The 57,094-nt window shown below is 66.7% G+C and carries 50 protein-coding genes and 1 pseudogene (2 of these 51 only partly in view); 44 read left to right on the plus strand and 7 right to left on the minus strand.

Annotated features, from left to right (window positions below; translation table 11 throughout):
- On the plus strand, positions 1-22 hold the 3' portion of the coding sequence (locus QQL87_RS24495) for a class II aldolase/adducin family protein (RefSeq protein ID WP_284421318.1). The gene continues 770 nt to the left of window position 1, outside the view; only the last 22 of its 792 coding nucleotides appear in the window; its start codon lies off the left edge, out of view; the stop codon is at positions 20-22.
- On the plus strand, positions 19-1,527 hold the full coding sequence (locus QQL87_RS24500) for a glycerol-3-phosphate dehydrogenase (RefSeq protein ID WP_284421319.1): 1,509 nt from the start codon (positions 19-21) through the stop codon (positions 1,525-1,527). The genes QQL87_RS24495 and QQL87_RS24500 overlap by 4 nt, the downstream gene beginning before the upstream one ends.
- Positions 1,528-1,591: 64 nt before the next feature.
- Here QQL87_RS24500 and QQL87_RS24505 read toward each other — a convergent pair whose 3' ends face one another.
- The 4 genes from QQL87_RS24505 to QQL87_RS24520 form a co-directional block, all read right to left on the minus strand.
- Positions 1,592-2,572 carry an ABC transporter permease gene (locus tag QQL87_RS24505; RefSeq protein ID WP_284421321.1) on the minus strand — a complete coding sequence of 327 codons (981 nt, stop codon included), beginning with the start codon at positions 2,570-2,572 and terminating at the stop codon, positions 1,592-1,594.
- Positions 2,569-3,549 (minus strand): ABC transporter permease, encoded by a 981-nt coding sequence (locus tag QQL87_RS24510; RefSeq protein ID WP_284421322.1) that lies wholly within the window; start codon positions 3,547-3,549, stop codon positions 2,569-2,571. Before QQL87_RS24510 ends, QQL87_RS24505 begins: the two co-directional genes overlap by 4 nt.
- Complete coding sequence (locus QQL87_RS24515) at positions 3,546-5,087, minus strand: sugar ABC transporter ATP-binding protein (protein ID WP_284421323.1); 1,542 nt, start codon at positions 5,085-5,087, stop codon at positions 3,546-3,548. The genes QQL87_RS24510 and QQL87_RS24515 overlap by 4 nt, the downstream gene beginning before the upstream one ends.
- Positions 5,088-5,162: 75 nt before the next feature.
- Positions 5,163-6,302 (minus strand): sugar ABC transporter substrate-binding protein, encoded by a 1,140-nt coding sequence (locus QQL87_RS24520; RefSeq protein WP_284421324.1) that lies wholly within the window; start codon positions 6,300-6,302, stop codon positions 5,163-5,165.
- Between the two features lie 518 nt (positions 6,303-6,820).
- Between QQL87_RS24520 and QQL87_RS24525 the strand changes: the two genes are divergently transcribed.
- The 28 genes from QQL87_RS24525 to QQL87_RS24660 all read left to right on the plus strand — a co-directional run bounded on the left by QQL87_RS24525 (position 6,821) and on the right by QQL87_RS24660 (position 39,840).
- Positions 6,821-8,071 carry an ABC transporter substrate-binding protein gene (locus QQL87_RS24525; protein WP_284421325.1) on the plus strand — a complete coding sequence of 417 codons (1,251 nt, stop codon included), beginning with the start codon at positions 6,821-6,823 and terminating at the stop codon, positions 8,069-8,071.
- A gap of 120 nt (positions 8,072-8,191) precedes the next feature.
- Positions 8,192-9,013 carry an AraC family transcriptional regulator gene (locus QQL87_RS24530; protein WP_284421326.1) on the plus strand — a complete coding sequence of 274 codons (822 nt, stop codon included), beginning with the start codon at positions 8,192-8,194 and terminating at the stop codon, positions 9,011-9,013.
- A gap of 200 nt (positions 9,014-9,213) precedes the next feature.
- Entirely contained in the window at positions 9,214-10,224 is a 1,011-nt protein-coding gene (locus QQL87_RS24535; RefSeq protein ID WP_284421327.1) for a branched-chain amino acid ABC transporter permease, read from the plus strand.
- A 37-nt stretch (positions 10,225-10,261) separates the two neighbouring features.
- On the plus strand, positions 10,262-11,311 hold the full coding sequence (locus QQL87_RS24540; RefSeq protein WP_284421395.1) for a branched-chain amino acid ABC transporter permease: 1,050 nt from the start codon (positions 10,262-10,264) through the stop codon (positions 11,309-11,311).
- On the plus strand, positions 11,304-12,086 hold the full coding sequence (locus QQL87_RS24545) for an ABC transporter ATP-binding protein (RefSeq protein WP_284421328.1): 783 nt from the start codon (positions 11,304-11,306) through the stop codon (positions 12,084-12,086). The genes QQL87_RS24540 and QQL87_RS24545 overlap by 8 nt, the downstream gene beginning before the upstream one ends.
- A complete protein-coding gene (locus tag QQL87_RS24550) occupies positions 12,079-14,301 on the plus strand; it encodes an ABC transporter permease (RefSeq protein WP_284421329.1) in 2,223 nt (740 codons plus the stop codon). Before QQL87_RS24545 ends, QQL87_RS24550 begins: the two co-directional genes overlap by 8 nt.
- Positions 14,302-14,305: 4 nt before the next feature.
- Positions 14,306-15,151, plus strand: coding sequence for a phosphoenolpyruvate hydrolase family protein (locus tag QQL87_RS24555; protein ID WP_284421330.1), 846 nt, complete (start codon positions 14,306-14,308; stop codon positions 15,149-15,151).
- 74 nt (positions 15,152-15,225) lie between these two features.
- Entirely contained in the window at positions 15,226-18,123 is a 2,898-nt protein-coding gene (locus QQL87_RS24560; protein ID WP_284421331.1) for a flotillin family protein, read from the plus strand.
- Positions 18,124-18,129: 6 nt separating this feature from the next.
- Positions 18,130-18,567 (plus strand): SRPBCC family protein, encoded by a 438-nt coding sequence (locus QQL87_RS24565; RefSeq protein WP_284421332.1) that lies wholly within the window; start codon positions 18,130-18,132, stop codon positions 18,565-18,567.
- A 4-nt stretch (positions 18,568-18,571) separates the two neighbouring features.
- On the plus strand, positions 18,572-19,015 hold the full coding sequence (locus tag QQL87_RS24570) for an SRPBCC family protein (RefSeq protein WP_284421333.1): 444 nt from the start codon (positions 18,572-18,574) through the stop codon (positions 19,013-19,015).
- Positions 19,016-19,030: 15 nt separating this feature from the next.
- Positions 19,031-19,852, plus strand: coding sequence for an FAD binding domain-containing protein (locus tag QQL87_RS24575; RefSeq protein ID WP_284421334.1), 822 nt, complete (start codon positions 19,031-19,033; stop codon positions 19,850-19,852).
- Between the two features lie 3 nt (positions 19,853-19,855).
- Complete coding sequence (locus tag QQL87_RS24580) at positions 19,856-20,335, plus strand: (2Fe-2S)-binding protein (RefSeq protein ID WP_284421335.1); 480 nt, start codon at positions 19,856-19,858, stop codon at positions 20,333-20,335.
- Positions 20,336-20,348: 13 nt separating this feature from the next.
- Positions 20,349-21,923, plus strand: a complete 1,575-nt coding sequence (locus QQL87_RS24585; RefSeq protein WP_284421337.1) for a xanthine dehydrogenase family protein molybdopterin-binding subunit — start codon at positions 20,349-20,351, stop codon at positions 21,921-21,923.
- Between the two features lies 1 nt (position 21,924).
- Positions 21,925-22,947 carry a xanthine dehydrogenase family protein molybdopterin-binding subunit gene (locus tag QQL87_RS24590; RefSeq protein WP_284421338.1) on the plus strand — a complete coding sequence of 341 codons (1,023 nt, stop codon included), beginning with the start codon at positions 21,925-21,927 and terminating at the stop codon, positions 22,945-22,947.
- Positions 22,948-22,953: 6 nt separating this feature from the next.
- Positions 22,954-23,835 carry an AAA family ATPase gene (locus QQL87_RS24595; protein ID WP_284421339.1) on the plus strand — a complete coding sequence of 294 codons (882 nt, stop codon included), beginning with the start codon at positions 22,954-22,956 and terminating at the stop codon, positions 23,833-23,835.
- Between the two features lie 11 nt (positions 23,836-23,846).
- Positions 23,847-24,965: a VWA domain-containing protein gene (locus QQL87_RS24600; RefSeq protein WP_502871212.1), complete on the plus strand. Its 1,119-nt coding sequence runs from the start codon at positions 23,847-23,849 to the stop codon at positions 24,963-24,965.
- Positions 24,962-25,849 carry an amidohydrolase family protein gene (locus QQL87_RS24605; RefSeq protein ID WP_284421343.1) on the plus strand — a complete coding sequence of 296 codons (888 nt, stop codon included), beginning with the start codon at positions 24,962-24,964 and terminating at the stop codon, positions 25,847-25,849. The genes QQL87_RS24600 and QQL87_RS24605 overlap by 4 nt, the downstream gene beginning before the upstream one ends.
- Positions 25,850-25,888: 39 nt before the next feature.
- Positions 25,889-26,737, plus strand: coding sequence for an MBL fold metallo-hydrolase (locus QQL87_RS24610; protein WP_284421344.1), 849 nt, complete (start codon positions 25,889-25,891; stop codon positions 26,735-26,737).
- An 18-nt stretch (positions 26,738-26,755) separates the two neighbouring features.
- Positions 26,756-28,351 carry an isochorismatase family protein gene (locus tag QQL87_RS24615; RefSeq protein ID WP_284421346.1) on the plus strand — a complete coding sequence of 532 codons (1,596 nt, stop codon included), beginning with the start codon at positions 26,756-26,758 and terminating at the stop codon, positions 28,349-28,351.
- Between the two features lie 3 nt (positions 28,352-28,354).
- Positions 28,355-28,981 carry an FMN-dependent NADH-azoreductase gene (locus tag QQL87_RS24620; RefSeq protein WP_284421347.1) on the plus strand — a complete coding sequence of 209 codons (627 nt, stop codon included), beginning with the start codon at positions 28,355-28,357 and terminating at the stop codon, positions 28,979-28,981.
- A 400-nt stretch (positions 28,982-29,381) separates the two neighbouring features.
- Positions 29,382-31,481, plus strand: a complete 2,100-nt coding sequence (locus QQL87_RS24625; protein WP_284421348.1) for a tyrosinase family protein — start codon at positions 29,382-29,384, stop codon at positions 31,479-31,481.
- A gap of 34 nt (positions 31,482-31,515) precedes the next feature.
- Positions 31,516-33,789 (plus strand): LodA/GoxA family CTQ-dependent oxidase, encoded by a 2,274-nt coding sequence (locus QQL87_RS24630; protein ID WP_284421349.1) that lies wholly within the window; start codon positions 31,516-31,518, stop codon positions 33,787-33,789.
- Positions 33,786-34,202 (plus strand): hypothetical protein, encoded by a 417-nt coding sequence (locus QQL87_RS24635; RefSeq protein ID WP_284421351.1) that lies wholly within the window; start codon positions 33,786-33,788, stop codon positions 34,200-34,202. Before QQL87_RS24630 ends, QQL87_RS24635 begins: the two co-directional genes overlap by 4 nt.
- A gap of 2 nt (positions 34,203-34,204) precedes the next feature.
- A complete protein-coding gene (locus QQL87_RS24640; protein ID WP_284421352.1) occupies positions 34,205-35,302 on the plus strand; it encodes an NAD(P)/FAD-dependent oxidoreductase in 1,098 nt (365 codons plus the stop codon).
- Between the two features lie 43 nt (positions 35,303-35,345).
- Positions 35,346-37,541 carry a multicopper oxidase family protein gene (locus QQL87_RS24645; RefSeq protein ID WP_284421353.1) on the plus strand — a complete coding sequence of 732 codons (2,196 nt, stop codon included), beginning with the start codon at positions 35,346-35,348 and terminating at the stop codon, positions 37,539-37,541.
- Between the two features lie 17 nt (positions 37,542-37,558).
- Positions 37,559-38,221 carry a DJ-1/PfpI family protein gene (locus QQL87_RS24650; RefSeq protein WP_284421354.1) on the plus strand — a complete coding sequence of 221 codons (663 nt, stop codon included), beginning with the start codon at positions 37,559-37,561 and terminating at the stop codon, positions 38,219-38,221.
- Positions 38,222-38,668: 447 nt separating this feature from the next.
- The gene (locus tag QQL87_RS24655; protein WP_284421355.1) at positions 38,669-38,872 is read left to right on the plus strand and encodes a hypothetical protein; all 204 of its coding nucleotides are present in this window, start codon (positions 38,669-38,671) and stop codon (positions 38,870-38,872) included.
- 29 nt (positions 38,873-38,901) lie between these two features.
- Positions 38,902-39,840 carry a TauD/TfdA dioxygenase family protein gene (locus QQL87_RS24660; RefSeq protein ID WP_284421357.1) on the plus strand — a complete coding sequence of 313 codons (939 nt, stop codon included), beginning with the start codon at positions 38,902-38,904 and terminating at the stop codon, positions 39,838-39,840.
- Between the two features lie 52 nt (positions 39,841-39,892).
- Here QQL87_RS24660 and QQL87_RS24665 read toward each other — a convergent pair whose 3' ends face one another.
- The gene (locus QQL87_RS24665; protein WP_284421358.1) at positions 39,893-40,468 is read right to left on the minus strand and encodes a hypothetical protein; all 576 of its coding nucleotides are present in this window, start codon (positions 40,466-40,468) and stop codon (positions 39,893-39,895) included.
- Between the two features lie 116 nt (positions 40,469-40,584).
- Between QQL87_RS24665 and QQL87_RS24670 the strand changes: the two genes are divergently transcribed.
- The 5 genes and pseudogenes from QQL87_RS24670 (at position 40,585) to QQL87_RS24690 (ending at position 45,586) form a co-directional block, all read left to right on the plus strand.
- Positions 40,585-41,430, plus strand: a complete 846-nt coding sequence (locus QQL87_RS24670; protein ID WP_284421359.1) for a CmcJ/NvfI family oxidoreductase — start codon at positions 40,585-40,587, stop codon at positions 41,428-41,430.
- Between the two features lie 162 nt (positions 41,431-41,592).
- Positions 41,593-42,717: a methionine ABC transporter ATP-binding protein gene (locus QQL87_RS24675; RefSeq protein WP_284421360.1), complete on the plus strand. Its 1,125-nt coding sequence runs from the start codon at positions 41,593-41,595 to the stop codon at positions 42,715-42,717.
- Complete coding sequence (locus QQL87_RS24680; RefSeq protein WP_284421361.1) at positions 42,707-43,372, plus strand: methionine ABC transporter permease; 666 nt, start codon at positions 42,707-42,709, stop codon at positions 43,370-43,372. The genes QQL87_RS24675 and QQL87_RS24680 overlap by 11 nt, the downstream gene beginning before the upstream one ends.
- A gap of 180 nt (positions 43,373-43,552) precedes the next feature.
- Positions 43,553-44,335: a class II aldolase/adducin family protein gene (locus QQL87_RS24685; protein WP_284421362.1), complete on the plus strand. Its 783-nt coding sequence runs from the start codon at positions 43,553-43,555 to the stop codon at positions 44,333-44,335.
- 475 nt (positions 44,336-44,810) lie between these two features.
- Positions 44,811-45,586: pseudogene (locus QQL87_RS24690) on the plus strand (MetQ/NlpA family ABC transporter substrate-binding protein).
- On the opposite strand, the gene QQL87_RS24695 reads toward QQL87_RS24690, so the two are convergent.
- Positions 45,568-46,992 (minus strand): FAD/NAD(P)-binding protein, encoded by a 1,425-nt coding sequence (locus QQL87_RS24695; protein WP_284421363.1) that lies wholly within the window; start codon positions 46,990-46,992, stop codon positions 45,568-45,570. The pseudogene QQL87_RS24690 and the gene QQL87_RS24695 sit on opposite strands and share 19 nt — an antisense overlap.
- Positions 46,993-47,390: 398 nt before the next feature.
- Here QQL87_RS24695 and QQL87_RS24700 point away from each other — a divergent pair, with 398 nt between their 5' ends.
- The 9 genes from QQL87_RS24700 to QQL87_RS24740 all read left to right on the plus strand — a co-directional run bounded on the left by QQL87_RS24700 (position 47,391) and on the right by QQL87_RS24740 (position 56,237).
- The gene (locus tag QQL87_RS24700) at positions 47,391-49,034 is read left to right on the plus strand and encodes an FAD-dependent oxidoreductase (RefSeq protein WP_284421364.1); all 1,644 of its coding nucleotides are present in this window, start codon (positions 47,391-47,393) and stop codon (positions 49,032-49,034) included.
- Positions 49,031-49,405 (plus strand): 4Fe-4S dicluster domain-containing protein, encoded by a 375-nt coding sequence (locus QQL87_RS24705; protein WP_284421365.1) that lies wholly within the window; start codon positions 49,031-49,033, stop codon positions 49,403-49,405. The genes QQL87_RS24700 and QQL87_RS24705 overlap by 4 nt, the downstream gene beginning before the upstream one ends.
- Complete coding sequence (locus QQL87_RS24710) at positions 49,402-50,622, plus strand: LLM class flavin-dependent oxidoreductase (RefSeq protein ID WP_284421366.1); 1,221 nt, start codon at positions 49,402-49,404, stop codon at positions 50,620-50,622. Before QQL87_RS24705 ends, QQL87_RS24710 begins: the two co-directional genes overlap by 4 nt.
- Before the next feature lie 23 nt (positions 50,623-50,645).
- A complete protein-coding gene (locus QQL87_RS24715) occupies positions 50,646-51,731 on the plus strand; it encodes an ABC transporter substrate-binding protein (RefSeq protein ID WP_284421367.1) in 1,086 nt (361 codons plus the stop codon).
- Positions 51,728-52,570, plus strand: a complete 843-nt coding sequence (locus QQL87_RS24720) for an ABC transporter ATP-binding protein (protein WP_284421368.1) — start codon at positions 51,728-51,730, stop codon at positions 52,568-52,570. Before QQL87_RS24715 ends, QQL87_RS24720 begins: the two co-directional genes overlap by 4 nt.
- On the plus strand, positions 52,567-53,427 hold the full coding sequence (locus QQL87_RS24725) for an ABC transporter permease (protein WP_284421369.1): 861 nt from the start codon (positions 52,567-52,569) through the stop codon (positions 53,425-53,427). Before QQL87_RS24720 ends, QQL87_RS24725 begins: the two co-directional genes overlap by 4 nt.
- Positions 53,417-54,199: an ABC transporter permease gene (locus QQL87_RS24730; protein ID WP_284421370.1), complete on the plus strand. Its 783-nt coding sequence runs from the start codon at positions 53,417-53,419 to the stop codon at positions 54,197-54,199. The genes QQL87_RS24725 and QQL87_RS24730 overlap by 11 nt, the downstream gene beginning before the upstream one ends.
- Positions 54,200-54,227: 28 nt before the next feature.
- Positions 54,228-55,082 (plus strand): NADPH-dependent oxidoreductase, encoded by an 855-nt coding sequence (locus tag QQL87_RS24735; RefSeq protein WP_284421372.1) that lies wholly within the window; start codon positions 54,228-54,230, stop codon positions 55,080-55,082.
- 207 nt (positions 55,083-55,289) lie between these two features.
- The gene (locus QQL87_RS24740) at positions 55,290-56,237 is read left to right on the plus strand and encodes a TauD/TfdA dioxygenase family protein (protein ID WP_284421374.1); all 948 of its coding nucleotides are present in this window, start codon (positions 55,290-55,292) and stop codon (positions 56,235-56,237) included.
- A gap of 66 nt (positions 56,238-56,303) precedes the next feature.
- On the opposite strand, the gene QQL87_RS24745 is transcribed toward QQL87_RS24740, so the two are convergent.
- Positions 56,304-57,094, minus strand: the 3' portion of a protein-coding gene (locus QQL87_RS24745) for a MetQ/NlpA family ABC transporter substrate-binding protein (RefSeq protein WP_284421375.1). It continues 37 nt past the right edge of the window; 791 of the gene's 828 nt are visible here — the last part of the coding sequence; its start codon lies off the right edge, out of view; its stop codon occupies positions 56,304-56,306.

Consider the following 57,094-nt stretch of genomic DNA (forward strand, 5'->3'; position numbering starts at 1 on the left):
GAAGCACAGCGGCAAGCGATGAACGCGCCGGTTTCACGCAGCGGATCCGATTACGGCTTGTTGGACCTCGCCGTGATCGGCGGCGGCATCAATGGCGCTGGTATCGCCCGTGATGCCGCCGGCCGCGGCTTGAAGGTGCTGCTGTGTGAGAAGGACGATTTCGCGCAAGGAACATCCTCGCGCTCAGGCAAGCTGATCCATGGCGGCCTGCGCTATCTCGAGTACTACGAGTTTCGCCTGGTGCGCGAGGCGCTGATCGAGCGCGAAGTGCTGCTGGCCTCCGCGCCACACATCATCTGGCCGATGCGCTTCGTGCTGCCGCATTCGCCGGAGCAGCGCCCCGCCTGGCTGGTGCGCACCGGGCTGTTTCTCTACGACCATCTCGGCGGCCGCAAGCAGCTGCCGGCGAGCCGCAATGTCGATCTCGCGCATGAGCCGGAAGGCGCGCCGCTGCGTCCCGAATTCCGGCGCGGCTTCGAATATTCGGATTGCTGGGTCGATGATGCCCGACTTGTGATTCTCAATCTCGTCGATGCCGCGCGCAAGGGGGCGACGATCCTGCCGCGCACCCGCGCTTTGAGCGCGCGGCGCGAGGGCGATTGCTGGCGGCTGGAGATGCGGTCCGGGAGCGGCGAGATGCGCACGGTCCGCGCGAAGGCGCTGGTGAATGCGGCCGGTCCGTGGGTGCAGGACGTCGTGCAGGGCGTCGCCGGGCTCAACTCCGCGCACAGCGTGCGGCTCGTCAAGGGCAGCCATCTCGTGGTGCCGAAATTCTGGAGCGGATCTCAGGCCTATCTGCTGCAGAACACCGACCGCCGCGTCATCTTCGTCAATCCCTACGAGACCGATCTGGCTTTGATCGGCACCACAGATATCGTGCATGATGGCCGCGCCGAGGATGTCGCGATCGACGGTGGCGAGGTCGATTATCTGCTGGCCGTGCTCGACCGCTATTTCCGGGCCGCGCCGCGGAGAGGGGACATTATCCATGCCTTCTCCGGCGTGCGGCCGCTCTACGACGACAACGCCGACAACCCCTCGGCCGTGACGCGCGACTACGTGTTCGAGGTTCACGGCACGGTCGAGCAGCCGCCGCTGCTGTCGATCTTCGGCGGCAAGATCACGACGTTTCGCAAGCTGGCGGAGCATGCGCTGGAGCGGCTCGCGCCCTGGTTTCCGCAGCTGGGACCGGCGTGGACGGCGGACGCCTGTCTGCCCGGCGGCGATCTCGGCGGCTCGTTCGAGAAGTTCCTCGATCAGCTCGAGAGCGACTATCCGGAGCTGCCACGCGACGCGGTCGCGCATTATGCGCGGCTCTACGGCAGCTGCGCGCGCGACCTGCTCGGGCTGGTGTGCAAGCGCGACGATCTCGGCCGTCATTTCGGCGGGACGTTCTACGAGCGTGAGCTCGCCTATTTGCGCGAGCGGGAATGGGCGGTCACCGCGGACGATGTGCTGGAACGGCGCACCAAGCACGGCCTGCATCTGACACGCGCCGAGCGCGAGGCGTTCGAGGCGCAGCTCTGAACGAATTCCCACCCGGCGGTCGAAGGCCTCGTGATACGGGGCCGAGCCGGATCGCCTGTGGCCGTCACGCCTTCTGGCGGCCGTAGATCAGCAGCATCAGGATGATGACAGCACCATAGATCAGCTGTCGGCCGGCTTCGCTGATCTGCATCACCGACAGGATGGACTGCAACAGCGTGATCAGGATGACGCCGGCGATCGTGCCAAGATAGCTGCCGCGGCCGCCGAGGATGTGGGTGCCGCCGAGCACGACAGCGGCGATGGAGGGCAGCAGATAGGCGTCGCCCATCGATTGCGCGGCCTTGGACGCATAGCCCGCCAACAGCACGCCGCCGAAAGCGGAGAGGGCGCCCGACAGCGCAAAGGCCAGCATCGTGACGCGGCGTGTGTCGATGCCGGAGAGATAGGCGGCGCGCTCGCGATTGCCGATGGCGTAGATGGCGCGGCCGAAGGTCGTGCGCGACAGCAGCCACACCGCGACGGCGCCGATGATCGCCCAGACCAGCACGGCGTTGGGAAGGCCGGGCACGGCGTTGCCGGTGGCGAGATAGCGCATCGCCTTGGAGGCGGAATCCTGCGGCGAGAAGCCGCCGGTGTAGGCGACCATCAGGCCCTGCGCGACCGCATTGGTGGCGAGCGTGATGATCATCGAGGGAATGCGCAGATAAGCGACGCCGATGCCGTTGAGGAGGCCGATGGCGGCGCCGCAGAGGATGCCGAAGGGGATCGCGACGACGGCGCCGGTCGTCCCGTGCGCGGCCGCGGCGCAGGCCATCATCGCGCCCGTCGTGACGACCCAGGGCACCGACAGGTCGATCTGGCCGAGCAGGATCACCAGCATCATGCCGGTCGCGATCACGCCAAGGAAGCTCGCGACCTTCAGCTGCTGCAGCAGATAGTCCGGTGACAGGAAGCTGCGCGAGTAGAGACTGCCGACCAAGAGCAGCAGCAGGATGCAGCCGAACGACGCCGCCACCGCCGGGTCGATCCGGCGCAGCATAGCCATTCCGCGAGGGGCCGGTCGGGAGGCCGTGGTCTCGCTCATCCGAACCACTCCAGGCGGTTGCGCACGCGAAGCAGGCCGAACGCGCCAATGGACACCGCGAGCATCAGCACCAGGCCCTGGAACAACGGCTGCCACAGCGGATCGAAATCGAACACGAACAGCAGATCACCGATGGTGCGGAACGCGAGCGCGCCGAAGATCGCGCCGATCGCACTGCCGCGTCCGCCCATCAGCGACACGCCGCCGAGCACCACGGCCGCGATCGAGAACAGCGTATAGGCATTGCCGCTCGCATAGGCGGCCTCGCCCGTATAGGAGAAGAACGTCAGAAACAGGCCGCCGACCGCGGACAGCAGGCCGGCCAGCGTGTAGGCGGCGAATTTGGCGGCGCGGATCGGCGCGCCCGACATGTAGGCGGCGACCTCCGAGGAGCCGGTGGCGAAAGCGGCGCGGCCGATCACCGAGCGGCTGTAGGGCACCCAGATCAGAAGCGCCGCGGCGGCCAGCGCCACGAGGCTGGTCGGCAGCACGCCGAACAGCCGTCCCGTCAGCGCATCGGCCAGCGTCTCGTTGACGGAGCCGCCAGGATTGGGCCTGAGCATCAGCGCGATGCCGTAATACATCGCCCCTGTCGCGATCGTGGTCACGATCGGCTGCAGGCGGCCGAAGATCACGATCGCGCCGTTGATCATGCCGCAGACGAGGCCGGTGCCGAGCACGCCGAGAACACCGAGCGCGGTCTCGGTGGCGGTGCCGACGACGATCCAGGAGGCGAGGCAATTGGTGAGCGTCAGGATCATGCCGACCGACAGGTCGATGCCGGCGGTGATCACCACGATCGCCTGCGCCATCGCGACGAAGGCGAGCAGGGTCGCCTTGTTGGACGCGGTCTGCACCATGTTGGCACTGAAGCCGGCCGGATGGTTGGTCGCATAGATCAGGAACATCGCGACGAAGATGCCGATCGCCAGCAGGGTGCCGCGCTGCTCGGCGAGCCAGTATCGCCACTCCGTCATGCCGGACTCGCTTCCGCTCGCGCGCTGTCGTCGACGTTGAGGGCGCTGCTGACCAGCGCGCGCTCGGTGATTTCGGCGCCCGCGAGCTCGCGCCTGACGGCGCCATCATACATCACCAGCACGCGGTCGCAGCAGCCGATCAGCTCGTCATAGTCGGTCGAATAGAGCAGGATCGCGGCGCCGTCGTCGGCGAGCCGGCGCAGCAGACGGTAGATCTCCTGCTTGGTGCCGACATCGATGCCACGGGTCGGGTCGTTGAGCAGGATGATGCGCGGCTTGTTCATCAGCCATTTCGCGATCACCACCTTCTGCTGGTTGCCGCCGGACAGCGCGCTGACGGGCAGATCAGGGGAGGCGGTCTTGATCTCGATCAGGCGGATCATCTCGTCGATCAGCGCCGACTGCCGCTGCCGGTCGATGATGCCGAACCGCGCAAAGCGGTCGAACGCGGCCGCCGACAGGTTGTCGCGCACCGACATCGGCAGCATCAGGCCCTCGGTCTTGCGGTCTTCGGGAATGAGCGCAAGCCCGATGCGCTCGGACTTGGCGGCGACGGGGCTGTCGATCGCGACCTTGTCGCCGTCGATCAGGATATCGCCGCTGATATCGCGGAGCACGCCGAACAGCGCCAGCAGCAGTTCGCGCTGACCCTGGCCGTCGAGGCCGCCGAGGCCGATGATCTCGCCGGCATGCAGCGAGAAGGAAATATCCTTCAGCCGGTTGCCCCAGCCGAGGCCCCGGCATTGCAGAGAAGGTGGCCGGCCGTCGGCCCTGCGGACCGGCTTGTCCGGAAAGGCGTGCTTGTATTCGCGGCCGATCATCAGCTCGATCACCTCGGCGTCCGTCTTCGTGCCCGCGGCGAAGGTCGAGATCCGCCGGCCGTTGCGGAACACACTGCAGTCGTCGGCGAGCTCGGCGATCTCGTGCATGCGGTGCGAGATATAGAGCAGCGCGAGACCTTCGCTCCGCAGCCGTTTCAGCACCTCGAACACCTTGGTGACGTCGGACGCCGTCAGCGCCGATGTCGCCTCGTCGAGGATCAGGATCTTCGGCCGGCGCGACAGCGCTTTCGCGATCTCGACCATCTGCCGGCGCGACAGCGGCAGGTCCTTCACCAGGGCGCGTGGATGGATGTCGCCGGCGCCAGCGCGCTCCAGCGCGTCCTCGGCGATGCGGCGCTGGGCGCGCCGGTCGATCATGCCGAGCCGCGTCGGCGGCCGAGAGATCATGATGTTGTCGGCGACCGACAGATCAGGGATCAGCGACAGCTCCTGGAAGATGCAGACGATCCCCGCATCGTTCGCCGCCGATGGATTGCCGAAGGCGACCTCGCGTCCCCCAAGCGTCATGCGGCCTTCGTCGGGTGCGACCACGCCGACCATCAGCTTGATGAGCGTCGATTTGCCGGCGCCATTCTCGCCGAGGATGGCGTGGATCCGGCCCGGGTGAACCGTGAGGTCCGCCCGGTCGAGAGCGATGACGCCGCCATAGCGCTTGGACAATCCCTCCGCGCGAAACAGCGGCTCGGCCGCGATCATGCTCGCTTCCTCGGTCGTTCGGCAACAAGACGGGCTGGCCGCGAGCGGGCTCGCGACCAGTGATCACGTCGGGCGTTATTGATTTTCCTTCGACTGCCCCATGATCTCCTGCGCCGTGAAGTTGATGCCGCAGGTCGGGAAGGCATTGCCGACGAAGAAATTGTCGGACTGGGACGGGAAGTAGTCCTGATCCTTCTTGAAGTTCGGATCCTCGACGACGGCGAGCGGCAGCTTGACCGATTGCGGCACCACCTTGCCTTCGAGGGCTGCGAGCGCGACCTTGATCGCGACCGCCACCTGCGCAGGACCGGTGCCGGCCGAGGAGCATTTCAGGCCTTCCGACGCCTTGGCGGCGCAGAACTTGCGAAAGCCGTTCTCGGTCTCGCCGCCGAACGGCACCATCTTGTGCTTGGCGTCGAGCATGGCCTGCACGATGCCGGTGTCGCCGCCCTGGCCGGAGATCGCGTCGAACGGGCCGTTGGTGGCGATCGCGTCCGCCGTGGCCTTCTGCGCGACGCCGTCATCCCATTTGCCGACGACCTCGGTGACCTGCCACTTCTTGCCGGAGCCGTTGAGAACGGAGTGCAGTCCGTTGTGCCGGTCGGTATCGACGGACGTGCCGGCGACGCCGCGCACCTCCAGCACCTTGCCGCCGTCGGGCACGTTCTTGACCAGCCATCGCGCCCACAGCTCGCCGAGGCCCTTCTGGTCGACATTGACGTTGATCGCATCCTCGGTGGCGAGGATGTTGTCGAAGGCGACGAGGATCACGCCGGCCTGCTTGGCGCGCTTGATCACCGGGCCGAACGCCGTCGGGTTCTGGGCGTTGACGACGATGGCGTCATAGCCGGAGTCGATGAAGTTGTTGATCGCCGAGATCTGCGCAGGCACGTCCTCGCCGGTCGAGACGACCTTGAACTCCTTCAGCTTGGCCTTGACCTCGGGCTGCGCGGCGTAGGCCTTCGCGGTCTGGATCATCTGGATGCGCCAGGTGTTGGCGATGTAGCCATTGGCCAGGGCGATGCGGTAGGGGCCCTTCTTGGCGGGAAATTTGAAGAACTTGGTGTCGCCGGTCCAGGGCACCATGCATTCGGGCTCGGCCGCTGGCCCCTTGACCAATTCGGGTTCTGCCAGCGCCTTGCCGGCGAAGGCCGAGAGCAGCACCAGGGATGCGCAGGTAGCAAGGCATCGCGCCTTCATCGACTTGGAAGACATTCGTGACCTCCCCAATTGTTGCAGCGCCAGTGATTGACGCATGTGCGAGACGCCTCACTTGTCTGCGGAGGTTGTTCGAGCATTGCTCGTCGTCTCGACGACTGCAGCGATAATGAGCAATGACAGCGCTGTCAATTACCGGCGCGCGGCTTTCGCCGGGCTGCTGACCTCCAAGGGCAACGCATAACGGAATGATCGGGCTGGTGTGTCTGAAACGTTGGACCCGTGCGTGTCTCGGGGATCGGCAATGTCAGCGCTACCAATGGCGGCATGCGCGCGGCGGCGCGACATCGGCTCGACCTCGCAAAATCTTTTGCGCCGCATCAAGGAAAATGAGACTGCCCGTCAAGGTCGCGCCCGACCATACGATCCGGCGCACCATGCCGTCAGCTAGCCTCCGCCGCTGATGGGGGCTCGGCTGCTTGCCAAAAACGGTGAGGCCTGCCGCCAACACGGCCAGCAACGACTGGCCGGCACAATGATGTGCTCCAGCTAGTGGGCGACAAGGGAGGAGTTCGATGCACATGCGACGCGTGGGGTTCGCCGTGATCACGGCGCTTTTGCTGTCCGGCACGGCATACGCTCAAGAGAAGATCAAGGTCGGCGTCACCGCGACCCTCGAGGGCACCTATACGGTCCTCGGCGAGGACGGCATGCGCGGCCATGTCACGGCGCTGAACGTGCTCGGCAAGAAGATCGGAGACAAGGAGCTGGAATTCGTCGTCGCCTCCACCGACGCCACGCCTGATTCCGCGGTACGCGCGGTTCGCAAGCTGATCGAGCAGGACAAGGTGCAGATCCTGCTGTCGCCGCTGTCCGGCGACGAAGGCATCGCCGTCAAGAACTTCGCCAAGACGCATCCCGAGTTGACCTTCGTCAATGCCGCGTCGGGCGCGCAGGAGACGACCTATGTCGACCCGGCGCCGAACTTCTTCCGCTTCAACATGGACGGCGCACAATGGCAGGTCGGCCTCGGCAAATATGCCTTCGAGACCAAGGGCTATCGCAAGATCGCGACCGTCGGTGAGGACTATTCCTTCATTTATACCCAGGTGTTCGGCCTGGCCCTGGAATTCTGCGGCCTCGGCGGCAAGATCACCAGCCGGCAATGGGTGCCGCTTGGCACCAAGGATTTCGCGTCGGTGATCGCGGCGCTGCCCGATGACGTCGATGCGATCTATCTCGGCCTCGGCGGCGCCGACGCCGTTAACTTCCTCAATCAGTACCAGCAGGCCGGCGGCAAAGCGCATCTGATGGGCGGATCGATCATGATCGACCAGACCATCCTGTCGTCGAAGGGCAACGCCAAGAACGCCTTGATCGGAACGATCGCCGCGTCCGGCCAGGCCGATACCTGGGAGGATCCGCGCTGGCAGAAGTTCGTGAAGGCCTATCAGGACTCGTTCCCGCCCGAAAAGCGCTTCCCGAGCCCGTCGCTGCTCGCCACCAACTACTATGGCTCGACCATGGCGTTGATCCTGGCGCTGCGCGAGGTCAATGGCGATCTGTCGGACAACCAGTCGAAGCTGAAGGCGGCTCTGGCCAAGATCGAGATCGATGCGCCCAATGGCAAGATCAAGCTCGACGCCAACCGCCAGGCGATCGGCACCAACTTCGTGACCGAGGTCGTCGACGACGGCAAGGGCGCGCTGTTCAGCAAGGTCGTGAAGGTCATTCCCGACGTCAACCAGACGCTGGGATACGACGCAGCCGTTTTCTCCAAGATCGGTCTGCCGAGCCGGACGGTGCCCGAATGTAAGAAATACTGACCTTTCGCCAGGACGCGACGCGGCTCGAGCTGGCTCGGGCCGCGTCGTCGCGTCTCTTGCTTTCTGCAAGGCAATGATCGACGTTGAAAACAAGCAAGAAGCCATTTCGGTGAGGAAGTGATGAGTAGGGCGCTCGCCGTCTTTCATGCTCGCTTCGGCCGCGCGACGGTCTATCAGCTCAATCGGCCGTTCAACGTGCATGCCCATCGTGAGGGGCATCTGATCTTTCACGTCGGTGGAACTCCGGCCAACATCGATGTCTGCGACCAGCGCCACGTGATCGGCGAGGAGACGATCGTCGCGGTCAATCCGTGGGAGCCGCACAATTTCGTGCCGAACGACGTCGACAATGGTGCGATCTTCTTCGTGCTCTACGTCAATGCGGAGTGGTTTGCGCCGCCGGCCGCGCGCGAGCAGGGCCTGCGGTTCGGCCGGACCTGCTTCCGCCGGACCGCGGTGCTCGATCGCTGCATCCGTCGCACCGCAGCGCTGGTCTGTGGCGCGCCATCGCTCGGCTGTCTCGATGGCGAGCTGCGCCAGCTGATCGACAGCTGCTACGAAGAAAGCTGGCGGGTGTCCGAGCTGGCGGAGCGGCCGTGCGCGGAAGTGACGGATTTTCGCGTTCGCAAGTGCATCAAGCTGATGTCCGACAGTCCATGTGCGGAGATCGAGCTCGATGACATCGCCCGCGAGTCCGGACTGTCGCGGCCGCATTTCTATCGCCTGTTCCGCAGCCAGACCGGGGTGACGCCGAACCTCTATCTCAACACGCTGCTGATGGAACGGGCGCTGGATGCGCTGGTGGCGACGGAGTCGCCGATTGCTGATATCGGCTTCGATCTCGGCTTCTCCTCGCAGAGCGGGTTCACGCGCTTCTTTGCCGGCAATGTCGGCATGGCCCCGACCGACTATCGCCGCGCTGCAAAAGTGCTGCGCGCCTGACGTGCTGCCGCGCATCGCGCGAAAAGAGACTGTCGATCAAACACGCGCTCCCGCCTGCCGCTAGTGTCGGCAGAACGCGATCCGGCAAAAGGATCCGACGAGGGAGGACGAGCGATGGCCGGCAGACCCGGCGATCTTCGGCTGGATGCGCGACGCTGCTGCCGCGACGGAGCGGTGGTCCTCGTCATGAGGGGACACCGATGAGCCGCTTCATCGAGCGCCACCCGATCTGGTCTCTCGTCATTCTGCTGGCGATCGCGCTGCTGGCCTGGCTGATCATCGCGGTGTGGCCGCCGGGGCTGGAAGAGGCGATCGGGCGCAAGAAGGTGTTCCTGAGCGCGGTCTTCAACGGCATCACGCTGGGTGGACTCTATTTTCTGGTCGCCAGCGGATTCACGCTGATCTTCGGCCTGATGCGCAACGTCAATCTCGCGCATGGCTCGCTCTATCTGTTCGGCGGCTATGTCGGCTATGCCATCTCGGCCGCGACCGGCTCCTGGATCCTCGCCTTCATCGCCGCGTTCATCGTCGTCGCCGCCATCGGCATTCTGCTTCAGCTGCTGGTGTTCCGTCGCATGGAGGGGCAGGACCTCAGGCAGACCATGGTGACGATCGGGCTGTCGATCGTGTTCGCCGATCTCATGCTGTGGGCGTTTGGCGGCGACTTCTACCAGATCCAGACGCCGGCCTGGCTGATCGGGCCGGTGCAGCTGCCGCTGATCACCGCGATGAAATCGTCGGGCGAGGCGGTGTTCCTGCAATATCCGATGGTGCGGCTGGTGATCTTCTGCGCCTCGGTGGTGATCGGCGTCGTGATGTGGCTGGCGCTGAACCGCACCCGGGTCGGGATGATCGTCCGCGCCGGTGTCGACGACCGCGAGATCCTGGCTGCGACCGGCGTGCAGATCCAGCTCGTGTTCGTGCTTGTGTTCGCGCTTGGCGCCGGGCTCGCCGGCATCGCCGGCGTCGTCGGCGGTACGTTCCAGTCGATCTCGCCCGGGGAGGACACCCGCTTCCTGCTGGCCTCGCTCGTCGTCGTCATCGTCGGCGGCATGGGATCGATCCCGGGCGCGGCGCTGGGCGCGGTCATCATCGGCCTCGCCGAGCAGCTCGGCTCGGTCTACATCCCGACCTATGCGATTGTCGTGACCTTCCTGATCATGGTGCTGGTGCTGGCGGTGCGGCCCCAGGGCCTGCTGGCGAGGCGATGAGATGTCGCTGATCCAGGAGGCACGGGCGCGGGAGGAGATGCTGGCGGGAAGCGTCGTGACGCAGCCAGCCGCCTGGTCGGTGACCGAGCAGCCCTGGGCCTGGGCGGTGGCGGCGCTGCTGCTGATCATGCCGCTGATTGCCAACGGCTTCTTCCTGATCGAGATCTTCGGCACGACCTTGATCCTCGGCACCATCGCGCTGAGCCTGATGTTCCTCGCCGGCTATGGCGGCATGGTCAGCCTGATGCAGCTGACGATCGCGGGTTTCGCCGGCTACATGGTCGCGGTGTTCGGCGTCAGCGGCAACGCCAATATCAGCCTGGGCTGGCCATGGTGGCTGGCGACGCCGATGGCGCTGGTGCTCGCGGTGCTGTTCGGTACGCTCGGCGGCGCGCTGGCGGTGCGCACCGAGGGCATCTACACCATCATGATCACGCTCGCGATCGGCGCGGCGTTCTATTACTTCACCAACCAGAATTGGGCGATCTTCAACGGCCATACCGGCATCAACACGATCGCGACGCCGCATTTTCTCGGCGTCGACTGGCGCATGGACATCGCGTTCTATTATCTGACGCTGGCGGTGGCGGCGCTGTGCTATTTTGCCGTGCTCTATCTGTCGCGCGCGCCGTTCGGCCTGGCGCTGCAGGGCGTGCGTGACAATCCCAGGCGCATGGCCGCGCTCGGCTTCAACGTCAATGCGCACCGGATCGCCGCTTATGCCTTTGCGGCCCTGATCGCCGGGATGGCCGGCGTGCTGCAGGTCTGGAACTACCGGCAGATCTCGCCGGGCTCGGTGGCGGTCGAGCGCTGCATCGACATCCTGATCGTCGCCGTGGTCGGGGGCATCTCGCGGCCGGTGGGCCCCTATATCGGTGCCTTCATCTTCGTCATCCTGCGCACCTTCGCGCTCGACTTCCTGGTGAAGGTCGGGCTCGACGGCAACCGTTTCCGGCTGCTGATCGGGCTCGGCTTCCTCGCCATCGTGTTCTGGTCGTCCGACGGCGTCATCGGCCTGTATGAGCGCTGGCGCAAGCGGACCCGACAGGAGACGCGGCCGCCTGCGGGAGGTCATGGCCATGGATAGGGTCGCAGACCGGCTCTCGGCGCTTGGCTCGACGGCCGCCCTCGAGCTGCGCGGCGTGACGCGGATGTTCGGCGCGCTGGCGGCGCTCACCGACGTGACCATCACGGTGCGTCCCGGCGAGCGGCGCGCGGTGCTCGGCTCGAACGGCGCCGGCAAGACGACATTGTTCAACTGCGTCACCGGCGACTTCCTGCCGACATCGGGCACCATCCGCTTCTTCGGCGAGGACATCACCGCCTTTCCACCGCATGAGCGGATCCGCCGCGGGCTGCGCCGGACCTACCAGATCTCGGCGCTGTTCCTCGGCCTCACGGTGCGTGACAACGTCTATCTGGCCTGCCGCGGCGTCTCGCGGGCGCGCTTCTCGATGCTGCGTCCTGGTGTCAACGACGCGCTGATGCAGGCGACCGAGCGGCTGATCGAGGCGGTGCATCTGACGTCGGTGCGCGATCAGCTGGTGTCGGAGCTCGCCCACGGCCAGCAGCGCCAGCTCGAGATCGCGCTGGCGCTCGCCGGCGCGCCGCGCTTCATCCTGTTCGACGAGCCGGCCGCCGGCCTGTCGCCGACCGAGCGGCGCGAACTGGTCGCGATCCTGACGTCGCTGCCGCCGCATATCGGCTACATCATCATCGAGCACGACATGGACGTGGCGCTGCGCGTCGTCGAGAGCGTGACGATGATGCACAACGGCCGCATCTTCAAGGAGGGCGCGCCGCACGAGATCGAGTCCGATCCCGAGGTGCAGGAGCTCTATCTTGGAGGCGGCCATGAATGATCGCAGCCGCACAGCGCCTGCGCTCGAGGTCCGCGGTCTCGACGTGTATTATGGCCATTCGCATGCGCTGCAGGGCGTCGATCTCCGGCTCGACTCTGGTGTGTTCTCGCTGGTCGGCCGCAACGGCATGGGCAAGACGACGCTGTGCAAGGCCATCATGGGCTTGCTGCGGCCGTCGGGTGGCACGGTGCGCCTGCGCGGGGAGGACATCACCGGGCTCAATCCGGCGCGCATCGCACGGCTCGGCGTCGGCTACGTGCCGCAGGGGCGGCGCCTGTGGCGTTCGCTCAGCGTCGACGAGCATCTGCGGCTGGCGGCGGGCCTGCGCCGCGGCGCCTGGACCGTCGATCGCGTCTATGAGACGTTTCCACGGCTTGCCGAGCGCCGCAACAATGGCGGCGGGCAATTATCCGGTGGCGAGCAGCAGATGCTGGCGATCTCGCGCGCGCTGCTGACCAATCCGCAGCTGCTGATCATGGACGAACCGACCGAGGGGCTGGCGCCGGTCATCGTCGCCCAGGTCGAGGAGATGTTGATCCGGCTCGGCCAGGACGGCGACATGGCGGTGCTCGTGATCGAGCAGAACATCGGCGTCGCCACCGCGATCTCGTCCCGCGTCGCCATCATGGTCAACGGCCGCATCAACCGCATCATCGACTCCGCGCGGCTCGCCGCCGATCGCGAGCTGCAGCAGCGCCTGCTCGGTGTCGGCCAGCATGCCGGCGACGACACGGATCTCGGGACGGAGCCGGTCGGTCAGGAGCCTGCCGTGCGGCCGGTCGCGCCCGCGGCGCCGAAGTCCGCGCCGGTCAAGGTCTACGTCTCCAACCCTGTCCCGCCGACGCGTTGGTCGCAGCCGGTGCCGATTGCGCAGATCGAGGCCAAGGCGCGGACGCTTTCGACCAGCATCACCCGGCTCGACGAGGCGGCACGGCAGAGTCGCGACCGCGCAACGGCGATTGCATCGGGGCCGCCCGCGGTGATCGTGGCTGGCACGCTCGACACCAAGGGCGAGGAGCTGCGCTTCATCCGCGACATCGTTGCAGGCCACGGCCTTCGCACCCGGCTGGTCGACGTCTCCACCAGCGGCCGCCACACCAGCTGCGATGTCTCGGCGCAAGAGGTCGCGCTCAATCACCCCCGTGGCGGTGCGGCCGTGTTCGGCGCCGATCGCGGCGCCTCCGTCACGGCGATGGCGGATGCGTTTGCGCGCTGGTTGCGGCGGCAGGATAACGTCGTCGGTGTCATCTCGGCCGGCGGCTCCGGCGGCACGTCGCTGGTCGCGCCGGGCATGCGCGAGCTGGCTGTGGGCGTGCCCAAGCTGATCATCTCGTCGGTGGCCTCGGGGGATGTCGGCGCCTATGTCGGACCGGCCGACATCACGATGATGTACTCGGTCACGGACGTGCAGGGGCTGAATTCGATCTCGCTGATGGTGCTGAGCAACGGCGCGCATGCGCTCGCCGGCATGGTGGCGGCGCGCCAGCAGCAAGCCGAGAGCGAGAAGCGTCCGGTCGGACCGCAGTGGCCGGCGATCGGCATCACGATGTTCGGCGTGACCACGCCCGCCGTGCAGAAGATCACGGCCGAGCTCCGCGACGATTATGAGTGCCTCGTCTTCCACGCCACCGGCGTCGGCGGCCGCGCGATGGAGAAGCTGGTCGACTCCGGTCTGCTCGCAGGCGTCATTGATCTGACCACGACCGAGATCTGCGACCTCCAGATGGGCGGCGTGTTTCCCGCCACCGAAGACCGCTTCGGCGCCATCATCCGCACCCGCGTGCCCTATGTCGGCTCGGTCGGAGCGCTCGACATGGTCAATTTCGGCGCGCCGGACACCATTCCCGAGCGCTATCGCGGCCGCAAGTTTCACGTCCACAATCCGCAGGTCACGCTGATGCGCACAACCGCTGCGGAGAATGCGCAGGTGGGGCGCTGGATCGGCGAACGCCTCAATCGCATGGACGGGCCGGTCAGGTTCTTCCTGCCCGAGAAGGGCGTCTCGGCGCTCGATGCGCAGGGCCAGCCGTTCTTCGATCGCGAGGCGGATGAGGCGCTGTTCGTGAGCCTCGAGCAGACGGTGCGGCAGACCTCGAACCGGCGCCTGATCCGCGTGCCGCATCATATCAACGACAGTGAATTCGTGGCGGCGATCGTCGGCGCGATCAGGCCGATGCTCGGGCGGCTGCCGGCGCGACGCAGACAGGCGAGGTGACGTGATGGCGAGATATGAGCGCACGCCGCTGCTGAAGAAGTTTCGCGACATGGTGCGCCGGGGCGTGCCGATCATCGGCGGCGGGGCCGGCACCGGCCTGTCGGCGAAATGCGAGGAGGCCGGCGGCATCGACCTGATCGTGATCTACAATTCCGGCCGCTACCGCATGGCTGGCCGCGGCTCGCTGGCCGGACTGATGGCCTATGGCGATGCCAATGCGATCGTGGTCGAGATGGCGGCCGAGGTGCTTCCGGTCGTGAAGAGCACGCCGGTGCTGGCGGGCGTCAACGGCACCGATCCGTTCCGCGACATGGATGTGTTCCTCGATGAGCTGAAGACGCTCGGCTTTTCCGGGGTGCAGAACTTTCCGACCGTCGGCCTGATCGACGGCACCTTTCGCGCCAATCTCGAGGAGACGGGCATTTCCTACGCGCTTGAGATCGACATGATCGGGCGTGCCCATGACAAGGATCTGCTGACGACGCCCTACGTGTTCAACGAGGCGCAGGCGACGGGCATGGCGATCGCCGGTGCCGACATCATCGTCTGCCATCTCGGCCTGACAACCGGTGGCTCGATCGGCGCACAGACGGCGCCGAAGCTGGAAGACTGTCCGGCCCTGATCGACAGCTGGGCGTCCGCCGCGCTCAGCGTCAATCCCGAGCTTCTCGTGCTGGCGCATGGTGGTCCGATCGCTGAGCCGGCCGACGCCGACTTCATCATGAAGCATACGAAGAACTGTCACGGCTTCTACGGCGCCTCCTCGATGGAACGGCTGCCGGTGGAGCGGGCGCTGACGGAGCAGGTGCGACATTTCAAGGCCATCAGCGCGCGGCCGCGCCGCGTCTGAGGCGACAACACGAGAACCGGCGGCGATGGCGCCCGGCGCCACGTCGGCCGGACACGAGACGGAGGAGGAACGACATGTCCGGAGCTCTGGTCGGTGAGCTGATTCTTTGGCTGATCATCGCGATCATCGTCATCGTGGTGGCCGTCTACATCGTCAACTGGCTCTATCACCGCTCCTCAAAGGAGGTATCGTTCGTCCGCACCGGCTTCCTCGGCGAGCGCGTGGTCATCAATGGCGGTGCCTTCGTGATGCCGTTCATCCACGACTACACCCCGGTCAACATGAACGTGCTGCCGATGGGCATCACGCGCGCGCGGCAGGACGCTGTCATCACGCGCGACCGCATGCGGATCGACATCGAGGCGGATTTCTATGTCCGCGTGCAGCCAACCCGCGAGGCCGTGTCGATCGCCGCGGCCACGCTCGGCCGGCGCACCCTCGAACCGGAGAAGCTGCACGCGCTGCTGTCCGGCAAGTTCGTCTCGGCCTTGCGCTCGGTCGCGGCCGAGATGACGATGGAGCAGATGCACGAGCAGCGCGGCGATTATGTCGGGCGCGTCAAGGCGGCCGCCGCCGAGGCGCTGGCGCAGAACGGCCTGGAGCTGGAATCGGTCGCGATCACCGATCTCGACCAGACCGACCTCGAATTCTTCAACCCGTCGAACCGCTTCGACGCCGAAGGCCTGACCCGGCTGATGGAGGACATCGAGAGCAAGCGCAAGCTGCGCAACGACATCGAGCAGGACTCGATGATCAAGATCCGCACCCGCAACCTGGAAGCCGAGCGCGAGGCGCTCGACATCGAGCGCCAGAGCGAGACGGCGCGGCTGGACCAGGAGCGCGACATCGAGATGCGCCGCGCGCTGCAGCGGACGGAGGTGGCGCGCGAACGAGCGCTGCGCGACACCGAGGCCGAGCAGGCGCAGATCATGGCGCGCGAGACGATCGAGAAGGCACGGATCGCCAATGAGCTGACGATTGCGGAGGCCCGGATCGCCGCCGAGCGCGACACAAGGCAACGCGAGATCGAGCGCACGCGCGCCGTCGAGGAGCGTGAGCTGCTGGCGCGCGAGGATATCGAGAAGGCCCGGATCGCCAACCAGCGCGCCATCGACGCCGCGCGGATCGAATCCGAGCGCGAGGTGCGGCAGCGCGACATCGAGCGCACCCGGACGATCGAGGAGGCAGAGATCGCCGCCCGCGAGGCGGTGGAGAAGGCGAGAATCCAGCAGGATCGCGTCGTCACCGATGCGCGCATCGCCAATGACGAGGAGACGCGCCGCCGCGAGATCGAGCGCACCCGTGCCGTCGAGCAGGCGGAGATCGCCGCGCGCGAGGCCACCGAGAAGGCGCGCATCGCGCAGACCATGATCGTCAATCTGGAGCGGATCAGCTCGGACGAGCGCACCCGCGCCACCGAGATCGCCCAGGTGCGCAACATCCAGGAGGCCGAGATCGAGGCGCAGAAGGCGGTCGAGGCCGCGCGGATCGCGCGCGAGCAGGCGCTGTCGGCGGAGCGCATCGCGGCCGAGCATGCGACGCGCAAGCTGGAGATCGAGCGCAACCAGGGCATCGAGATCGCCGGCATCGCCGCGCGCGAGGCGACCGAAGCAAGCCGCATCGCCCAGGAGGAGCGGCTCCGTGGGCTGGAGATCGCGCGCATCAGGACCGTCGAAGAGGCCGACATCGCCTCGCGCGAGGCGATCGAGGCGGCGCGGATTGCCCAGGAGCTGGCCGTGGCCGCGAAGCGCATCCAGTCGGAGACGGAGACGCGCAGCCTGGAGATCGCGCGCACGGAGGCCGTCGAGGCCGCCGATCTCAGGCGGCGCGAGGCGGTCGAGCGGCGGCGCATCGAGGTCGAGCTGGCGCTGGAGGCCGAGCGCATCGCCTCGTCGCGGACGCGCGAGGTGCTCAACATCGATCAGAAGAAGGCGATCGAGCTGGCCGATGAGATCAGGGTGATCGAGCTCGCCGCCAAGCGCGCCGAGCGCATCGATGCCGATCGGCTGGTCAAGGAAGCCGAGATCGTGGCCCGCAAGCAGGTCGAGACCGCCGACGTCTCGCGCGAACAGGCGCTCGAAGCGGTTCGGCTCGAACGCCGCCGCGCCATCGAGCAGCTCGAGGTCGGCCGGGTCCAGGCGCTGCAGGAGGCCGAGATCGCGGCGCGCGAGGAGGTCGAGCGCGCGCGCATTGCGTCGGATCGCGGTCTTGATGAGGCCCGTATCGGCCGTGAGCGCGAGCTGCGCAAGCTCGAAGTGAACCGGGAGAAGGATGTCGAGACGGCGCTGATGGAGAAGGCCATCGTGCTGTACCAGAAATCGCTCGAGGAATCCGCGGCCAAGGTCGCCGCCGAGGAAGCGCGTACGCGCGCGACCGAGGCAACCGAGAAGGTGATCACCGCGCGCGAGAGCGAGATCGCCCGCCGCCGCAAGACGGTCGAGGTGCTGATCGCCGAGAAGCAGGCCGAAGAGATCCGGATCGGGGCCGAGGCCGAACGCATTCGCGCCGCCGTCGAAGCCGAGGCACAGAAGCTGCTCAACGAGGCCGAGAACGTTCTGACCGACCAGGCGCGCTACTCGCTGTTCCGGCGCAAGCTGCTCGACCGCATCGAGGGCATCGTGCGCGAGAGCGTCAAGCCGATGGAGAAGATCGAGGGCATCCGGATTCTCCAGGTCGACGGCCTGAACGGGAATGGCGGAGGCGGCAATGGCGGCCGCAGCGCGACCGACGAGGTGATCGACTCGGCGCTGCGCTATCGGGTCCAGGCGCCGCTGATCGACTCCATTCTGGCCGATATCGGTGTTGAGGGCGGCAGCCTCGCCAAGATGCCGGGCCTGATCCGCGAAGCCAGGGACATGCAGGGGATCCGCAAGGACACTGCGGCGCGCAAGGACGCAGGCGGCGGTAGCGGCCCTGCCGATGGTGCGCCCTCCGAGCCGCCGGCCGATCGCGGCCCGCGCAAGAAGGGGTGAGGCGCCATGGCGAGGGTCTATGTCTCCACCGTTGTGAGTGCCCGCAACGATCGGGTGTGGGCGCGCGTCCGTGATTTCAACGGCCTGCCGAACTGGCATCCGGCGATCGCCGAGAGCCGGATCGAGGGCGGCGAGCCGGCCGACAAGATCGGCTGCGTCAGGGACTTCCGGTTGCGCAATGGCGACCGCATTCGCGAGAAGCTGCTCGGCCTGTCGGACTACGACATGTTCTGCACCTATTCGATCCTGGAATCGCCGATGGGGGTGTCGAACTACGTCGCGACCATCCGGCTGACACCGGTCACGGACGGCGACAGGACGTTTCTGGAGTGGACAGCCGAGTTCGACTGCGCGCCGGAGCGCGAGGCCGATCTGGTCGCTTCGATCGGCAGCGGCGTGTTCCAGGGCGGCTTCGATGCGCTCAAGCGCGCGTTCGGAGGCTGACGCCGTGCCGCATATCGTCAAGAGCACCATTATCGACGCGCCGACGGGCGCCGTGTGGGAGGTGCTGCGCGACTTCAACGGCCATGATCGCTGGCATCCGGCGGTCGCGACGTCGGCGATCGAGCGCTCGCATAGCTCGGACAAGATCGGCTGTGTCAGGCGCTTCCGCCTCAAGGATGGCTCGGAGCTGCGTGAGCAGCTGCTGGCGCTGTCCGATCTCGAACAGAGCTTCAGCTACTGCCTGCTCGATACGCCGCTACAGTTGTTCAACTATGTCGCGCATGTCCGGCTGCTGCCGGTCACCGACGGCGACCGCACCTTCTGGCACTGGGAGAGCCGTTTCACGACGCGGCCCGAGCAGGCCGAGGTGCTGACGCGCATGGTCGCGGAAGACATCTATCAGGCCGGCTTCGAGGCGATCCGATCGCATCTGAAGCGGGCGGCATGAGGACGAGGTGAACCGATGCCGGTCACGGTGAAGACATTTCAGGCGGTGAGCGAAGCAGCGTCTGCGTTGTCGTCGGACCGCGCCGCGCGCTATCTCGGCGGCGGCACGCTGGTGATGCGCGATCTCAACGAGGGCGACGTCTCGATCGCGACGGTCATCCGCGCCACCGACCGGACCTTGCAGAGCATCGATGTGGCAGGCGCGCGCATCAGGATCGGTGCGGGCGTCACCTTCGCCCGCGTGTTGGCCGAGCGCGATCTCGCCTTTCTGCATCCGGCGGCGCGCTCGATCGGCGGCCCGGCGGTGCGCAACATGGGCACCGTCGGCGGCAACCTTTTTGCGCCGGCGCCGTTCGGCGACTTCACGGTGGCGCTGCTGGTGCTCGACGGCATGGTTGCTCTGCAGGGCGGCTTCGGCGTCAGGGACATGCCGATCGAGGAGTTCCTGCAATCGCGCGATCGCCAGGCCGGTGCGCTGGTGGTTGCGGTGTCCTGCATCAGGCCGGCGTCGGCGGACGCGTTCCGCTATCGCAAGATTGCTCGCATCAAGCCGAAGGGCGGATCGGTGATCACGCTCGCGGCGCATCTTCCACAGAGCGGCGGCCGGGTGACCGGTGCGCGGATCGCGCTGGGATCGATGGCGCCGACCGCTGTTCGCGCCAAGGCGGCCGAGCGCGCGCTCGAAGGCCGGCCGCTCGACGCGAGTGCGATCAGTGCCGCTGCCGCCGCGGCGGCCGAGGGAACGGCACCCGCCGACAATTCGCTGGCCAGCGCGTGGTACCGCCGCGAGGTCGTCGGCGTGCATCTGCGGCGGCTGCTGTCGGGACAGGAGAGCTAGAGCATGGCCAAGACCCCCCTTCAGTTTCGTCACAATGGCCGCGATGTCGCGCTGTTCGTCGACGGCGGCACCAATCTGCTGGTCGTGCTGCGCGAGATGATCAGCGACGTTACGCCGAAATTCGGCTGCGGCCAGGGCGGCTGCGGCGCCTGCACCGTGCTGATCGATGGCGACGCGCTTCTCGCCTGCCTGACGCTCGCCGAGGCCGTCGAGGGCCGCGCGGTCGAGACGCTCGACGGCATCAAGACCGGGCCGAACCTGCATCCGCTGCAGCGCGCCTTTGCCGAAGGCTTCGCCGCGCAATGCGGCTATTGCACGCCGGGCATGCTGATGGCGGCGAAGGCGCTGCTGGACAAGATCCCGCAGCCGAGCCGCGAGCAGGTGGTGGAGGCGATCTCGGGCAACATCTGCCGCTGCACCGGCTACGAGCCGATCATCAATGCGGTGCTGGCGGCAGCCGCGTCGCTGCGCGCGAGCGCCTGAAGGGGAGATCGCCATGCTGGAATTGCGTAAGGACATCTTCGCCGACGAGCGCGACGACAATCTCAACGAGATCGGCAAGGGCACCCAGCGCCAGGACATGCTGGGCCATGTCACGGGCACCTCGACCTACTTCAACGATCATAGACTGCAGGGCATGCTGCATCTGAGGGTCGTGAGGTCGACGCAGCCGCATGCCCGGCTGCGCCGCATCGACACCAGCGAGGCCGAGCGCAGCGAGGGCGTGCGGCGGATCATCCGCGGCAGCGACGTGCCGCGCAACCTCAACACGCTGCTCAGCCTGATCAATTTCGGAAAGGATGACGAGCCGACGCTGGCTATCGACAAGGTCCGCTACAAGGGCGAGCCGATCGTCGCCGTCATCGCCGATACGCCGCGCGCGGCGGCCGAGGCGGCGGCCAAGGTGCGCGTCGACTACGAGACGCTGCCGGCCGTATTCGACGTCGAAGAGGCGCTGAAGCCGGGGGCGCCTGTCGTCAACGAGACCTATCCGAAGAATACGTTCACCTATCATGACCGCTACGATCACCAGAAGCTGCGCTTCGGTGACGTCGAGCGTGGCTTCGCCGGCGCCGATCATGTGCTGGAGCAGCGCTACCAGATGTCGCCGATCGAGCACGCGCCGGTCGAGACCAATGGCGCGATCGCAGCCCCCGACACCAACGGCCGCTACGTCGTCTACACCTCGACCCAGGCGCTGTTCTTCTCACTCGACACCTGCGCCAAGATCCTCGATCTGCCGTCGAACACTTTCCACTTCATCGGCGGTACTGTCGGCGGCGGCTTCGGCGGCAAGGTTGACACCTTGACCGAGCCGCTCGCGATTCTGGCGGCGATGCTGACCGGGCGGCCGGTGCGCTACGTGCTCGGGCGCGAGGAAGAGATGCAGTTCGGGCCGCCGCGCGGCGCCGAGCGGATCTACATCAAGGACGGCGTGATGCGCGACGGGCGCATCGTGGCGCGCCAGATCCGCGCGTATTTCGACTCGGGCGCCTATACACGGCTGTCGAGCTATGCGGTGGTCAAATGCGCCGCGCATCTGCCCGGTCCCTATACAATCCCGAACGTCCATGGCGACATCTACTGCGTCTTCACCAATCGCACGCCGGCCACCGCGATGCGTGGCTTCGGCATCACCGGGATGGACTTCGCGCTCGAATGCCAGATGGACAAGCTCGCGCATCTCATTGGCATGGACCCCATGGAGTTCCGCATCCTCAACGCCTATCGCGACGGCGACATGAAGGCGCACCGGCGCGAGGCCAAGAACACCGCGCTGATCGAATGCGTCCAGGTTGCCGCCGAGAAGGCGAAGTGGCCGATCCGCGACGAGTTCCGCCGGATGTCCTCGCGCAAGGACGGCGGAGGTGTGCGGGCCGCGGTGCCGTCGACGCCGCGCGAACCCGCGCAGCCGCGTTCAGCGCCGGCGCAGCAGCGCACCAGCTATGATCGTGGGCTCTCTGCGCCGTCGCAGCCCGAGCCGCCGCCACCCCCGCCAACGAGCCCGGCGCCATCGCCGGCGCATGGCGCGACGCGGTTTTCATCGGTGTTCGGAACGAGGAGGCGCTGACATGGCCACGCACCGCGGCCGCGGCATGGCGGCCATCAATTATCCGATCGGTATGAATCTCGGCGGCGATCCGAGCCAGGCGCTGGTGCATTCCAATCCCAGCGGCAAGTTCACGGTGGCGCTGTCCTCGATCGATCTGGGACAGGGCATGAAGTCGGTGACGCGGCAGATCTGCGCCGAGACGCTCGGCGTGCCCGTCGAGGACGTCTATGTCGACACGGCGGACTCCGACACCGGGCCGCATTGCATGGGCTCGTTCGCCTCGCGCGGCACCCATCGCGTCGGCAATGCCGTGATGGCGGCGGCCAAGGAGGCGCGCGGCGTGATGATGGAGGCGGCGGCCGAGGAGCTGGAAGTCAACGCGGGGGATCTCGAGACCGACGGCCGCGGCAACATCCACGTCAAGGGCGCGCCGCATCGTTCGATCTCGGTCAAGGACGTCGCCATCGCCGCGCAGTTCCGCCAGGGCAAGACGATCTCGGGACGCGGCATCTTCCTGGTGCCGTTGTCGGACGTCGATCCCGAGACTGGCGAGATGTCGCCGGCCACCTGCTATGCGCATGCCTGCCTCGTCGCGGAGGTCGAGGTCGACGACGAGACCGGTGAGGTCGGCGTCGTCAGGATGGACTCTGCCTATGAGCTCGGGCGCGCGCTCAATCCGCGCCTGGTCGAGCAACAGCTGGTCGGCGGCGCCTGGATGGGGATGAGCCATGCGCTGTATGAGACGACCGAGCCGTACTATCCCGATCCGAAGCAGGGCCCGCGCGACTTCGTCGAATATCTGATGCCGGGGCCCGGCGACATCTGTCCGCACGACATTGCCGTGCTGGAGCGGCCGGCGCCGGATGGCCCGTTCGGTGGCAAGGGCCCCGGCGAGATGTGCGCCAACCCGGTGCTGCCGGCCATTGCCAACGCGATCTTCAATGCCGTCGGCGTGCGCATCGACGAGTTGCCGATCACGCCGGAAAAGGTGCTTCGCGCGATCAAGTCTCAGGGCGGCGCGCGCCCGCAGACGCGGCGGTGACGGCGCATGGTGGTCCGCAGCAACATCGTCGGCATCGACTCGCCGCAGGCGCTGGAAAAGGCGCTGCGCGCGGCCTATTACCTCGCCGATGACGGGCTCTCGACCGCGGCCTATCTGGCGCTTGCGCTCGGCAAGCCGCTGCTCCTGGAGGGCGCGCCCGGCGTCGGCAAGACCGAGGCGGCAAAGGCGATCGCCGCGGTGCTGGCGCGCCGGCTGATCCGGCTGCAATGCTACGAGGGCATCGACGCGGCGGCGGCCCTCTACGAGTGGAACTATCCGCGCCAGATGCTCGCGATCCGCCAGGCCGGCGAGGAGAGCATCGACATCTATGGCGAGAGTTTTCTGATCGAGCGGCCGATGCTGGCCTGCCTGCGCGCGCCTGACGCCACCGTGCTGCTGATCGACGAGATCGATCGCGCCGACCAGGAGTTCGAGGCCTTCCTGCTCGAATTCCTGTCCGACTTCCAGATCTCCATCCCTGAGCGCGGCACAGTGCGCGCCGCCGAACGGCCGGTGGTGGTGCTGACCTCGAACCGCACACGTGACCTGCACGAAGCGCTGCGCCGCCGCTGTGTCTATCATTGGATCGACTATCCCGATGCGGAGCGCGAGGCGCGGATCGTGATGATGCGCGCCTCCAGCGTTGCCGAGGCGACCGCACGCGCTGTCGTCGCGGCGGTGGCGAAGCTCAGGCGTGAGCCCTTGAGCAAGGCGCCCGGCATTGCCGAGGCGGTCGACTGGGCGGAGGCTGCGACGCTGCTGAACCAGACCGGGGCGCGCTGGCCGGATGCGTTCAAGCGCGCGATCGGCGTCGCGCTCAAGGACGAGGAGGATCTGTCCTTCATCGCCCCGCGTCTCGACGCGCTGCTGGCGGAGTCGATGACATGAGCGAGCTTCGCCTGCCCGAGCCGCGCCTGCCAAGGGCTGCCGAGATCTTCATCTCCTTCGCCGCTTTGGTGCGGCGGAACGGCTTTGCGATCGCGCCCGAGCAGACCACGTCGTTTCTCGAAGCCATCGCGCTGCTGGGACCGACCAGTCTGAACGACATCCGCCGCGCCGGGACGGCGACGCTGGCGCCGCCGCCCGAGCGGCTCGCCACCTACAATCTGCTGTTCGACATCCATTTCGGCCTGACCGAGGCGACAGGTCTCAGCGCGGCGGATCAGCAGGACGACGTCGTGCGGTTGCAGGAGGAGGGCGACGGCGCCGTCGATCCCGACATCGCCGAAGAGCAGAACGAGTCCGGTCTGGCGGCGACACGCGCCGAGGCCCTGGTCGCGCGCCGCTTGGCTGCGACGACCGGCGGCCATGCCCTGCAGCGCCTCGCGCGCCAGGCGCGCGCGAAGCTGCCGAAGCGGCGCGGCCACCGGCGCATGCGCGCGCGGCGTGGCAGCTTCATCGACCTGCGCCGAACGATGCGCGAGAGCGTGCGGCGCGACGGCGAGGTGCTGCGCTTGCTGCGCCTGAAGCGGCGGCCGCGGCTGCGCCGGCTGCTGCTGTTGATCGACGTCTCCGGCTCGATGAAGGCGCGCACCGAGGACAACATGCGGCTGGCGCATGTGCTGGTGCAGGCGGTGCCGCAGGCTGAGGTGTTCACCCTGGGCACGCGGCTGACGCGGGTGACGCGTCCGCTGCGGCTGAAGCGCCGTGAACAGGCATTGCTCGCGGCCTCGCACCTCGTCAGCGACTGGGACGGCGGCACCCGGATCGGCGAGGCGCTGCAGGCGTTTCTCGCGGTGCCGCGGTTCTCGACCTATGCGCGCGGCGCGGCAGTGCTGGTGGTCTCGGACGGGCTGGAGCGTGGCGATCACCAGGCGCTCCGTGACGCCGTCAGGAAGCTGTCGCTGCGCGCCTGGCGCCTGAGCTGGCTGACGCCGCTTGCGACCGGGCCGGGCTTCAAGCCGCAGACCGAAGCGCTGCAGGCGATTGTGCCGGATGTCGACGACATCGTTCCCGGCGGCTCGGACGAGGCCATCGTCGCGCATGTTCTGTCGCTGGCGCGGAGGAGGGCGGCATGAACGGCACCGTCGATGCGCATCATCATATCTGGCGGCAGGCTGATCTGCCCTGGCTGGTCGGACCGATGCAGCCGCGCATCTTCGGCCCCTATGAGCCGATCAGGCGCGACTACACAATCGAGGAATATCTCAACGACATCGCCGGCAACGGCGTGACGCAATCGGTCTATGTCCAGACCAACTGGGCGAAGGACGGCTTCGCGGACGAGGCCGCCTGGGTCCAGAGCACGGCGGAGCAGCATGGCTTTCCGCACGCGATCGTGGCCTATGCCGACCTCGCCGTCAGCGACGCGCGGTCGCAGTTCGACCGGCTCGCCCGCTATCCCCTGGTGCGCGGCGTTCGGATGCAGCTGCACTGGCACGACAATCCGCTGTATCGCTTCGCCGCAACTCCCGATCTCTGCAGCGATCCCAACATCCGCGCCAATGTCGCGCGGCTCGCCGATTACGGCTGGTCGTTCGACCTGCAGGTGTTCGCCGGCCAGATGGCGGGCGCCGCGGCACTCGCCGAAAGCTGCCCGTCCGTCACCTTCATCCTACAGCATGCCGGCATGCTGGAGGATCTTTCGCCGGCCGGGCGCGAGCAATGGCGCGACGGCATGCAGCAGCTCGCGGCCCGCAGTAATGTCGTCAGCAAGCTCTCGGGCCTCGGCACCTTCATCCGCCGCAACGACCCTGCTCATGTCGCCGACATCGTGCGCGAGACGATCGGCATGTTCGGTGCCGAGCGTTGCCTGTTCGGCTCGAACTTTCCGATCGAGAAGCTCTGGACGGAGTACTGCGCGCTGATCGCCGCCTACGAGGCCGCGATCGAAGGCCTCGATGCACGCGCGCGGGCGCGTGTGATGGGAGAGACCGCGCGGCGGGTCTATCGGCTCGGATGACGCTGCGCGCAACGACAACAAACGCAACAGGGAACGCTCATGGCGCTGGAAATCAAGGTTCTCGACTATGGTGACATCGAGCTGGAATCGAGCTTCCTCGTGCTCGGCCGCGACTGTGGCCGCACCCGCCGCGTGCTGACGCTCGGCTTCCTGATCCTCGGCGGGCCGTACCCGGTCGTGGTCGATACCGGCTATCGCTCCAACCAGATCATGGAGACGCTGGGGATGCGCGGGCTGCAGTACCATGAGAACATGATCGAGAACCAGCTGGCGCGCCACGGCGTGCGCATGGGCGACGTCCGCTATGTCTGCCACACCCATCTGCACATCGATCATGCCGGCAAGGATGATCTGTTTCCGATGAACACCACGGTGGTGCTGAACCGCCGCGAGCTGGAGTATTCCGTGTCCGGTCTGATGCATCCGCAATATCCGGCGCCCGATATCAAGCACCTGATCGACCGGCTGCACACCAAGAGCGCGCTGCGCTTCCTCGATCTCGAATTGACCGGCCCGATCGAGCTGATGCCGGGCGTCTATTGCGATGCCGCCAATGCTCATACCGAGGGCTCGATGAACATTCACGTTCACACAGCCGACGGCATCGCCACCATCTGCGGCGATGTGATCTACGACTTCAACGATCAGATCGTGACGCCGTTCAACGAGATCCAGGACGCTGAGCCGCGCACGACCGGCAATCACGGCACCTCGAAGCGTGCCGAGAAGGCGGCGATCAAGAAGCTGCTGTCGAGCTCGCGCTATCTGCTGCCGGTTCACGACCGCCCCGCCAAGATCGAAGGCGGGGTCGTGACGGGGCGGCTGCACGACCAGGTGCCGGGTCCGGTCGTGCAGTCGCTGCCGCAGCGGCACTGGTTTCCCGCGTGATTGGCCCGAGGACAGACGATGACCCACGTGACCCTGCGCCCTGAGTTCGAAAATCTGATCGACCCTTACGCACCGGTGGCGCAGGTTGCGACGGGCTTCGAGTTCACGGAGGGGCCGATCTGGCACCCGGCTGAGCAGTTCCTGCTGTTCTCCGACATGCCGGCGGATGTCCGCCGCCGCTGGGACGCGAAGCGCGGCGTGGTCGAGATGCGGCGGCCGTCGAACAAATGCAACGGCATGACCTATGATGCGGATCTCAACCTCATCGTCTGCGAGCATGCGACGTCGTCGCTGGTGCGCGAGCGGCCTGACGGGCGTCGCGAGATCCTGGCGTCGCATTTCGAGAACCAGGAGCTGAACAGCCCCAACGACGTCTGCGTCCATTCCAGCGGCGCGATCTACTTCTCCGATCCCTGGTATGGTCGCATGCCGGTCTATGGCGTGGAGCGGCCGCGCCAGCTCGGCTTCCAGGGAATCTACCGCGTGCCGCCGGGCGGCGGCGCGCCGCGGCTGCTGGTCGACCGCTATCTGTTCGACCAGCCGAACGGGCTGTGCTTCTCGCCGGACGAGCGGCTGCTCTATGTCAACGATACCGTGCAGGCGCTGATCCGCGTGTTCGATGTCGGCAGCGACGGCGCGCTGTCGAACGGCCGCGTCTTCGCCAGCGGCATCCGCTCCGAGCTCGAGCCCGGCGTGCCCGACGGCATGAAATGCGACCAGCGCGGCAATGTCTGGGTGACAGCGCCGGGCGGCGTCTGGGTCTATGCGCCCACGGGCGAGCTGCTCGGCAAGGTGCGCGTGCCGGAGCTCGTGGCCAATCTGGCCTGGGGCGGGCCTGAGTTTCGTACGCTCTATCTCACCGCGACCCATTCGGTCTATGCGATTCAGAGCAAGGTCGGCCCGCGCCATGAGCCCTATATGAGCGCGCGAAGTCGAGGGGCGGCAACGGCAGGTCCTGCGACGTCCAGCTCGACGTCCGCGCCATCGGCGCCGCAGCTGGCATCCGGCGACATGCAGCTCGATCCGCGCCGCTGCGCGATGATCATCCAGGATCTGCAGAACGACGTCATCATGGACGGCGGCGCCTTCGCCGAGTCCGGTGCGCCCGGTCATGCCAAGCAACAGCGTGTCGTCGACAATGTCCGGCGTGTCGCCGAGGTCGCGCGTGCGCGCGGCGTCGTCATCATCCATGTCTGGTTCGTGGTCGAGCCCGGCGCCCCCGGTGTGACCTTGAACGCGCCGCTGTTCGAGGGCCTGGTCGACAGCAAGGCGATGGTGCGCGGCAGCTGGGGCGCAGCGCCCGTGGCGGGGCTCGAGCCGAGGAACGGGGATTTCGTGGTCGAGAAGATGCGGATGAGCGCGTGGGAGGGCACGCGGCTGGAGACCATCCTGAGAGCGACCGGCCGCGACGTCATCATCAACACCGGAGCCTGGACCAACATGTCGGTCGAGCACACCGCGCGCACCGGCGCCGACAAAGGCTACTTCATGGTGGTGCCGGAGGACTGCTGCTCGACCATGAATGCGGACTGGCACAACGCGTCGATCAACTTCGCCCTGCAGAATGTCGCCGTCGTCACGCAGGCCGATGCCGTGATCAAGGCGCTGGGTTGAGGCATGCCGAAGCTGCTTCATCTCGTCGCCTCGCCGCGCGCCGACTCGGAATCCGGCGCTGCCGCGCGCGCCTTTCTCGATCGCTTCCGGCTGGCGCGGCCGGACTGGGACATTGACGAGCTGAACGTGTGGCGGGAGCAGTTGCCGGAATTCGACGGCGAGATCCTGCAGGCGAAATATGCGCGAATGGGCGGGCGTGCTTTCACCGACAGCCAGCGCGCGGCGTTCGCCGTGGCCGAGCGCATGGCCGTGCGGCTCGATCTGGCCGAGCGCGTCGTGATCTCGACGCCGATGTGGAATTTCGGCATCCCTTACAAGCTCAAGCACTGGCTCGACATCATCAATCAGCCTGGGCTCACCTTTCGCTTCGATCCTATCAGCGGCTACCTGCCGCTGCTCAAAGATCGCCCGACCCTCGTGATCCTCGCCAGCGGCGGCGACTTCACCACCGGCATGAGCAGGGGCCGGAGCGATCTGGCCACGCCATACCTGCGCGAGGCGCTGCGCTTCATGGGTCTTCGTGACCTCAGGTTCGTCCCGGTCGGTCCGACCAGCGGACCGGCGCAGCACGCGGCCGCGGCGCGTGATCGCGCGCACCGTCAGCTCGTCGAGATGGCCGCGCGGTTCTGACGTCACACTCACATCGACGCGATCGTCAAAGCTCGGGCCTGATCCCGCGCACCCGGCATGGCGCGTGTCGGGAGTTGGCGGGATCGGCAGCTTTCCATTCCGTCCGACGGCTGAGCGTCGCCCGGACGTCCTGCGCCGCTCGCGGTGACGCGCGCCGCGGAAGGACATGCGCGCTGACCTAACTCCAATACGAGACGATACGACAACGTTGCGACGGTCGCGTGTCGATCTTGCCGATGGCGATCTGCGCTCCTGCCGCGCGGACTATGAAGCAGATCACGCAATCGCGAAAATAATCATTTCGCTAAATCGAAAGAAAAGTGCGGAGGCGGATGACAGCACCCGTAAGTTGTGATTTAGCTACGCCGCCTTCTCCATCTTGCTTGCCCAGGGGGCTGGAATGGACACCGACGTGCTGACCGTGGCCTATTCGCGGGTGAAGGCGATCCTCGACCAAGCCGCCGGCGACAGCGCCGCCGACTATGGCGGAGCGGGGCGGTTCTGGAGCCGAGGCGCGCGGGCGCTGGAGGATGCCGAGGTCTTCGGCATCCGGATGGTCGCGCCGGTGCCTGCCGGGCACGCCTGCTGTCAGCCGGCCCGCGCGCGCAGCGACGCATCCGGGCTGATCAAGGGATTGCGCGGCGAAGCGCCGTTCGACGGCGGCCGGTTTCCGCCGCTGCCGTGGGGCGGGCGCGCCGTGGCGCCGGCGGACATCGCCGTCATTGCCGACTGGATCGATGCCGGCTGTCCTGATGATGCGACCAGCGTTGCGGTCGCGCTCGATCTGCGCGATCCGGCTGCAACGATCCGAGTGAGCGAGATCGCCGAGTTCGCCGTGTCCGCCGACGGCTATCTGCCGGCGAGCGGCGCGGGCGAGCCGCGGCGGCGCATGAACATCGACTGCATGAGCGAGCCGCAGCTCAACCGCCTGCGCCGCGGCTTCCGGCAGCTCTATGCGCTGAACCGCTGGCCGGAGGACCGGCGCAGCTACAACAATCAGGCGCTGATCCATCAGAATCATTGCCAGCACGGTTGGGAGCGCTTCCTGCCCTGGCATCGCGCCTACCTCTACGAGTTCGAGCAGAATCTGCAGGATTTCGAGCCGGGGCTGATGCTGCCCTATTGGGACTTCACGATGCCGGAGTACCGGCCGGAGGAGCCCGACAAGGGCCGCATCATTCCGAATGCGCTGAAGGCGTATCTCACCGTCGAGGCGGCGGAGACGCTGGTCGCGGCGCTCGACCCGGCGCCGACGGCCGAACAGAAGCGGGCGATCATGGCGCTGGCCCAAGAGCGCGCGCTCTTCAGCTCGCAGCACCAGTTCTTCTGCAACCTGATCACCGGGATCGGCTACACGGCCGTGACACCTGATCCCGCCAACGCCAACCGCCAGCGCATCATCGATGCGCTGCTGGAGTCGAATGCGCTGTGGTATCCATTGCGCTATCCGGCCGAATATGCCGGCGGCGGCACCATCAATCAGGTCATCCACTATCACTACCCCTCGGCGGATGACATCGCGCAGATCCTGAGCCTGAACAATTTCCGCGATTTCGGCGGCGGCAGCATCTACGATTCGGCGTTCGGCTTCCTCGACCAGAACCCGCACAACACGATGCACATCTGGACCGGCGGGCAGAATCCGGATGCCGGGCAGGCGGCCTATGTCTGCACACCCAACCACGCCGCCACGGCGGCGCCGCGCTCGCACCAGGAGACGGCACGGCTGCGCGCGCTGACCCTGCGCCGCAACGATGCGGCCCAGATCAACGGCCGCCGCTTTCATGCCCGCTCCGATCTGTACTCACAGCCCGGCCTCGGCGACATGTTCAGCAATCTGACCGCGTCCTACGACCCGGTGTTCTGGCCGATCCACGTCAACATCGACCGCATCTGGGCCGAATGGCAGAAGCTCAATCCGAATGCGCTGCCGGCCGATCTCGATGCGGTGCTGTCGCCGTGGAACTACACGATCCGCGACACGCTGGAGATCGCGCCGTTCGGCTACGAATATGTCCGCAGCTCGCATTTCATGCCGGTCGGGCTGGAGGCGCCGGTCAGCCGCTTCCTGTCACAGCCGATCGACGTGCCGCAGGCCGCGCGCAGCTTCAAGCGCGCCGAGATCCGGCTGCACCAGGTGCCGCAATTGATGCGCTCGTGCTTCGTGCGCGCCTTCCTCAACGATCCCGGCGCCGATGCCGCGACGCCGATCAGGGGCAATCCGCACTACGCCGGCTACATCTCGATCTTCGGACATGGCGCTTGCTACGGCGGGCCCGGCCATTGCGACCTGCCGCCGCCGCAGAAGCGGACCTTCGATCAGCGCGAGCGCAGCCATAACACGCCGCGGGTGCATCGCATCGATGTCACGGCTGCCGCCCGGCATGCGCTCGCCCAGAATGGACCCTTGCAGATCACGCTGGTGGTCATCGGCGGCGACTATCTGGAGGAGCGGGAGCTGCTGAAGCTGGAAGGCGTGTCGATCAGTTTCCTGGATTGAGACATTGCTGGGTTCAGACATTGGCGGGGTAGGAATGGCGACGTATCGAATCCATCCGGGCATCGGCATTGCACGCCTGGGCAACAGCGACACCGAGTTCTACCTCGCGCCGGAAACGCCTGCGGCGCTGCCGCTGGCCTGCGACAGCTTCGGCAATCCGCTGAACGGCCCGGATGGCGTCACGCCGGTGCCGGTCAAGACCTTCAAGGATGCGCAGGGACGCGTGAAGCGGCAGGCCGCGCGTTTCCAGATCTTCGTCTACGACGAGACGTCGCCCGAGGGCCGGCCGCTCCGTGTCGGCGATCCCGTGGAGGGCGGCGGCAATCACGGCGTGCTGGTCGACATCCAATGGCGCGTCTACGTCGCCAACAAGAAGGCCTCCTGGTATCCGTTCACCGAGCTCAAGGGCGAGCATGGCTATGCGCCCGGCAGTCCGCGGCGCAACGCCGGCGTGACGGGGCAGGACCGTGACCTGCTCATCATCGATCCCGGCCCGCGCAGCGTGAACGCAACCACCAGCCGGCGCGCGCATTTCGACCGCTCGGGAGGCATCGGCAGCTATGCCACCACCTTCCCGCCGAAGGGGCTGCAGCCGTTCGACATCGATACGCTCGGCGAGATGATGACTGACGACCATGGACGCCTCATCGTGCTCGGTGGTCACGGCCACTCGGGCATGGACGTCAGCGGCGGCGGCAGTCCCAAGATAGAGGACTATGCCAACACCGACGGCTGGTATGACGACATTTCCGACGGCCCCGTGATGGCGCGGCTGATCATGTATTCGGAGCAGGTCGGCCAGAATCGCTATGTCGACGTCGAGTTTCCGGCGTGGGTCGTGGTCGGCTATCCGCGCTTCGCGCCGCAGATCCTCGACATGATCACGATGGACGAGGTGCTGCACGATCTCTACGTGCGCCAGTTTGCGACCGACACCGGGATCTACGGCATGCTCGGGACCTATGACGATCCGCAGCACATCGACTTTCGCGACGAAGCGGCGCTGCGGCACTGGCGGGCCGGGCGGCTGGCCTGGAATCGCAACTACCGGCCCTGGTTCTACCGCGACATCTGGCCGATCCTGTTCCGGCCGGACGAGTTTCGCTATCTGAACGACATTCTGCAGCAGTCGAACTATCCGCACGACCAGGCCCAGCGCGGCACCTTCGATCCCGATAAGCTGGCGCAGACGCCGCGCCGTACGGCGCTGGCCGGTGATCTGGAAACAGAAGCGGCCGCGCCGGCGCGCGATGCCAGCCAGGGCGAGGCCGTCATGTTGGTCGCGCAGTCGGCCGGTCCCGCGCACCGCTCCAAGGCCGAGGATCCGTATGGGCCGATGCGCCGCTTTCTGTTCGACCTGATGCGGCGCGCCGGCGAGTCCAACTCCTTCCAAGTGCAGGACCGCGCGTCGTCGCGCGTCCATTCGCTGCCGCTGATGCCGCTGTTGTGCGGCGACAATCCGCTGACCAACGAGACGCCGTCGAAATTCCTGCATCTGACCGAATACCAGCTCTTCATTCTCGGACAATGGGCGCGCGGCTGGTTCATCAACGAGAAGGAGGAGGGCTGGCTGCCGACCGGCTACTCGCCGTTCGAGCCGTACCCGAAGACGCCGCCGACGACCGGCCATGCACTCGACCGCGGCGTGCTCAGCAACGTGCTTGGCGGCGCCTTCTGTCCGGGCGGCGAGCTCGGCTGGGTGATGCGCAACCCCTCGATCTACTGGGCGCCGTACCGCATCAAGGCCGACCGCAGCGTCTCGGATTTTCTGCAGAGCGCGGCCCAGGCCAACCAGTCGCAGGGCAGCGTGATCGCGGACTACACGTTCAATGTCGAGCAGCCGCTGAGCCAGGACAACGATTTCGACACCGGTCTGCAGCCCGGCGACCTGACCAAGTACATGGGGCTGCCCTGGCAGTCCGATTTCAACGAATGCACGACGCAGCCGATCAACATCACCTATGCCGACTGGAACAACCTCTATCCGGACAGCGATGGCGACGGGCGGCTGCGCCGCGACGAGAAGACCTGGACCACGCTGTGGTGGCCGGCGCACCGGCCGTTGCAGTCGTTCGAGATTGCCTCGATCGACGACGGCCAGCCGAACTATGTCTGGACCACGTGGAGCCGCGGCATTCCGCAGATTCCGGTCGGTGATCTCAAGATGGTGACCGAGTGGTCGAAGCTCGGCTTCATCGTGCGCAATCCCTACCAGCCAGGCGCCAAGGCGGCCGACGATCTCACCTACAAATACATCAGCGTCGAACGGACGGCGGACCGCGCCGATCCAGCAAGCGAGGCATCATGAGCGACAATCCTTTCGTCGGACACTGGACCTATCGCAGCCTGCTCAACGATCCCGACGTCGGCACCGCCTTCAACGATCTCGAATTCGGGCGCGGCACGATCGAGATTCTCGATGCGCCGATGCAGCTGCTGGCCGGCACGATCGGCGGCCCCGGCTGGTCGCTCGCGCTGAAGGGATCCCGCGCCTATGGCTCGCCGATGCAGGTCCGCTTCCAGGGCGTCGGCATCGTCAGTGGCGAGCAATGGATCTATGATTACTGGGGCTCGCTGGTGCCGGCCTGGCCCAATGGCGTCGACCAGCGGCCGGCGATCGTCGGCTCGGTGATCCGCACCATCCCGCACAGCGGCGGTGCGCCCGGCACGGTGGCGCCGGCCGGCGTCGTCGCGTCGTTCTACGCCGTGCGGGCCGGCTGATCTTGGCCGCGTTCGACATCATCGTTGCAGGGGCAGGGCCCGCCGGAGCCGCCGCGGCCCGCGCGCTGGCGCTGTGCGCCCCGGAGCTGCGCGTGGCGGTGATCGCGCCCGATGCATCGTGTATCGCTGGCGATGCGCGGCGCGGACGCGGTGAGGTGCTGTCGCCGCTGCTGCAGCCGGTGCTGCGTCAGCTCGGGCTGTGGCAGGGCTTCCTCGCGCAGGGTTTCGCGCCGTCGCATCGGACGCTGGTCTCGTGGGAGGAGAGCGGCCTGAGGTCGAGCGAATGGCTGCTGATGGCGCGCGGCCCGTCCTGGCGCGTCCCGCGTGCCGGGTTCGATGACTGGCTCTCGTCCGAGGCTTGCGGTGCGGCGAGCCGTATCGACGCCAGGGTCGCTGGTCTCGCGCGCAAGGCCGATGGCTGGTCGGTCGATTGCGATGACGGCGGCCGCCATTCGGCCCGGCTGATCATCGATGCGTCCGGCCGTGGCCGCGCGCTCGCCGACCGCCTGGCGCGGCGGGCGAGGACGCGCGATCGTCTCATTGCGGCCTATGCCGAGGCGACGATGTCCGGACCGGCGGCGCCGGAGCTGCTGGTCGAGGCATGCGAGGACGGCTGGTGGTACACGCTGGCGCTCGATGATGGCCGGCGCGCCTTCGCCTGCATGACCGACGCCGATCTTGCTCATGATCTCGGGCTGAACACTGCCGACGGTTGGCGCGCCGCGCTGGCGAAGACGCAATTCGTGTCGGCCATCGCCGGCAAGATCGTCGCCATCGACGCACCGCGGCTGGTGGCCGCGGGCACGCGCGCTGCGGCGGCGACGGTGGGCTTCCGCTTCCTGTGCGCGGGCGATGCGGCCAGCGCCTTCGATCCGGTCTCGGGGCACGGCGTCGTCAAGGCGATGCGCTCGGGCGCGTTTGCCGGCTACGCAGCGAGCGACTGCCTCGCCCGCGGCGATGCGGCGGCCCTCGACCGTTATGGCGCCTTTGTTGCGCGGGAGGCCGCGGCCTACATGACGACGCTGAGCGAGCATTATCAAAGCGTGTCGCGCTGGGCCGAGCGCCCATTCTGGCGGCGCCGGCGCGCCGGCACGTGTTGATCAATTTATTGCAGTTTCTTTTTTGAACGACAGGACGGACACCATGATGAAAAGCATTGCGCGAATTGGTCTCGTCGTCGCCGCGCTTGGGCCGATGCATGCGGCATCGGCCGCACCGACGCCGCGGGCGTTCGAACCCCCGCCGAGCCTGCCGGGACAGAACGAGGTGGTGCAATTGGAGGCGGCGACCGTGGCGCCGCCGTCCGGCGGCTGCCGGCCGCAGGGCTCGATCTCGCGCCGTGGAGCGATCGTCTCGGTGGTGCTGAACTTCGTGCGCGGCCGCTTCTTCATCAACAACCCAGATCCCACCGATCCGCAGCCGGACGGCATGGATCCGGTCGAGCTGCGCTCCTATGGCGGCTGCAAGTCGGGCCCCGCGATCGTCGTCAAGCCGGGCGACACGTTGCGTGTCGACCTGATCAATCAACTGCAGAAGGATGATCCGAGCTGCCTTCCCAATCCGCCGTCGGGGCTCGGCCTGCCGGACCTGGTCGGCTGCTTCAACACCACCAATCTGCATACGCATGGGCTGCACGTTTCTCCGGCCGGCAATGGCGACAACGTCCTGCTCAACATCGCGCCGCAGACGAAGTTTCCGTACGAGATCAACGTGCCGGCGGATCACCCGTCGGGAACGTTCTGGTACCACGCCCATCGCCACGGCTCGACCGCGGTGCAGGTCGCCAGCGGCGCCTCCGGCGTGCTGATCGTCAAGGGCGACCGTCCCTACACGCCGCCGACGCCGCAGAACCCGAAGCCGATCGCCGATATCGACACCGTGCTGCACGGTGTGAACGGCGCGCCGATGAAGGAGCAGATCTTCCTGTTCCAGCAGATTGCCTATGCCTGCTTCGCTAATCAGCCGGGGCAGGCCGGCGGTCCCTGGCAGCAGATCTACACCACCAAGGGGCTCTACAACGTCAACAGCTCCGCCGACGTCGCCAACGCGCCCTGGATCTGCCCGCTGGCAAGTCCGGGCAATCCGGTCAGCCCGGGCGTGGTCGAGAATTTCGGCCTGCAGCTGGACTCCGCGACGATCTGGGACACCAATGGCCGCTTCACCAGCGTCAACGGCATCGTGCAGCCGACCCTGACGGTGCCGGCCGGAGAGATCCAGCGCTGGCGCTTCGTACATGCCGGCATCCATGACACCGTCAACGTCCAGATCGTGCGCGCGACGCCAGTGGGGGCGACAAACCTGATCGCGACCTCGGCGCTCAGCGGCAACCGGCAGCAGCAGCAGACCGACCTGCTGGCCGCCTGCAATGCCAGCCCGGACACGCTGATCCCGCAATTCGAGATCGCCTCCGACGGGCTGACGCGGACCAGGGTGCGCACCGTGCATGCGTCGCAGGTCGGCGGCGTGCTCGAATCGAACTACATGCAGCCCGGCTATCGCAGCGACGTCCTCGTCGTCTTCCCCTCGGACGGCGACTATTGCCTGCTCAACCAGGCCGCGCCGCCGGCGGAGCGCGTGTCCAACGGCAACGGCGGCGGGCAGGGTCCGTCGACGCCGCAGCTGCTCGCCTACATCCACGTCCGCGGTGGCCAGCCCGTGAGCGGCGACCTGCAGGCCTATGTCGGGACGACGCTGTACGATGCCAATCCGACATTGCCGGAGCCGGTCCGCGCCGGATTGCGCGCCGGCGACCTGCGGCCATGGGCGCCGTTCGAGATGCTCGCGCCGCCGGCCGTCGGCAGCCAGGAGCAGCAGGCGGATTTCGCGATCAACTTCCCGGCCTTCACGGTGAACGGCAAGTCCTATGATCCGGACGTGGTGAACTTCACCCGCGAGGTCAACACCACCGACGACTGGCTGCTCACCGCGCAGGGCGAGCCGCACATCTTCCACATCCACGTCAATCCATTCCAGATCATCGACGTGACGATCACCAATGCCACCGGCCAGCGCGTCTCGATCTACAACCCCGACGGCACCTGCCGGCCCGACATCGTGCAATCCGACAAGCAGCAGCTGGCCAACCAGTATTGCGGCATGTGGCATACGTTCCGCGACACGATCATCGTCGAGAACAACTATCAGATCCGGGTCAGGACGCATTACGACCGCTATATCGGCGAGTACGTCCTGCATTGCCACATCCTTGACCACGAGGACGCCGGCATGATGGCCAACATCGCCATCGTCCCGGATCTCAACGCGCCCGGCGGTGGCCTGAAGATGACCGGCATGCGTCACAGCAAGGCAGCGGGCCAGCCCGCGCCCCACAAGCATTGAGCCGGGCAGGGGGCATCATGAACATCGCCATTCCGGTCTACGACGGCGTCGACATGCTTGACGTCGCCGGGCCGTTCGAGATGTTCGACTGGGCGGGTTTCGAGGTCGATCTCGTCGCCGCCGAGCCGGGCCTGAAAAAGTTTCGCGGCCGGGGATTTCCGTTTCAGGTGACGAAGACCTTTGCTGAAGCGGTCCAGTATGACGCGGTCTGGGTGCCCGGCGGTGATCCGAACGCGCTCGCTGGCATCATCGATGATCCAGAGCGGGTCTATGTCAGCTTTCTGACGGCGCAGGCGGACGGCGCGAAATACATGTGCTCGGTGTGCGAGGGCGCGATGCTGCTCGCCGCATCCGGTCTGCTCGACTTCCATTGGGCCACGACGCACTGGGCGTTCCTCGCCTGCTTCCCGTCGCTGTTTCCGAACGTGAAGGTCGCACAAGGCCATCCCCGCTTCGTCCTCGACGGACGACGCCTGACCGGAGGCGGGATTTCGGCGGGGCTCGATGAGGCCTTGATGCTGATCTCCCTGCTCGCCGGCACCGAGCTCGCGCGTGAGGTTCAGCAGAACACCCAATACTATCCGGACCCGCCGGTTCACAGCGCAATTCCGCCGACCCCGGCGCAATGTCCGGTTCCGGCTGCAGCGCTGGGGTGCGGGTCGCGCGTCACGCCGCGATGACGATGCCGCAGCGGCGACGTTGAAGCCGGGAGCATCCGGATTGAGACTGCAGTGTTGGTCCTGAGCATGCCGCCGGGTCTCGGCTGGTCGCACCGATCAGGTGGCGTGCAAATTAGTCGCAATCCGAGCTGTCGCGCTCGACGAGCGACTATTTGCGTTAGTGTGTCCGGTTCTGAAACAAACGACGTGCTCGGTCGCGATCTTTGAAGTTCCATTTCATTGACCGGACGACGTGCGGCGCTGATATTCGTAGCCGTCATCCCTCAATCAGGACTCGCCGACATGAGAACGAGAACCGCAGCCCGCCGCCTGGTGCACAAGCGCCTCGCCGGACGCTGCTTCTCTGCGGCGACCGGGGCCTGTTGCTGATCACTGCAGCCGAACTCGACGCCTTCACGACATCTGCAGATCAGACAGGAGCGCCGCACGAGCGGCGAACGAACAATCATGCCGACTGCCTATGTCATCGAGGTCTACAACCGCACCGCCGGCATCGTCACGGCCGACGAGCGCGGCTTCAGCTTCTTCTCCTCCGAGCGCGCCTTCGACAGCCTGGAGGGACAATCCTTCGCCTCCGCGCGCGAGGCCGAACGTGCCGCGCGCGCCCTCGTCACGGCGGGCGGCGGACGCATCCGGCGCGGATCCATCTGAGGTTGCCATTCTCCAAAGGAAAACAGCTCATGAGCTTCTACAGGGACTTCAACGACAAGCTCGCCATCCAGGCCTGGAACGGCGCCAGGCGCGAACCGTATCACACCATCGAGGTGCGGCAGATCGGTCCGACCGCCGGCGCGGAGATCGGCGGCGTCGATCTCTCCAAGGAGGTGTCGGATGAGCAGTTCGCGGAGATCCGCCGCGCGCTCGACGAAAATCTCGCGATCGTGTTCCGCGATCAGGACATCTCGAAAGACGACCACAAGCGCTTTGCGCGCCGCTTCGGCAAGTCGCTGCACCGGCACGAACTGGCGGCAAGCCGCTTCCGCCATGACGGCCCATTCGATCCCGAATTCCTGTCGTGGAAGACCGATGCGAATTCGCGCTTCACCGCCGGCGACGGCTGGCACCCCGACGTCTCCTGCGATCCAAGCCCGATCGCGGTCTCGCTGCTGCGTGTGACCAGGACCCCGCCGCTCGGCGGCGACACCGCCTTCGCCAACATGTATCTCGCCTACGAATTCCTGTCGGACCCGATCAAGCAGCTGCTCGATGGCCTGACGGCGATCCACGACGGATCACTGGCGTGGACCGCCGGCTACGGCGCCAAGCCCGATCCGGGCAAGACCTATCCGCAGTCGGAGCATCCGGTGGTCGTCACCCATCCGCGCACCGGCCGCAAGTTCCTCTACGTCAATGCGTCCTTCACCTCGCACATCGTGCAGCTGACGCGGCGGGAGAGCGATGCGCTGCTGCAGTTGCTGTTCCGGCACGTCGAAGGCCAGCTGGCGCTGCAGACCCGGGTGCAGTGGCGGCCCAACTCGCTGCTGGTATGGGATAATTGGGCGAGCCAGCACCACGCGGTCTGGGACTATTATCCCGAGGAGCGCTGGGGCGAGCGCGTCTCGGTGGTCACGGGCGAGATCCCGCAGGCGCGGCTCGGGCTCAGCGAGGCGGCGGAGTAGGGCCGGGCGGGATGCAGAGGCGAAGGTCTTCCGGCCTCCGCTTCTGCAAGTGTCAGTCTGCGCGGACGTGAACGATGAGGAGGCGAGAGGTCACCTCGTCGGCAAACTCGGTCGTACGATCATGATAGAGCGCTGCCTCGTGAGCGGTCGCTGGGCGGAGCGCGAGGCGGTCGCCGCGCTCCGGATGCCTGAGCCCGCAGAAGGCGTCGATCGCCCGCAGCAGCCCGGGTGAGCGGACGATGCTCTGAGCCGTGTCGGGATCATCGGCGGCGAACACGAAAGCGGGCTGCGAGCCGAACTGAAGCGTAAAGACCTGCGGACAGGCGGCTGACATGGTGCGTCGTTGTAGTCGTCGGGTTGCCGGATTGAAGCTCGTCGCCGCGGATGCAGGACGAGATCTGGCACGAAGTGTAGAGACATCGCCCATGCCGTCAACGAAACGGAAGGCACGATTTTCATGCGCTTCGTGCAAGAACTGTTCTGCGCGAGACACGATGACGGACAGCCGAGTCGGCGCGGCGGCGGGCAGGCTGCGGTTCGCGTCGGGGGAATGCCAGCCATGTCCTGTCGCGGGAGAGCCATCGAGCAGAACAGTTTGATCGGCAAGGCGTGCCATAGCGACAGGCATGTGCTCTGCCGAGCGGCGATCAGAGCGGAACTTTTGCTATTTTTGCCGCCGGCTTGTCGCAGCCGGTGGGGCCCATCAACATGGATGCAATCGCATGAAAGTGTCCGGAGACATCCATGAGCCTGGTCGAGAGAAAGATCGAGTCGCTGCCCTTCGTTCTCGCCGAGCTGAACTATCTGGCGCCGACCCCCGCCAAGCCCCGCACCTACGCGTTCGATCCGCCGCCGGGTGAGCCGAAATCGACGGCGCTGCCCGAGCCGCATCAGGTCGCCGTGTTCAACGGCCGGCCGATCGCGTCATCGTTCTCGCTCGATCGCGAGGGCTTTGCCCTGGTGCGCCACCCGACCTTCGTGCGCGACTTCACCAATGAGAAGGAGATCCGCAACGTCTATTATCCGGCGGCCGAGGCGTTCCTTCGGGCGACGTTGCGCGCCGATCGCGTCGTGATCTTCGATCATACCGTGCGCAAGCGCGTGCCCGGCGCCGCCGATCTCCGTGACGGTGGACCGCGCCAGCCGGCGACGCGGGTGCATGTCGATCAGACCGCGGCCTCCGGCATCAACCGCGTGCGCGAGCATCTCGGCGATGAGGCCGAGGCGCTGCTGCGCGGACGTGTGCAGGTGATCAATCTGTGGCGGCCGATCATCGGCCCGCTGCGCGATACGCCGCTCGCGATGTGCGATGGGACGACGGTGGCCCCGGATGATCTCGTCGCCTCCGACCTGATCTATCCGAACCGCAACGGCGAAATCTACTCGGTGAAGTACAATCCGGCGCATCTCTGGTTCTATGTCCCGGACATGACTCCCGACGAGGCGCTGCTGCTGAAATGCTACGATTCCGCGACCGACGGGCGCACGCGGTTCGGGCCGCATACGGCCTTCGTCGACCCCACGACGCCCGCCGATGCGCCGCCCCGCGAGAGCATCGAATTGCGGACGCTGGTGTTTCACCACGATTGACGGCGCGCGCCGGAGGATGACGTTCCACTGCGCGTCGTCCTCCGAGAAGCTTCGTCCAAGTTGAAGGGGTTTTCTGAAATTGCATCAAGGCTGATCGCGGGCGATGGTGACGCAAACGCGTGCGCTGCAGCACACGAAGCCAAGGTCATCCCAGGTCACCCCATGAATGCCCATCCATCCCTCGCCATCGCCGAGCCGATCCGGCCCGCCGAGCCCATCGTGCCCGCGGGTGTCGTCGCCGAGCCCATGGTCCGCTTCGAAGGACTGTCGAAGATCTACCCGGCCTATCGCGACAAGCCCGGGGTCGAGGCGCTCATGGACATCGACTTCGCGATCGCGCGCGGCTCCATCGCCGGCGTGATCGGACGCTCCGGCGCCGGCAAATCGAGCCTCGTCAGGTTGATCAACGGGCTGGAGAAGCCGACCGCGGGCCGCGTCGTCGTCGACGGCCAGGATATCTCGGTCTTGCGCGGCCAGCCGCTGCGGCTGGCACAGCGCTCGATCGGCATGATCTTCCAGCACTTCAACCTGCTGTCGTCACGCACCGCAGCCGACAACATCGCACTGCCGCTCGAGATCGCCGGCTGGTCGAAGGCCGACATCAGGACGCGTGTCTCCGAGCTGCTCGAGCTGGTCGACATCGCCGACAAGCATGACCGCTATCCGTCGGAATTGTCCGGCGGGCAGAAGCAGCGCATCGGCATCGCGCGCGCGCTGTCGACGCGGCCCAACGTACTGCTGTCGGATGAAGCGACGTCGGCGCTGGATCCGCAGACGACGCGGGCGATTCTGGATCTGCTCGCCAACATCAATCGCGAGCTCGGTGTCACCATCATTCTGATCACCCACGAGATGTCGGTGGTTCGCCAGCTCGCCAAGGAGGTCGTCGTGATCGATGGCGGCCGCGTCGTCGAGCGCGGCCATGTCGCCGACATCTTCACTCATCCGAAGCACCCGACCACGCAGACGTTCCTGTCCGAGGTGCTCGGCGATGCCGTGCCGGTATCGCTGGCGAGCCGGCTGGTGCAGGAGCCTGTGCCGATCGGACAGGCCGTGATCCGCGTCCAGGTGCGCGGTTCGGACGCCGGCGACACCCTGGTGGCGCGGCTGTCGCGCGAGCTGTCGATCGACGTCGCGCTGCTGTCGGCGCGCATCGACGAGATCGGCGGCCAGCAGGTCGGATCGCTGATCCTGGGCATTCCAGGCGGCGAGGCCTCTGCACGCCAGACCCTGGCCTATCTCTCACAGCATCACTTCGCAGCGGAGCGCCTCGGCTATGTCGCCTGAGCTCATCAACCTGATCATCCAGGCCACCGGCGAGAGCCTGTTCATGGTGTCGACCGCCGCGCTGGTCGCAACCGCGCTCGGGCTGCCGCTCGGCATCTTCCTGGCGACCAGCCGCAAGGGTGAGCTGTTCGCAGCCCCGGCGGTCAATGGAATCCTCGGCGTCGTGGTCAACGCCACGCGCTCGACGCCCTTCATCATCCTGGTCGTTGCCATCATCCCGTTCACGCGCCTCGTCGCCGGCACCTCAATCGGCTCGGGGGCTGCGATCGTGCCGCTGACGGTGGCGGCGACACCGTTCATCGCGCGGCTCGTCGAGGCGGCGATCCGTGAGGTCGATGGCGGCCTGATCGAGACGGCGTCCTCGTTCGGCGCGACGCCGCTGCAGATCGTGTTCAAGGTGCTGATTCCGGAGGCGCTGCCGGGCCTCGTGCTGGCGCTGACGCTCGCCGTGGTCAGCCTGCTCGGCTACTCCGCGATGGTCGGCGCCGTCGGCGGCGGCGGTCTCGGCGATCTCGGCATCCGCTACGGCTATCAGCGCTTCATGCCGGAGATGATGCTGGCGGTGGTCGTCGTGCTGATCGCGCTGGTGCAGACGGTGCAGACAGTCGGCGATCATCTGGCGCGCCGGCTCAATCGGCGGCTGCGGCAGCGCTGAATCCTCGTGTTTGAGGGCTGCGGAGATGTTTTCGGCTGAGGTGACGGAACAGGGCTCGCTGGCATTGCCGGTGAGCCGCGATCTTTGAAAAGATCATCTCGCATCGATCGTTCTACCATGACGGCAGTGAGCTGATCGCGCGGATATGCGCGGCCGCTCGATTGCACGAGGTGAACGACCATGAACACGATCATCGAAAAACCGAGAAAATTTGCGCTCGTCGAGCGCGAGCCCGCCGCGAGCTTCGAGGCGGAGCGGCTGCATCGCAAGCAGCGCCTTGCCGCGACCTTCCGCCTGTTTGCCCGCTACGGCTTCGATCAGGGCCTCGCGGGACACGTCACGGTGCGGGATCCGGAATTCCCCGACCGGTTCTGGATCAATCCGCTGTCCGCGCATTTCAGCCAGATCAAGGTCTCCGACCTGCAGCTGGTGGATCACGACGGCAACATCCTGATCGGCAACAAGCCGATCAACCAGGCCGGCTTCGTCATCCACTCCGCGATCCACGCCGCGCATCCGCAGGTGATCGCCGCCGCGCATACCCATTCGACCTATGGCAAGGCGTTCTCCGCGCTCGGCCGGCTGCTCGATCCGCTGACCCAGGATTCCTGCGCCTTCTACGAGGATCACGTGCTGTTCGACCCCTTCACCGGCGTCGTGCTCGATGCCGACGAGGGCAAGAAGATCGCAGCAGCGCTCGGCACCAGGAAGGCCGCGATCCTGCAGAATCACGGCCTGCTGACGGTCGGCCCGACCATCGAGGCGGCCGCGTGGTGGTATATCGCGATGGACAATGCCGCGCGCACCCAATTGCTCGCCGAGGCGGCCGGTCCGACCAAGCCGATCCCGCACGAGATCGCCAAGCTCACCGCGGGCCAGGTTGGCACCCACAAGGGCGGCTATTTCAGTTTCCAGCCGCTGTGGGACTGGATCACGGCACAGGAGCCGGACCTGTTCAACTGAGCGAGCGCCCATGGCCCGTAGCCCGCATGAGCGTCAGCGACATGCGGGTTCTGCTCCACAGTTCGCAGGGCGATCGCGTTTGAACATCGTAGTTTTGTGCTCGTCTCTCTCCACGTCGTCATGGCCGGGCCTGTCCCGGCCATCCACGTCGTTCGGCATGCTGGGGACGACGTGGATGCCCGGGACAAGCCCGGGCATGACGGAGCAAACTAATGAGCTGGATTGTTGGTGGCGATACCACCGATCATTATATGAGGTTGCCCTGCCACGGCTCGTGTGACCCCGGATGTCGCTGCTCTCATACGGGCTACAGGTCTAGAGAATGAATCGATCGGAAATGGTGAGAAGAAAGAACATTTGTACGCGTTGATCTCTTTCGAGAGCGCGTCCGTTGCTTTGTTCGCAGCTGCGATTGCAGCCCGGCCGGTGCAGCGCTAGTGAGCGACGAAACTTGGTTGTTTCGTTGGAGACTTGAATGCGCCTTCCCATTGTTTCCATGGCTGCCCTGGCGTCGCTGATCCTGCCCGCACGAGCCGAAACCATCCGCGTCGGCGTGACCGCCGGGCCGCATGCCGAAATCATCGACGTCGTGAAGAAGGTCGCCGCGGAGCGCGGGCTCGACATCAAGGTCGTCGAGTTCACCGACTATGTGATCCCGAACCAGGCGCTGGCGCTGAAGGATCTCGAGGCGAACTCGTTCCAGCACGAGCCCTATCTGAAGAACCAGATTTCCAAGACCGGCTGGAAGATCGTCAAGGTCGCCACCACCATCGCGTCGCCCCAGGGCGTCTATTCGCAGAAATACAAGTCGCTCGCCGAGCTTCCGGAAGGGGCCAAGGTCGCGATTGCCAATGATCCTTCGAACGGCGCGCGCGGGCTGATGATCCTGGCGCTGCACGGCGTGATCAAGCTGAAGGATCCGAGCAACGTGGCCTCGACGGTCGTCGACATCATCGACAATCCGAAGAAGCTGAAATTCGTCGAGCTCGATGCAGCCCAGCTGCCGCGCGCGCTGGCCGACGTCGACCTGGTCTCGATCAACAACAACTACGCCGTCCAGGCCGGACTCAACCCCGCCAAGGATGCGATCGCGCGTGAGAATGCCGAGGGGCCGTGGGTCAACATCCTCGCGGTGCGCGAGGAGGACAAGGACAAGCCCTGGTCAAGCAGCTGATCGAGGCCTATCAGTCCGAGCCGGTCAAGGCGTTCCTGGAGACCCGTTTCAAGGGCACCTACATCGCGACCTGGTGATCGGGAGCCGCGGCCAGCGCCGGTGCATCGATCGGCGGCACCACGATCGGACGGGCCTGTGACAGCCTGTCGGCGAGACCGGCGCATTGGCTCCTGATGTCCGGGATCGCGATGATCTCCCAGAACGCGGCGCGCGTCAGCGGGCCGATCGCGAACAGGCGCTGTGAGGGCGTGCCGTCGGCGCCGACGACGGCACAATCGGCCGCGACCTCGATACCGATCCGCAAGGGATCGCAGCGCGCCAGCCCCTGATCGAACAGGCTGCGGACGGCGGGATTGGCGGTGGCGCGGGGATCCCTCACGATTCCCGTGCAGTCGATCACCGCGCCGACCTCGAGCGTCTCGATCTCGCTGCGGCCGCGCCGGCGATAATGCGCCCGTCCACCGTCGGTGCCGCCGTCGATCTTGACCAGCTTGGCTGCAGTGATGCGCAACTGGCCATCCGAGATCGCCTGCGCGATGCGCTGTTCGACCTCCGGGGCCATGCGGTGCCGATGGACGTCCCACCAGGCCCGCGCATGCTCCAGGAAGCTGCGCTTGGAGGCCTGCGGCAACTCGTGCCACAGCCGGTGACTGAACGGCCTGATGGCGTCGATGACGCCGCGCCAGTCGCCACCATCGGCGACATGCGTGGCAATGCGCGCACGGAACCAGCGCAGCAGCGTGCTGGCGCCAGCGCCGAACGGAACTTCATCCTCGCTGATCTTGCACGGCGCGATCCGCCGATGCCCCTTGGCCATCAGGCCGCGGCGCGACATCGCGACGATCGGGCCGCGATGGCCGGCGCGCAGCAGCGACAGCACGTAGTCGGCCATCGTCAGGCCGGTGCCGAGGATCAGCACGGTGGCGTCCTGGCTGAAGCCGGGAACGGAAGGCGAGATCCAGGGATCGGCATGCCACGCCGAGCGCGGAACCGCGGCATCGTGGCCGGTCGCGAGCACGGCGACGTCGCCGTGCTGGCGCGTTCCGTCGGCGAGGCTGACGGTCACGCCGCTACGGCCCTCGCTGACGGCCACGCATTCGCCGCGAATGATGGTGAGGCGGCGCGCGCCGTCCTCCTTCGCCAGGAGTGGTGCAATCAGGCTGGCGATGTAGTCGCCATAGAGGCGGCGGGGCACGAAGCAGAACGGATCGGGACAGAGCGTCAATCCGTGCTGGTGCGATGAGAGCCAGCGCCAGAAATGGTCGGGATCGTCGGGCAACGCGCTCATGTTGGCGGCACGCACGTTGAGAAGGTGATCGGCATTGCCCGTATGGTAGGCAAGTCCGCGGCCGACTTCCGAGCGCTTCTCGATCATTGTGACGCGGACGTCGGAGTCGGGGTGTTGCAGGAGCTGATAGGCCAGAAGGACGCCGGAGGCTCCACCGCCGACGATGATCATGTGTCGTTCTGGAAAACGGCTCATCCGAGGACGCCTTTTCTCTCGAGCGCAGACGCTGCGTAACGTTCGTATCCTACCACGTAAAAGATCGTTCGCCGCTGGAAAGACGAATATTCTATTTGTTGGTGAGTTCCGATCGTTGCTGTTCCAGAAAATCCAGATTGTTGTCACGAGTGTGTCGTCATCAGCGTCAGGACGATAGAATTATTATACGCGTAGGTCCGTACCGCCAGCGGCCGGGAGCGGCCGGCCCGCGCGAGCGAAATCTTCTCCGATGGCGGACCGCAGCGAGAACACATCCGTCGAAAATCGCGCAACTCTGAAATTGCCAGGGACGATGCCGTGGATGAGCATGACGGCTCGCGTGCGTCGTTCGCGCGCGCTCTCGGAGCTTGAAACATGGTTGCGCGCGCGATGGCCGCATGCACTCGTCTGCGGACGGCCCATCAGGTGTCACGGTGACGGTGATTGTGTCCGACGCATCGTCACTCGCATTGTCCCTCACGGCCGACGTGCTCGTCATCGGCGGCGGCATGGCCGGCGCATGGGCGGCGGTCTCCGCTGCGCGCGCCGGGGCGCGTGTGATCCTGGCCGACAAGGGCTATTGCGGCACCAGCGGCGTCACGGCGGCCGCGGGACCCGGTCACTGGTGGGTGCCGCCGCACGCACGCGAGCAGGCCGTGGCGCAGCGCGTTGCCGCGGGTCTCGGCCTCGGCGAGGCCGCGTGGATGCATGCCATCATCGAGGAAACCTGGCGCTCGCTGCCGACGCTGGCCGGACGCTATGCGTTCGGCATCGACGACGAGGGACGTACGAACTACCGGGCCGTGCGCGGCCCCGAATACATGCGGGCGCTGCGCGCTTTCGCGCGCGACCATGGCGTCACCATTCTCGACCATTCGCCGGTGCTGGAGCTGCTCGCCCGCAGCGACGGATCGATCGGCGGCGCCCGCGGCCTGCGCCGCCAGGATGGCGACCGCGTCTATCAGATCGCGGCCGGGGCGACCGTGCTCGCCGCGGGCGGCACCAGCTTTCTGTCGCATCTGCTGGGGTCCCGCACCAATACCGGCGACGGCTATCTGATGGCCGCCGAAGCCGGAGCCGACCTCTCCGGCATGGAGTTCACCGCGGCCTATACGATCGCGCCGGCGCATTCGACCATGACGCGCAGCATGGCCTATTCCTTTGCGACCTACTACGATTCCGACGGTCGCGAGCTCGACCTGCCGTTCGGGCCGCAGCAGACGATGGGGCTCGCGAAGGCGCTGCAGGCGGGACCGGTGTTCTGCTCGCTGCATCGCTTGCCGGACGACATCAAGGCCCGGCTGCACACGATCTCGCCGAACGTGCCGCTGGTGTTCGACCGCTGGGGCATCGATCCCTTCGGCGATCGCTTCGAGGTCACGCTGCACAATGATGGCACGATCCGCGGCCTTGGCGGCGTGCGCGTCGACGATGTCGATGGCCGGACCGCCGTGCCAGGCCTGTTCGTCGCCGGCGACAACGCCTCGCGCGAGAAGGTCGCCGGCGCGATCTCCGGCGGCGGCAACGTCAATTCGGCCTGGGCGCTGACATCGGGCATCCGGGCCGGGCAAGCTGCTGCGCAGCTCGCACGTGCCGTCGGTGGGTCCGCCGCCACATTGACGCCGCTCGGACAGGCCGGCCTGCGGCCGAAGGTCCGCACGCGCGCGCTCGACATCGACGCGATCAGGGCCGGCGTCCGTGATGAGATGCATCCGTTCGAGAAGGTGCTGTTCCGGAAGGAATCGACGCTGGCCGCCTCGCAGCGCGCGCTCGACGGCCTCTGGCGTGAGATCGCCGATCATGCGGCCGGCGATCTCCTGCGATCGCGCGAGACGGCAGCCCTGGTGGCGAGCGCGCGCTGGTCGGTTGCGACCGCGCGCCAGCGCACCGAGAGCAGGGGACTGCATCACCGGATCGATCATCCTCAGCTTGATCCGCAATTGGCCGTAAGGCTGCTCAGCAGCGGCTTCGACCGTATCGTCGTGACCGCGGAGGGGCAACGCGCGTCGGCGGCCTCGCGCGCGCTGGAAGCCGCATCATGATCGAGCTCATCCTTGCCGATCGCTGCACCGAGTGCGGCGCCTGTGTCGAGGTCTGTCCGACCAACGTGATCGCGCGCGCGGTGGCGGGGCCGCCGCTCCTGGCGCGGGTCGAGGATTGCCAGACCTGCTTTCTGTGCGAGCTGTATTGCCGCGCGGACGCCATCTACGTCGCGCCCGATTGCGACCGCCGTGTCGCGATCACGCCTGAGCAGGCGGTGGCCTCGGGGCGCCTGGGTCAATATCGCAAACATTCCGGCTGGGACGAATGGGCCGGCCAATATCCCAACGAGCAGTGGCTGATGGAAACGGTGTTTCGCCGCGCCGGCGAAGCCGCGCGCCCAGCCGAGGCTGACGACAAGAGGACGACATGACGATCATCACCCACCGGCCGGGAGCCCTGGTCGGCCTCGACGGCTTTCCGGGACCTTTAGACCGGCCGGACAGCCCGTTGTCGCAAGCCCTGCAGCAGCCGCTGCTGCTCGGCCTGTTCCTGCCCATCCAGGCCGGCGGCTGGAGCGCGTCGACCTTGCCGCGGACGACGTCCTGGCATTTCGACTACAACCGCGACCTGGTGCTGGCGGCGGAGCATCTCGGCTTCGATCTGGTGTTCGCGCTGTCGCAATGGCTGCCCAAGGGCGGCTATGGCGGCGTCTTCACCGGCGAGGCGCTGGACTCCTTCATGACCACGGCGGCGCTGACGAGCTTGACCCGGCGCATCATCCTGGTCTCGACCATCCACGTGCTCTACGGTCCCTTGCATCCGCTGCATCTCGCCAAATATGGCGCCACGCTCGACCACATCTCCGGCGGGCGCTGGGGCATCAACGTCGTGACCGGTCATCGCGCCGCCGAGCACGAGGCGTTCGGCTGGAGCCGGATCGATCATGACCGCCGCTACGAACTCGCCGCCGAGTTTCTCGAGGTGCTGCAGCGGCTGTGGAGCGACACCGAGAACTACTCGTTCGCCGGCCAGTCATCCTGGAAGCTCAACAATGCCTTCGTGACGCCGAAGCCGCGCTTCGGCCGGCCGGTGCTGGTCAATGCCACCGGCTCCGACGCCGGCATTGCCTTCGCCGCGCGCTACTCCGACATCGTCTTCATCACCAGCCCGGCGGGCTCCAGCTTCGAGAGTGCGATTCCCGCGCTGCCGGCGCACACCGCCCGGGTCAAGCAGGCGGCGCGCGAGATCGGCCGCGAGGTGCGGACGCTGCTCAATCCGATGGTGATCTGCCGCGAGACCGAGCGCGAGACCTGGGCCTATCACGACGCGATCGTCGCCCATGCCGATCCGGTCGGCGACTTCCACAAGCTCGACAGCGACGCCCATGCCTGGCGCGGCCGCGTCGGCGTCGATGCGCCGAAGCGGCGCGCGATCGGCGGCAACATCGAGGTGATCGGCACGCCCGAGCAGGTGGTCGAGCAGTTCGTGCAGCTCAAGAAGGCCGGTGTCGATGGCCTGCAGCTGTCGTTCTACGACTTCAAGCCGGACCTCGATTTCTTCGGCCGCCGCGTGCTGCCGCTGATGGAGCAGGCCGGCCTGCGCAGGCCGGTGATCGAGACGGCCGGCGCGGCGCAGGCCGCCGAATAGCCGATCAACAGAGGATGAGAGCCATGATGTCCACGCGAAGGCATTTCTCGATCGGGCTGGCCACTGCGCTGAGCTTCGGACTGCTCGGCCTGGCACAGGCCGCAGCGGAGCCATTGACGGTGCGCATCGGCTTTGCCTCCGTCGGGGCCGACAACCGCCAGTTCTCCGGCGGGTCCGCGGCGGCGATCGCCCATGCCGAGCACTATGTCGAGCAGGAACTGCGCGACCTGCCGGACGTCAAGATCGAGTGGTCGTTCTTCAAGGGGGCAGGTCCTGCGGTCAACGAGGCCTTCGCCAACAACCAGCTCGACTTCGCCTTGCAGGGCGATCTGCCGCAGATCATCGGCCGCGCCAATGGGCTGAAGACGAAGATCCTGCTGGCGGCCGGCGCGCATGCGCCGATCTATCTCGCCGTGCCGAAGGACTCGCCGATCCGCAAGGTCGCTGATCTCCGGGGGCGAAAGGTATCGATCTTCCGCGGCACCAACAATCATCTCGCCGCCGTGAAGGTGCTGGCCGGCTATGGCCTGCAGGAGAAGGACGTCCAGGTCATCAACATGGACACCGCGACGACCAACGCGGCCCTGACCTCGCGCGACATCGACGCGGCGTTCGGCAATTTCCCGCTCGCCAGCCTCGTCGAGAAGAACATCGCCGAGATCATCTACACGACCAAGGGCGACAACCCGGCCTATGAGCGGCACTCGACCCTGATCGGGCAGGAGGCCTTCATCGCGGCCCATCCGGACGTCACGCAGAAGATCGTGTCGGCTCTGGTGCGCGCGGCGCGCTGGTCGTCGGACGAGGCCAACCGCGAGGCGTTCTTCGAGATCTCGGCGCGATCCGGCTTCCCGGCTTCGGGTTATCGCTTCGACTTCAAGGACCAGGAGCTGAAATATCGCAACTCGCCGCTCATCGATGCCTCGATCATCGAGAGCTATCGGGTCCAGGCGCGGCAGGCCAAGGAGTTCGGCCTGCTCCGCCGCAACGTCGAGATCGACGGCTGGTTCGAGCGCTCGTTTCTCGACAGGGCGTTGAAGGAGCAGGGGCTGGTCGGCTACTGGCAGGAGTTGGGCGCCGACGGCAAGCCGCTGGCGTCCGGCCAATGAGCATTGCGGTCGACCACGCTGACCGGGTCGCGGAGACGACGGACTCCCGCGGCCGGCTGGAGGTGCGCGGCGTCTCCAAGACCTTCACTGTCAATGGCGCGCCGATCGCAGCCCTCAACGACGTTTCGCTGACGGTGGCGCCGGGCGAGTTCGTGGCGCTGCTGGGGCCGAGCGGCTGCGGCAAGTCCACGCTGCTGCGGCTGATCGCCGGGCTCGACCGCGACTACACCGGCCGCATCGTGCAGGACGGCAACGCGGTGACCGGCACGAGCCTCGAGCGCGGCATTGTGTTTCAGGAGCCGCGGCTGTTTCCCTGGGCCACCGTCCGCCAGAACATCGCGCTCGGACTGAAGAATGCGCCGATCAGCGAGGCCGGGAAGCGCGAGGCTGTCGCGGCGCATATCGCGCTGGTCGGTCTCGATGGGTTTGCCGAAGCCTATCCGCACCAGCTGTCCGGCGGCATGGCGCAGCGCGCGGCGATCGCGCGCGGGCTGGTCAACCGGCCGCGCCTGCTGCTGCTCGACGAGCCGTTCGGCGCGCTCGATGCGCTGACGCGGGCGCGGCTGCAGACCGAGCTGCAGCGCATCTGGGCGCATGAGAAGATCACGATGATCCTGGTGACCCACGACGTCGACGAGGCGGTGTTCCTCGGCGATCGCGTCGTCGTGCTCGCGCCGCGTCCCGGCCGGATCTCGCGGATCTTCGATGTCGCGGCCGCGCGGCCGCGCGCGCGCAGCGACGATGCGCTGATCCGGCTCCGTAACGAGGTGCTGCGCACGCTCGAGCATGACGGCGCGGATGACGGCAAAGCGGGTCAGAGCAACCGGAGTGGCGCATGAGCGAGACGATTCTCGAGACGGATCTGGGCCCGGCGCGCGCATTCGCCGCGCGCGGGTGGCGCGAATGGTCCGGCAACGGACTCGTCTCAGGCGCGATCATGCGGGCAAAGGCGGCGGCCTGGCTGCTGATCGTCCCGGCGATTGCGCTGCCGGTCTGGATCATCGGCAACGAGCGCGGCTGGCTGGCCGAGCAGATCCTGCCGCGGCCGGCCGACGTGCTGCACACCCTCAATGAGATGCTCGCGAGCGGCGAGCTGGCGCAGCATGCCGGCATCAGCCTGCTGCGCGTCCTGCTCGGTTTTGCCGTCGGCGCGGGGGCGGGCCTCGTGCTCGGTGCGGCGATGGGCCTGTCGCGGCGGGTCGACGATCACGTGCGGCCGCTGTTCACGGCGATCGCGCAGGTGCCGGCCTTAGCCTGGATTCCGCTGGCGATGCTGCTGCTCGGCATCGGCGAGACCTTGAAGATCGTCGTCATCGCCAAGGCCGCCTTCGTGCCGGTGGCGATGAACACCAGCGCCGGAATCGCCAATGTGCCCCGCGCGCTGGTCGAGGTCGGCGAGACCTTCCGCTTCACACCGCTGCAGATGCTGCGCCATGTCGTGCTGCCGGGCGCGGTGCCGCCGATCTTCACCGGGCTGCGCTATGGGCTCACCCACGCCTGGATCGCGCTGGTCAGCGTCGAGCTGCTCGCCTCGTCCGAGGGGCTCGGCTATCTCCTGGTCTGGGGCCGGCAGATGTTCTGGCTCGACACGGTGCTGGTCGCGATGCTCGTGATCGGCGTCATCGGCTTTGTCAGCGACTGGCTGCTCGCGGGCGTCGAGGCGCGGCTGCAGCGGTGGCGCACCGATGGCGTCTGAGACCACCGCCACGTCATCGGCCGCGATCGGTCTCCGGCGCGGGCTGGTGCTGCCGCTGCTGCTGCTGGTGGCCTGGGAGGCCGGCAGCCATTCCGGCCTCGTCAATCCTCAGTTCCTGCCGCCGCTGGAGAAGGTCGGCCAGGTTGCCTGGCAGGAGCTTGCGAATGGCGAGCTGCCTTACGCACTGGCGGCGAGCCTGAAGCGTGATCTGCTCGGCTTCGCGCTCGGCGCCGGGTTCGGTACCGTCGTCGGCCTCCTGCTCGGTCTCTCCAGGATCGCCGACCGGATCTTCACGACGTGGTTCAACGGTCTCAAGCAGATCGCGCTGCTCGCATGGATTCCGCTGATCTCGCTGTGGTTCGGCTTCGACGAGGCGGCCAAGGTGGTGTTCATCGCGCTGGCCGCGGCGATCCCGGTGATCCTCAACACCGTCGAAGGCGTTCGCTCCACGTCGACCAAGCTGAGGGAGGTCGGCGAGGTCTTCAGGTTCAGCCCGCTGCAGCTGGTGTGGTCGCTGTATCTGCCGGCGGCCACCCCCTCGATGCTGACGGGGCTGCATCTCGGCCTGATCTATGCATGGCTTGCGACCATCGGCGCCGAATATTTCATGGCCGCCGGGCCCGGCATCGGCGGCCTGATCATCTCCGGGCGCGAGCGCTTCGAGATGGCGCTGGTGATGCTGGGGATTGTCGTCGTCGGCCTGGTCGGCTTTGTTGTGGACCGAAGCGCGACCTGGGTCGAGCACCGGCTGGTGCGTTGGCGCACGGCCTGACTGAGATGACTGAGATGAGGGAGTAGGAATGACGATCATCGAGACGAGGACATCCGCCGCCGCGGACGACGGCCTCACGGCGGCGCTGCGCAAGCGCTATGGGGCGCATGTACCTGGCATCGCGCCCGGTGCCGACGACATCCTCGGCCTTCTGCTGGCGCATCGCTCGATCCGCAGCTACCGGCCCGATCCGGTGCCGCCGCATACGGTGGAGACGCTGGTGGCTGCGGCGCAATCGGCTGCGTCATCCTCGAACCTGCAGACCTGGAGCGTGGTGGCGGTGGAGGATGCCGGGCGCAAGCAGCGCCTGTCGGAGTTCGCCGGCAACCAGAAGCACATCCGAGAGGCGCCGCTGTTCCTGGTCTGGCTCGCCGATCTGTCGCGGGCGGAGCGGCTGGCGCGGCGCGAAGGGCGCTCCGACGAGGGCATCCATTTCCTGGAGACGCTGTTCGTCGCAATCATCGACGCGGCCCTCGCAGCCCAGAATGCCGTGGTCGCGCTGGAAGCGCTCGGGCTCGGCTCAGTCTATATCGGCGCGATCCGCAACCGGCCGGAAGCCGTCGCCGCGGAGCTCGGCCTGCCGCCGAACGTGCTGGCCGTCTTCGGCCTGTGCGTGGGTTATGCTGATCTCACCGCCGGCGAGGACGTCAAGCCGCGGCTGCGCCAGGGCGTGATCCTGCATCGGGAGCGCTATGCGCCGACCGACGAGATCCACGGCATCGCGGCCTATGACGAGACGCTGCGCGATTTCCAGGCCAGCCAAGGTGTGTCGCCGGTCGGCTGGCGCGAGACCGTGCTCAACCGGCTCGGCTCGGCCAAGGCGCTCAATGGCCGCGATAAGCTGGCTGATGCGTTGCGTGCACTGGGGTTCGGCTTGAAGTAGCAGCCTGGCGCCTGCGTTGTTCTCACGATGACACCGCGCGCCGATGGTCCTTTTCTTCGGCGCGCCAAGTTTGAAAGCCAATTCTGCAGGCTTGCGTATAGCCTTCGTCGACCGTCGCGATCCCGTCTGGTCATGTTGTCGCGCAAATGCGAACACGACAATGCCGGACTGCGGCGTACGACATCGCAACGCATCCGGAGCCTGCCCATGGCCAGCGTCCATTCAGTTTCGAGCTCAACGCCGCCCTCGCGGTCGATCCCGTCATCCGACGTCGTCCGGCTGTCGGCCCGGATCGGCGCCGAGATCCGCAATGTGAGATTGTCGGGTGACCTACCCAACGATCTGGTCAAGGAGATCAACGATCTCTTGCTGCAGCATCGCGTCGTCTTCTTTCGCGGCCAGGATCATCTCGACGATGCCGGGCAGGAGCGCTTCGCCAAGCGGCTCGGCGATCTCGTTCCGCATCCGACGGTCGGCGCCATCAAGGGCACGGCATCGATCCTGGAGCTCGATTCGGCCCGCGGCGGCGGCCGTGCCGACTCCTGGCACACCGATGTCACCTTCGTCGACGCCTATCCCAGGGCCGCGGTGCTGCGCGGCGTCGTGATCCCCGAATTCGGCGGTGACACGATCTGGTCGAACACGGCGGCCGCCTATCAGGATCTGCCGGCGCCGCTGCAGCGGCTGGCGGACGAGCTGTGGGCCGTCCACAGCAACGCCTATGACTACGCCGCGACGCGCAGCCGGGCGACGGACGCGGATCGCAAGCATTTCGACGAGGTCTTCACCGGCACGGTCTACGAGACCGAGCACCCCGTCGTGCGCGTGCATCCGGAGACCGGCGAGCGCACGCTGCTGCTCGGCCATTTCGTGCAGCGCTTTGCCGGCATCCGCAAGGCCGACGGCCAGAAGCTGTTCGATCTGTTCCAGTCCTACATCACGGCGCCGGAGAACACCGTGCGCTGGCGCTGGAAGACCGGCGACATCGCGATCTGGGACAACCGGGCGACCCAGCACATCGCTGTCAACGACTATGGCGATCAGCACCGCATCGTGCGGCGGGCGACGATCGATGGCGACGTTCCGGTCGGCGTCGACGGCCGCACCAGCGTGACCCGGGTCAAGGCGCCGAAGGCGGTCGGCCGGGCGGCGTGAGCTTGCAAGATGGATGATGCGAGCGGCGGCCCGCGACACGCGCGGGCCGCCGTTTCGATTCGGTGGTCACTTCATGTAGTCGGGCAGGGTGAAGCCGTCATAGAAGCGGTCTGCGAGAATCGCGGACTTGAAGCCGGGCGATTTGTAGCCTTCCACGATATCCTTTGCCCAGCCGGTCTCGGCGTTGTCGCGCTTCACGGCCACGACGTTGATATAGGGCGTCGTCATCTTCTCCAGCGCGAAGGCGTTGGTCAGCTTCAGGCCGCTGAAGATTGCGAAATTGCCCTGGACGGCGGCGAAGTCGACGTCGTCGAGGGCACGCGGCGCCTGCGCCGCTTCGAGCGGCACGATCTTGATGCCGCCGGGATTCTTGATGACATCGAGCTCGGAGACGTCGACCGGCTTGGAGTCGCGGATCTCGATCAAGCCGAGGTCGCGCAGGATCCACAGCGCCCGCTGCAAATTGACCGGATCGTTGGGCACCGCGATCTTGGCGCCGGCGCCGATCTTGGTGCCGAGCGGGTGCTTCTTGGAATAGAGACCCATCGGCGGCGTCGGCACGTGCACGATGCCGACGAGGTCGGTCTTCTGCCGCTCGTTGTAGGAGTTCAGGAACACGGTGTGCTGCATGACGTTGGCGTCGATCTCGCCCTTGAACACCGCATTGTTGGCCTCGAGGCCGGTCGAGAATTCGACGTAGCGGATCTGGTAGCCCTTCTTCGCCAGTTCGGGCGCGACGCCGATCTTGAACTCGTCGATATAGGGGCCGGGGACGAAGCCGACTTTCAGCTCCTTCTTATCAGGCGCCTGCGCCAAGGTGCTGCTGCCGGCGATGATCGAGAGGGCAGAGGCGGCGA

The organism is Bradyrhizobium sp. SSBR45G (genome assembly GCF_030159255.1).
In the GTDB taxonomy this organism is placed as follows: Bacteria; Pseudomonadota; Alphaproteobacteria; order Rhizobiales; family Xanthobacteraceae; genus Bradyrhizobium.

Bases quoted from the DNA above. Each gene is read 5' to 3' on its own strand.
- QQL87_RS24500 (WP_284421319.1), top strand. From the start codon at position 19: ATGAACGCGCCGGTTTCACGCAGCGGATCCGATTACGGCTTGTTGGAC.
- QQL87_RS24505 (WP_284421321.1), bottom strand. From the start codon at position 2,572: ATGAGCGAGACCACGGCCTCCCGACCGGCCCCTCGCGGAATGGCTATG.
- QQL87_RS24510 (WP_284421322.1), bottom strand. From the start codon at position 3,549: ATGACGGAGTGGCGATACTGGCTCGCCGAGCAGCGCGGCACCCTGCTG.
- QQL87_RS24515 (WP_284421323.1), bottom strand. From the start codon at position 5,087: ATGATCGCGGCCGAGCCGCTGTTTCGCGCGGAGGGATTGTCCAAGCGC.
- QQL87_RS24520 (WP_284421324.1), bottom strand. From the start codon at position 6,302: ATGTCTTCCAAGTCGATGAAGGCGCGATGCCTTGCTACCTGCGCATCC.
- QQL87_RS24525 (WP_284421325.1), top strand. From the start codon at position 6,821: ATGCACATGCGACGCGTGGGGTTCGCCGTGATCACGGCGCTTTTGCTG.
- QQL87_RS24530 (WP_284421326.1), top strand. From the start codon at position 8,192: ATGAGTAGGGCGCTCGCCGTCTTTCATGCTCGCTTCGGCCGCGCGACG.
- QQL87_RS24535 (WP_284421327.1), top strand. From the start codon at position 9,214: ATGAGCCGCTTCATCGAGCGCCACCCGATCTGGTCTCTCGTCATTCTG.
- QQL87_RS24540 (WP_284421395.1), top strand. From the start codon at position 10,262: ATGCTGGCGGGAAGCGTCGTGACGCAGCCAGCCGCCTGGTCGGTGACC.
- QQL87_RS24545 (WP_284421328.1), top strand. From the start codon at position 11,304: ATGGATAGGGTCGCAGACCGGCTCTCGGCGCTTGGCTCGACGGCCGCC.
- QQL87_RS24550 (WP_284421329.1), top strand. From the start codon at position 12,079: ATGAATGATCGCAGCCGCACAGCGCCTGCGCTCGAGGTCCGCGGTCTC.
- QQL87_RS24555 (WP_284421330.1), top strand. From the start codon at position 14,306: ATGGCGAGATATGAGCGCACGCCGCTGCTGAAGAAGTTTCGCGACATG.
- QQL87_RS24560 (WP_284421331.1), top strand. From the start codon at position 15,226: ATGTCCGGAGCTCTGGTCGGTGAGCTGATTCTTTGGCTGATCATCGCG.
- QQL87_RS24565 (WP_284421332.1), top strand. From the start codon at position 18,130: ATGGCGAGGGTCTATGTCTCCACCGTTGTGAGTGCCCGCAACGATCGG.
- QQL87_RS24575 (WP_284421334.1), top strand. From the start codon at position 19,031: ATGCCGGTCACGGTGAAGACATTTCAGGCGGTGAGCGAAGCAGCGTCT.
- QQL87_RS24580 (WP_284421335.1), top strand. From the start codon at position 19,856: ATGGCCAAGACCCCCCTTCAGTTTCGTCACAATGGCCGCGATGTCGCG.
- QQL87_RS24585 (WP_284421337.1), top strand. From the start codon at position 20,349: ATGCTGGAATTGCGTAAGGACATCTTCGCCGACGAGCGCGACGACAAT.
- QQL87_RS24590 (WP_284421338.1), top strand. From the start codon at position 21,925: ATGGCCACGCACCGCGGCCGCGGCATGGCGGCCATCAATTATCCGATC.
- QQL87_RS24595 (WP_284421339.1), top strand. From the start codon at position 22,954: ATGGTGGTCCGCAGCAACATCGTCGGCATCGACTCGCCGCAGGCGCTG.
- QQL87_RS24605 (WP_284421343.1), top strand. From the start codon at position 24,962: ATGAACGGCACCGTCGATGCGCATCATCATATCTGGCGGCAGGCTGAT.
- QQL87_RS24610 (WP_284421344.1), top strand. From the start codon at position 25,889: ATGGCGCTGGAAATCAAGGTTCTCGACTATGGTGACATCGAGCTGGAA.
- QQL87_RS24615 (WP_284421346.1), top strand. From the start codon at position 26,756: ATGACCCACGTGACCCTGCGCCCTGAGTTCGAAAATCTGATCGACCCT.
- QQL87_RS24620 (WP_284421347.1), top strand. From the start codon at position 28,355: ATGCCGAAGCTGCTTCATCTCGTCGCCTCGCCGCGCGCCGACTCGGAA.
- QQL87_RS24625 (WP_284421348.1), top strand. From the start codon at position 29,382: ATGGACACCGACGTGCTGACCGTGGCCTATTCGCGGGTGAAGGCGATC.
- QQL87_RS24630 (WP_284421349.1), top strand. From the start codon at position 31,516: ATGGCGACGTATCGAATCCATCCGGGCATCGGCATTGCACGCCTGGGC.
- QQL87_RS24635 (WP_284421351.1), top strand. From the start codon at position 33,786: ATGAGCGACAATCCTTTCGTCGGACACTGGACCTATCGCAGCCTGCTC.
- QQL87_RS24645 (WP_284421353.1), top strand. From the start codon at position 35,346: ATGATGAAAAGCATTGCGCGAATTGGTCTCGTCGTCGCCGCGCTTGGG.
- QQL87_RS24650 (WP_284421354.1), top strand. From the start codon at position 37,559: ATGAACATCGCCATTCCGGTCTACGACGGCGTCGACATGCTTGACGTC.
- QQL87_RS24655 (WP_284421355.1), top strand. From the start codon at position 38,669: ATGCCGACTGCCTATGTCATCGAGGTCTACAACCGCACCGCCGGCATC.
- QQL87_RS24660 (WP_284421357.1), top strand. From the start codon at position 38,902: ATGAGCTTCTACAGGGACTTCAACGACAAGCTCGCCATCCAGGCCTGG.
- QQL87_RS24665 (WP_284421358.1), bottom strand. From the start codon at position 40,468: ATGCCTGTCGCTATGGCACGCCTTGCCGATCAAACTGTTCTGCTCGAT.
- QQL87_RS24670 (WP_284421359.1), top strand. From the start codon at position 40,585: ATGAGCCTGGTCGAGAGAAAGATCGAGTCGCTGCCCTTCGTTCTCGCC.
- QQL87_RS24675 (WP_284421360.1), top strand. From the start codon at position 41,593: ATGAATGCCCATCCATCCCTCGCCATCGCCGAGCCGATCCGGCCCGCC.
- QQL87_RS24680 (WP_284421361.1), top strand. From the start codon at position 42,707: ATGTCGCCTGAGCTCATCAACCTGATCATCCAGGCCACCGGCGAGAGC.
- QQL87_RS24685 (WP_284421362.1), top strand. From the start codon at position 43,553: ATGAACACGATCATCGAAAAACCGAGAAAATTTGCGCTCGTCGAGCGC.
- QQL87_RS24695 (WP_284421363.1), bottom strand. From the start codon at position 46,992: ATGAGCCGTTTTCCAGAACGACACATGATCATCGTCGGCGGTGGAGCC.
- QQL87_RS24700 (WP_284421364.1), top strand. From the start codon at position 47,391: ATGCACTCGTCTGCGGACGGCCCATCAGGTGTCACGGTGACGGTGATT.
- QQL87_RS24705 (WP_284421365.1), top strand. From the start codon at position 49,031: ATGATCGAGCTCATCCTTGCCGATCGCTGCACCGAGTGCGGCGCCTGT.
- QQL87_RS24710 (WP_284421366.1), top strand. From the start codon at position 49,402: ATGACGATCATCACCCACCGGCCGGGAGCCCTGGTCGGCCTCGACGGC.
- QQL87_RS24715 (WP_284421367.1), top strand. From the start codon at position 50,646: ATGATGTCCACGCGAAGGCATTTCTCGATCGGGCTGGCCACTGCGCTG.
- QQL87_RS24720 (WP_284421368.1), top strand. From the start codon at position 51,728: ATGAGCATTGCGGTCGACCACGCTGACCGGGTCGCGGAGACGACGGAC.
- QQL87_RS24725 (WP_284421369.1), top strand. From the start codon at position 52,567: ATGAGCGAGACGATTCTCGAGACGGATCTGGGCCCGGCGCGCGCATTC.
- QQL87_RS24730 (WP_284421370.1), top strand. From the start codon at position 53,417: ATGGCGTCTGAGACCACCGCCACGTCATCGGCCGCGATCGGTCTCCGG.
- QQL87_RS24735 (WP_284421372.1), top strand. From the start codon at position 54,228: ATGACGATCATCGAGACGAGGACATCCGCCGCCGCGGACGACGGCCTC.
- QQL87_RS24740 (WP_284421374.1), top strand. From the start codon at position 55,290: ATGGCCAGCGTCCATTCAGTTTCGAGCTCAACGCCGCCCTCGCGGTCG.